The sequence below is a fragment of the Jannaschia seohaensis genome (assembly GCF_900116765.1).
Lineage (GTDB): Bacteria > Pseudomonadota > Alphaproteobacteria > Rhodobacterales > Rhodobacteraceae > Jannaschia > Jannaschia seohaensis.
The window spans coordinates 1-54,826 of sequence record NZ_UETC01000009.1; the positions used below are offsets into that span (position 1 = coordinate 1).

54 protein-coding genes and 1 tRNA gene (1 of these 55 cut by a window edge) are annotated in these 54,826 nt (G+C 68.0%); 30 read left to right on the forward strand and 25 right to left on the reverse strand.

Annotated elements, in window-relative coordinates:
• Positions 1 to 691: 691 nt before the first annotated feature.
• The 3 genes from DTQ71_RS16135 to DTQ71_RS16140 all read right to left on the reverse strand — a co-directional run bounded on the left by DTQ71_RS16135 (position 692) and on the right by DTQ71_RS16140 (position 8,066).
• Positions 692 to 5,992, reverse strand: coding sequence for a type VI secretion system tube protein Hcp (locus tag DTQ71_RS16135; protein ID WP_109565336.1), 5,301 nt, complete (start codon positions 5,990 to 5,992; stop codon positions 692 to 694).
• Positions 5,993 to 6,436: 444 nt separating this feature from the next.
• Complete coding sequence (locus tag DTQ71_RS24665) at positions 6,437 to 6,559, reverse strand: hypothetical protein (protein ID WP_281271249.1); 123 nt, start codon at positions 6,557 to 6,559, stop codon at positions 6,437 to 6,439.
• Between the two features lie 238 nt (positions 6,560 to 6,797).
• Positions 6,798 to 8,066 (reverse strand): APC family permease, encoded by a 1,269-nt coding sequence (locus tag DTQ71_RS16140; protein ID WP_109565337.1) that lies wholly within the window; start codon positions 8,064 to 8,066, stop codon positions 6,798 to 6,800.
• 145 nt (positions 8,067 to 8,211) lie between these two features.
• On the opposite strand from DTQ71_RS16140, the gene DTQ71_RS16145 reads away from it, so the two are divergent.
• The 3 genes from DTQ71_RS16145 to DTQ71_RS16155 are packed head-to-tail and all read left to right on the forward strand — an operon-like array spanning position 8,212 to position 11,632.
• On the forward strand, positions 8,212 to 10,653 hold the full coding sequence (locus DTQ71_RS16145) for a Lon protease family protein (protein ID WP_109565338.1): 2,442 nt from the start codon (positions 8,212 to 8,214) through the stop codon (positions 10,651 to 10,653).
• Entirely contained in the window at positions 10,650 to 11,384 is a 735-nt protein-coding gene (locus DTQ71_RS16150; protein WP_109565339.1) for a hypothetical protein, read from the forward strand. Before DTQ71_RS16145 ends, DTQ71_RS16150 begins: the two co-directional genes overlap by 4 nt.
• Positions 11,369 to 11,632 (forward strand): kinase/pyrophosphorylase, encoded by a 264-nt coding sequence (locus DTQ71_RS16155; protein ID WP_109565340.1) that lies wholly within the window; start codon positions 11,369 to 11,371, stop codon positions 11,630 to 11,632. Before DTQ71_RS16150 ends, DTQ71_RS16155 begins: the two co-directional genes overlap by 16 nt.
• Positions 11,633 to 12,335: 703 nt before the next feature.
• On the opposite strand, the gene DTQ71_RS16160 is transcribed toward DTQ71_RS16155, so the two are convergent.
• The 4 genes from DTQ71_RS16160 to DTQ71_RS16175 all read right to left on the reverse strand — a co-directional run bounded on the left by DTQ71_RS16160 (position 12,336) and on the right by DTQ71_RS16175 (position 16,157).
• A complete protein-coding gene (locus DTQ71_RS16160; protein ID WP_109565341.1) occupies positions 12,336 to 13,397 on the reverse strand; it encodes an ABC transporter ATP-binding protein in 1,062 nt (353 codons plus the stop codon).
• Complete coding sequence (locus DTQ71_RS16165; RefSeq protein ID WP_109565342.1) at positions 13,394 to 14,182, reverse strand: ABC transporter permease; 789 nt, start codon at positions 14,180 to 14,182, stop codon at positions 13,394 to 13,396. Before DTQ71_RS16165 ends, DTQ71_RS16160 begins: the two co-directional genes overlap by 4 nt.
• Positions 14,179 to 15,006 carry an ABC transporter permease gene (locus DTQ71_RS16170; RefSeq protein ID WP_109565343.1) on the reverse strand — a complete coding sequence of 276 codons (828 nt, stop codon included), beginning with the start codon at positions 15,004 to 15,006 and terminating at the stop codon, positions 14,179 to 14,181. Before DTQ71_RS16170 ends, DTQ71_RS16165 begins: the two co-directional genes overlap by 4 nt.
• Positions 15,007 to 15,137: 131 nt before the next feature.
• A complete protein-coding gene (locus DTQ71_RS16175) occupies positions 15,138 to 16,157 on the reverse strand; it encodes an ABC transporter substrate-binding protein (RefSeq protein ID WP_109565344.1) in 1,020 nt (339 codons plus the stop codon).
• Positions 16,158 to 16,241: 84 nt separating this feature from the next.
• Between DTQ71_RS16175 and DTQ71_RS16180 the strand changes: the two genes are divergently transcribed.
• A complete protein-coding gene (locus DTQ71_RS16180) occupies positions 16,242 to 17,177 on the forward strand; it encodes a nucleoside hydrolase (protein ID WP_245947604.1) in 936 nt (311 codons plus the stop codon).
• 91 nt (positions 17,178 to 17,268) lie between these two features.
• Here DTQ71_RS16180 and DTQ71_RS16185 read toward each other — a convergent pair.
• The 9 genes from DTQ71_RS16185 to DTQ71_RS16225 form a co-directional block, all read right to left on the reverse strand.
• A tRNA-Pro gene (locus tag DTQ71_RS16185) sits at positions 17,269 to 17,345 on the reverse strand.
• Between the two features lie 75 nt (positions 17,346 to 17,420).
• Entirely contained in the window at positions 17,421 to 18,398 is a 978-nt protein-coding gene (locus DTQ71_RS16190) for a DMT family transporter (RefSeq protein WP_109565346.1), read from the reverse strand.
• 110 nt (positions 18,399 to 18,508) lie between these two features.
• Positions 18,509 to 18,925 (reverse strand): hypothetical protein, encoded by a 417-nt coding sequence (locus tag DTQ71_RS16195; RefSeq protein ID WP_109565347.1) that lies wholly within the window; start codon positions 18,923 to 18,925, stop codon positions 18,509 to 18,511.
• A gap of 56 nt (positions 18,926 to 18,981) precedes the next feature.
• Positions 18,982 to 19,227, reverse strand: a complete 246-nt coding sequence (locus DTQ71_RS16200) for a hypothetical protein (RefSeq protein ID WP_109565348.1) — start codon at positions 19,225 to 19,227, stop codon at positions 18,982 to 18,984.
• 189 nt (positions 19,228 to 19,416) lie between these two features.
• Entirely contained in the window at positions 19,417 to 20,520 is a 1,104-nt protein-coding gene (gene leuB, locus DTQ71_RS16205) for a 3-isopropylmalate dehydrogenase (RefSeq protein WP_109565349.1), read from the reverse strand.
• 56 nt (positions 20,521 to 20,576) lie between these two features.
• Positions 20,577 to 21,485, reverse strand: a complete 909-nt coding sequence (locus DTQ71_RS16210) for an endonuclease/exonuclease/phosphatase family protein (protein WP_245947606.1) — start codon at positions 21,483 to 21,485, stop codon at positions 20,577 to 20,579.
• Between the two features lie 92 nt (positions 21,486 to 21,577).
• Positions 21,578 to 22,384, reverse strand: a complete 807-nt coding sequence (locus tag DTQ71_RS24370; protein WP_245947608.1) for a hypothetical protein — start codon at positions 22,382 to 22,384, stop codon at positions 21,578 to 21,580.
• Positions 22,385 to 22,657: 273 nt separating this feature from the next.
• On the reverse strand, positions 22,658 to 23,263 hold the full coding sequence (gene leuD, locus DTQ71_RS16220) for a 3-isopropylmalate dehydratase small subunit (RefSeq protein ID WP_109565351.1): 606 nt from the start codon (positions 23,261 to 23,263) through the stop codon (positions 22,658 to 22,660).
• Positions 23,264 to 23,320: 57 nt separating this feature from the next.
• Complete coding sequence (locus DTQ71_RS16225) at positions 23,321 to 24,127, reverse strand: DUF4198 domain-containing protein (protein ID WP_109565352.1); 807 nt, start codon at positions 24,125 to 24,127, stop codon at positions 23,321 to 23,323.
• Positions 24,128 to 24,155: 28 nt separating this feature from the next.
• On the opposite strand from DTQ71_RS16225, the gene DTQ71_RS16230 reads away from it, so the two are divergent.
• On the forward strand, positions 24,156 to 25,298 hold the full coding sequence (locus tag DTQ71_RS16230; RefSeq protein WP_170125465.1) for a HupE/UreJ family protein: 1,143 nt from the start codon (positions 24,156 to 24,158) through the stop codon (positions 25,296 to 25,298).
• 117 nt (positions 25,299 to 25,415) lie between these two features.
• Here the strand turns inward: DTQ71_RS16230 and DTQ71_RS16235 are convergent, their stop codons facing one another.
• On the reverse strand, positions 25,416 to 26,033 hold the full coding sequence (locus DTQ71_RS16235) for a lytic transglycosylase domain-containing protein (protein WP_172500066.1): 618 nt from the start codon (positions 26,031 to 26,033) through the stop codon (positions 25,416 to 25,418).
• A gap of 112 nt (positions 26,034 to 26,145) precedes the next feature.
• Between DTQ71_RS16235 and DTQ71_RS16240 the strand changes: the two genes are divergently transcribed.
• Both DTQ71_RS16240 and DTQ71_RS16245 read left to right on the forward strand, forming a co-directional pair.
• Positions 26,146 to 27,000 carry a lysophospholipid acyltransferase family protein gene (locus tag DTQ71_RS16240; protein WP_109565354.1) on the forward strand — a complete coding sequence of 285 codons (855 nt, stop codon included), beginning with the start codon at positions 26,146 to 26,148 and terminating at the stop codon, positions 26,998 to 27,000.
• Positions 27,001 to 27,474: 474 nt separating this feature from the next.
• The gene (locus DTQ71_RS16245) at positions 27,475 to 28,869 is read left to right on the forward strand and encodes an L-serine ammonia-lyase (RefSeq protein ID WP_109565355.1); all 1,395 of its coding nucleotides are present in this window, start codon (positions 27,475 to 27,477) and stop codon (positions 28,867 to 28,869) included.
• A gap of 64 nt (positions 28,870 to 28,933) precedes the next feature.
• Here the strand turns inward: DTQ71_RS16245 and DTQ71_RS16250 are convergent, their stop codons facing one another.
• The 3 genes from DTQ71_RS16250 to uxaC form a co-directional block, all read right to left on the reverse strand.
• Entirely contained in the window at positions 28,934 to 30,238 is a 1,305-nt protein-coding gene (locus tag DTQ71_RS16250; protein WP_109565356.1) for a mannitol dehydrogenase family protein, read from the reverse strand.
• 112 nt (positions 30,239 to 30,350) lie between these two features.
• The gene (uxuA, locus tag DTQ71_RS16255) at positions 30,351 to 31,499 is read right to left on the reverse strand and encodes a mannonate dehydratase (RefSeq protein ID WP_109565471.1); all 1,149 of its coding nucleotides are present in this window, start codon (positions 31,497 to 31,499) and stop codon (positions 30,351 to 30,353) included.
• A gap of 274 nt (positions 31,500 to 31,773) precedes the next feature.
• Positions 31,774 to 33,162 carry a glucuronate isomerase gene (gene uxaC, locus DTQ71_RS16260; protein WP_109565357.1) on the reverse strand — a complete coding sequence of 463 codons (1,389 nt, stop codon included), beginning with the start codon at positions 33,160 to 33,162 and terminating at the stop codon, positions 31,774 to 31,776.
• A gap of 847 nt (positions 33,163 to 34,009) precedes the next feature.
• Between uxaC and DTQ71_RS16265 the strand changes: the two genes are divergently transcribed.
• From DTQ71_RS16265 to DTQ71_RS16280, 4 genes are all read left to right on the forward strand, one after another.
• Positions 34,010 to 35,305, forward strand: a complete 1,296-nt coding sequence (locus DTQ71_RS16265) for a flagellin (protein WP_109565358.1) — start codon at positions 34,010 to 34,012, stop codon at positions 35,303 to 35,305.
• Positions 35,306 to 35,406: 101 nt separating this feature from the next.
• Positions 35,407 to 35,790, forward strand: coding sequence for a flagellar biosynthesis regulator FlaF (locus tag DTQ71_RS16270; protein ID WP_109565359.1), 384 nt, complete (start codon positions 35,407 to 35,409; stop codon positions 35,788 to 35,790).
• A gap of 1 nt (position 35,791) precedes the next feature.
• A complete protein-coding gene (locus DTQ71_RS16275) occupies positions 35,792 to 36,196 on the forward strand; it encodes a flagellar biosynthesis repressor FlbT (RefSeq protein ID WP_109565360.1) in 405 nt (134 codons plus the stop codon).
• A complete protein-coding gene (locus DTQ71_RS16280; RefSeq protein ID WP_109565361.1) occupies positions 36,193 to 36,984 on the forward strand; it encodes a DUF1217 domain-containing protein in 792 nt (263 codons plus the stop codon). The genes DTQ71_RS16275 and DTQ71_RS16280 overlap by 4 nt, the downstream gene beginning before the upstream one ends.
• A 160-nt stretch (positions 36,985 to 37,144) precedes the next feature.
• Here the strand turns inward: DTQ71_RS16280 and DTQ71_RS16285 are convergent, their stop codons facing one another.
• Positions 37,145 to 38,479 (reverse strand): FliI/YscN family ATPase, encoded by a 1,335-nt coding sequence (locus tag DTQ71_RS16285; RefSeq protein WP_109565362.1) that lies wholly within the window; start codon positions 38,477 to 38,479, stop codon positions 37,145 to 37,147.
• Positions 38,480 to 38,568: 89 nt separating this feature from the next.
• On the opposite strand from DTQ71_RS16285, the gene DTQ71_RS16290 reads away from it, so the two are divergent.
• The 9 genes from DTQ71_RS16290 to DTQ71_RS16330 are packed head-to-tail and all read left to right on the forward strand — an operon-like array spanning position 38,569 to position 43,022.
• Positions 38,569 to 38,931, forward strand: a complete 363-nt coding sequence (locus DTQ71_RS16290; RefSeq protein WP_245947625.1) for a flagellar basal body protein — start codon at positions 38,569 to 38,571, stop codon at positions 38,929 to 38,931.
• Positions 38,932 to 38,934: 3 nt separating this feature from the next.
• Complete coding sequence (flgC, locus tag DTQ71_RS16295; RefSeq protein WP_109565364.1) at positions 38,935 to 39,324, forward strand: flagellar basal body rod protein FlgC; 390 nt, start codon at positions 38,935 to 38,937, stop codon at positions 39,322 to 39,324.
• 11 nt (positions 39,325 to 39,335) lie between these two features.
• The gene (gene fliE, locus DTQ71_RS16300) at positions 39,336 to 39,608 is read left to right on the forward strand and encodes a flagellar hook-basal body complex protein FliE (RefSeq protein ID WP_109565365.1); all 273 of its coding nucleotides are present in this window, start codon (positions 39,336 to 39,338) and stop codon (positions 39,606 to 39,608) included.
• A 2-nt stretch (positions 39,609 to 39,610) separates the two neighbouring features.
• Positions 39,611 to 39,877: a flagellar biosynthetic protein FliQ gene (locus DTQ71_RS16305; protein ID WP_109565366.1), complete on the forward strand. Its 267-nt coding sequence runs from the start codon at positions 39,611 to 39,613 to the stop codon at positions 39,875 to 39,877.
• A 3-nt stretch (positions 39,878 to 39,880) separates the two neighbouring features.
• Complete coding sequence (locus DTQ71_RS16310; protein WP_109565367.1) at positions 39,881 to 40,597, forward strand: flagellar hook-basal body complex protein; 717 nt, start codon at positions 39,881 to 39,883, stop codon at positions 40,595 to 40,597.
• A gap of 26 nt (positions 40,598 to 40,623) precedes the next feature.
• Positions 40,624 to 41,409 (forward strand): flagellar basal-body rod protein FlgG, encoded by a 786-nt coding sequence (gene flgG, locus DTQ71_RS16315; RefSeq protein WP_109565368.1) that lies wholly within the window; start codon positions 40,624 to 40,626, stop codon positions 41,407 to 41,409.
• Between the two features lie 2 nt (positions 41,410 to 41,411).
• Positions 41,412 to 41,822 carry a flagellar basal body P-ring formation chaperone FlgA gene (flgA, locus tag DTQ71_RS16320; RefSeq protein ID WP_109565369.1) on the forward strand — a complete coding sequence of 137 codons (411 nt, stop codon included), beginning with the start codon at positions 41,412 to 41,414 and terminating at the stop codon, positions 41,820 to 41,822.
• Between the two features lie 11 nt (positions 41,823 to 41,833).
• The gene (gene flgH / locus DTQ71_RS16325) at positions 41,834 to 42,565 is read left to right on the forward strand and encodes a flagellar basal body L-ring protein FlgH (RefSeq protein ID WP_245947610.1); all 732 of its coding nucleotides are present in this window, start codon (positions 41,834 to 41,836) and stop codon (positions 42,563 to 42,565) included.
• Positions 42,566 to 42,569: 4 nt separating this feature from the next.
• Positions 42,570 to 43,022, forward strand: coding sequence for a hypothetical protein (locus DTQ71_RS16330; RefSeq protein WP_146204881.1), 453 nt, complete (start codon positions 42,570 to 42,572; stop codon positions 43,020 to 43,022).
• Positions 43,023 to 43,051: 29 nt separating this feature from the next.
• Here the strand turns inward: DTQ71_RS16330 and DTQ71_RS16335 are convergent, their stop codons facing one another.
• The 4 genes from DTQ71_RS16335 to DTQ71_RS16350 all read right to left on the reverse strand — a co-directional run bounded on the left by DTQ71_RS16335 (position 43,052) and on the right by DTQ71_RS16350 (position 46,706).
• The gene (locus tag DTQ71_RS16335) at positions 43,052 to 44,566 is read right to left on the reverse strand and encodes a YifB family Mg chelatase-like AAA ATPase (protein ID WP_109565472.1); all 1,515 of its coding nucleotides are present in this window, start codon (positions 44,564 to 44,566) and stop codon (positions 43,052 to 43,054) included.
• Between the two features lie 129 nt (positions 44,567 to 44,695).
• A complete protein-coding gene (locus tag DTQ71_RS16340) occupies positions 44,696 to 45,568 on the reverse strand; it encodes a glutathione S-transferase (RefSeq protein WP_109565372.1) in 873 nt (290 codons plus the stop codon).
• A 74-nt stretch (positions 45,569 to 45,642) separates the two neighbouring features.
• Positions 45,643 to 46,200 carry a histidine phosphatase family protein gene (locus tag DTQ71_RS16345; RefSeq protein WP_109565373.1) on the reverse strand — a complete coding sequence of 186 codons (558 nt, stop codon included), beginning with the start codon at positions 46,198 to 46,200 and terminating at the stop codon, positions 45,643 to 45,645.
• Positions 46,197 to 46,706, reverse strand: a complete 510-nt coding sequence (locus DTQ71_RS16350) for a bifunctional adenosylcobinamide kinase/adenosylcobinamide-phosphate guanylyltransferase (protein ID WP_109565374.1) — start codon at positions 46,704 to 46,706, stop codon at positions 46,197 to 46,199. The genes DTQ71_RS16345 and DTQ71_RS16350 overlap by 4 nt, the downstream gene beginning before the upstream one ends.
• Before the next feature lie 115 nt (positions 46,707 to 46,821).
• On the opposite strand from DTQ71_RS16350, the gene DTQ71_RS16355 reads away from it, so the two are divergent.
• The 10 genes from DTQ71_RS16355 to DTQ71_RS16400 all read left to right on the forward strand — a co-directional run.
• Entirely contained in the window at positions 46,822 to 47,700 is an 879-nt protein-coding gene (locus DTQ71_RS16355) for an RNA polymerase factor sigma-32 (protein ID WP_109565375.1), read from the forward strand.
• A 23-nt stretch (positions 47,701 to 47,723) separates the two neighbouring features.
• On the forward strand, positions 47,724 to 48,422 hold the full coding sequence (locus DTQ71_RS16360; RefSeq protein WP_245947612.1) for a ChaN family lipoprotein: 699 nt from the start codon (positions 47,724 to 47,726) through the stop codon (positions 48,420 to 48,422).
• 99 nt (positions 48,423 to 48,521) lie between these two features.
• Positions 48,522 to 49,727 (forward strand): bifunctional phosphopantothenoylcysteine decarboxylase/phosphopantothenate--cysteine ligase CoaBC, encoded by a 1,206-nt coding sequence (gene coaBC, locus DTQ71_RS16365; protein WP_109565376.1) that lies wholly within the window; start codon positions 48,522 to 48,524, stop codon positions 49,725 to 49,727.
• A complete protein-coding gene (dut, locus tag DTQ71_RS16370) occupies positions 49,724 to 50,179 on the forward strand; it encodes a dUTP diphosphatase (protein WP_109565377.1) in 456 nt (151 codons plus the stop codon). The genes coaBC and dut overlap by 4 nt, the downstream gene beginning before the upstream one ends.
• Positions 50,176 to 51,231, forward strand: coding sequence for a HesA/MoeB/ThiF family protein (locus DTQ71_RS16375; RefSeq protein WP_109565378.1), 1,056 nt, complete (start codon positions 50,176 to 50,178; stop codon positions 51,229 to 51,231). Before dut ends, DTQ71_RS16375 begins: the two co-directional genes overlap by 4 nt.
• Before the next feature lie 11 nt (positions 51,232 to 51,242).
• A complete protein-coding gene (locus tag DTQ71_RS16380; protein WP_245947613.1) occupies positions 51,243 to 51,782 on the forward strand; it encodes an HD domain-containing protein in 540 nt (179 codons plus the stop codon).
• Between the two features lie 63 nt (positions 51,783 to 51,845).
• Positions 51,846 to 52,637 carry a transporter substrate-binding domain-containing protein gene (locus tag DTQ71_RS16385; RefSeq protein ID WP_109565380.1) on the forward strand — a complete coding sequence of 264 codons (792 nt, stop codon included), beginning with the start codon at positions 51,846 to 51,848 and terminating at the stop codon, positions 52,635 to 52,637.
• A gap of 60 nt (positions 52,638 to 52,697) precedes the next feature.
• Complete coding sequence (locus tag DTQ71_RS16390) at positions 52,698 to 53,480, forward strand: amino acid ABC transporter permease (protein WP_109565381.1); 783 nt, start codon at positions 52,698 to 52,700, stop codon at positions 53,478 to 53,480.
• A gap of 76 nt (positions 53,481 to 53,556) precedes the next feature.
• Positions 53,557 to 54,102, forward strand: coding sequence for a GbsR/MarR family transcriptional regulator (locus DTQ71_RS16395; RefSeq protein WP_109565382.1), 546 nt, complete (start codon positions 53,557 to 53,559; stop codon positions 54,100 to 54,102).
• A 1-nt stretch (position 54,103) separates the two neighbouring features.
• A protein-coding gene (locus tag DTQ71_RS16400; protein WP_211317149.1) for a cytochrome ubiquinol oxidase subunit I crosses the window boundary here: on the forward strand, positions 54,104 to 54,826 show its beginning. Its footprint extends 732 nt past the window's final position; 723 of the gene's 1,455 nt are visible here — the first part of the coding sequence; it begins with the start codon at positions 54,104 to 54,106; the stop codon falls past the right edge of the window.

Below are 54,826 nucleotides of genomic sequence, written 5' to 3' on the forward strand. Positions count from 1 at the left end.
CCCCGCAACCAAAATCCTTCGCGTAATCAAACGCTTAAGCGCCGCCCTCCGGGGCGGCGTTTGCGTTTCCAACACCCGTGGAAGCACTGTGGAAGAAAGAAAGCTGCATTCCTGGCTGTGGTAATCCAGCATCAGCTTCTGAGATCCGCCAGAAGTCACCCGCGCGCACAGGCAGGCCAGACCTACCCTCGCTTCTCTCGGCGCGTCTTACGCGCGGGATGTCGGCCTGCCTCCAACCAACAGCACCCAGACCAAACCCCTGGGGGCCATTCGCCATGGCCCCCCTCTCAACCCGCCTAGGCCCTGCCCGATAAGCGCAGACGCCCTCTACACGTTCGGCCCATGCTGGACCTAGGACCTTGGCGCTGGTCTCGTCCGCTCACGGCCCACACCGGTCACTGCATTACGTCAAGCCTGCTGCGGCCCAGCATCACCGAAGCAGGCATTCGAAGTTGTCTCCAACGTTCCTCTCATCGCCCTGCCTGCAGTGAGCCGCGCCATCATCGCTGGCGAACCAAGTCGGACGTTGCAATTGCCTTTCGTAGGCGCGGGACCGGGATATGTGTGTCGAGGTTGCAGCATGCTCGTTCCGAACGCCATCCATGTTCCTTGCGCCTACGCGCGATCGGGACGTCTTCTCAAGAACTCACGGCCGGTTGCACCTGAGGCACGCTGTGGCCATTCGCCCGGGTCAGATGAGCAGCACATCGTCTGCGTTGAGCGGAGGACGCTGGGCGAAGGTCGCGATTACGGTCAGACCGTCCGGCCCGTCGGCGCCGTCGAGATCGACGGACAACTCCCGCGTGCGCCCGTCGAAGCTGGCCAGGCCGTCGCGGACGAGGGCCAAGACCTGGGAGAAGCCGAGTGGGCGCAGGTCGATTCCGGCATCTCCCAGTCCAAAGAATTGGTCGTCCAGCAGCAGCTTATCGTCCGCATCGAAATCGGTGATCGTGACGTTCGGGGTGGACCCATCCCGCAGGAAGGTGAAGAAGTCCCTGCCTGCACCGCCGGTCATCGTATCGGCGCCACCGCCCGAAACGAGGATGTCGTCCGTCGCACCGCCGAGCATCTCGGTCGCCCCCGCATCGCCCAATACGAAAAGTCGCGTCTCCGGATCGGCGGCCTCGACTCGGTCGAGCCCCGTTTCTGCCACTCGGAACGGGCTCGGTATCGACACGCGACCGATATCGGTGCCGGCCTCATCCCGGACGACGTCGCCGCGATTATCGACGATGTAGAGGTCGTCGCCCGTTCCGCCCTCCATGCGGTCGCGCCCTTCGCCGCCATCGAGCAGATCAGCGCCCGCGCCGCCACGCAGCGTATCGTCCCCGCCGCCGCCGAGGAGCGTATCATTGCCCGCCGCCGCCGCGAGATCATCGTCGCCGTCCAGCGCCGAGAGCTCGTCGTTGCCTGCGCCCGTGCCGAGGATGTCGTCCTCCTCGGTGCCGACCAGACGTTGATCGCCCGGATCGTCGCTGATGAGAACGAGTCCGCCGCCAACCACAGCGGGCGCGATTGCGGCGTCTGAGGCGGTGGCCAGGATCGGCAGCGCAATGTCCTCGGTGCTTAGCGAGGTGCGTCGCGCGTCTTCCAGGAAGAAGCCCTGGAGCAGGATCTCCTGGTCGTCGCTGGGCCGGAGCAACAGGCCCTCCTCTGTCACGGCGAGGCCCAGATCGAACAGCAGATCCAGGTCGAACCCGAAGAGATGCAGCACGTCGTCTGAGCCAAAGTCCGCGATGACGTCGCGCTCGGGCGTGCCGGGCGTTGCGTCGTCGGAGCGCACCAGCACACGGTCGGGTCCGTCGCCGGTGGTGATCGTGTCCGCTCCCGCGCCCCCCACGAAGAGCTGGGGTGCGGCATCGCCCGTCAGGTCGTCATCGCCCGCGCCGCCAACCACGGTCGCATCGGCGACGCTGGAGGTGATCGTGTCGTTCCCGCCGGCCGCGTCGATCAGGGTGGCCGGCCCCGCGTCGAAGCGCTCGGCCGCGTCGGTCAGCAGCGCGTCGAGCGCGTCTGGCGCACCCAGGCGCAGCGCCGCCGCGCCCTCCGCGGCCTGGTCTAGCCGGAAGAGGGCGCTGGTGAGTTCCCCTTCGAGCAGGAGCGTCGTCTCGGCGGCTTCCGCCCCCGCGGGCGCGAACCGGACGGCGACGCTGCCCTCGGGCAGGATGTCGGGCGCGGCAAAGATGCGGATATCACCCGGGCCAAGATCGGCGCCTTGGATGAAGATCGTGTCGTCGCCTGTGAGGTCACCGATCAGGTCGCTGTCGAAATCGAGCAGCGTGCCGCGCACCTCATCCGAGCCGCCCTCCAGCATCAGCGTGTCGGCGCCCAGGCCCCCTTCCAGCGTGTCGTCGCCGTCGCCACCCATCAGCATGTTCGCGCCGTCCGAGCCTGTCAGCCGGTCCGCGAAGGCACCACCCAGAGCGTGCTCGATCTCGATCAGGACGTCATCGCCCGCCGCACCCGTCGCGGTGCCAAGGCCCAGATCGACCGCGACCCCACCTGGCGCGGTCTGATACGAGGCCACGTCCTCCTCGCTGCCACCGTCCAGCGTGTCGTCGCCATCTCCGCCTTCCAGCGTGTCTTCTCCCGCACCGCCCTCCAATGCGTTGGCCAGCGCGTCGCCGATGCCGGAATCAGCCCCCGCGCCCAGCACGGCGTTCTCGATCCCGCTGAGCGTGTCCGTTTCGATCTCGGAGCCGGTGGCGAGCCCCGCGGCGAGGTCCAGCACGATGCCCAGCTCGGTCGAGCGGTAGGTGATCAGGTCGGTGCCTTCGCCACCCTCGTAGCTGTCGTCGCCCGCGCCGGATCCGGCTTCGATCTCGTCGTCGCCCTCCCCGGTGTCGACGCTGTCGTCGCCCGCGCCGCCGAAGGCGAAGTCGGCGCCACCGCCGGTGCGGATCAGGTCGGCGCCGTCGCCGCCCAGCACCCGGTCGTCGGTGCGGAAATCGATCGTGCCTTCGAAATCCTCGAACTCGCCGAGCTTGTTCAATTCCCTGAGTTGCCGGTTCAGCAGGCTGTAGCCCAGCTCCAGCTCGACCAGCTCGCCGGATTGCGCGAAGTTCAGCACCGAGACGTTGGAGAAGGTGTAGACGTCGAACGGCTCGGGCGGCCGGTCCACGGCCGGGGTCGCGAGGCTCAGCGTCATGTTGGGCAGGGTGCTGCCGTCGCGGGTGCGGTCGAGCAGGGCCATCACGCCGGGGGTGAAGGCGGGTAGAACGACCTCCAGCGGGGCCAGCTCGACACCTTCGGGGGGCGCGTCGGCCGCGTCGGCGATCCCGGCCAGCTTCGCCATCTCCAGGGTCCAGTCGAACACGTCGAACTGGCCCTCGAAGCCCTCGACGACCGAGGGGCCGGACAGAGTGTTGTCCTGGAAATCGAGGAAGGTCTGGGTGAGGAAGCTGCCGCGCTCGGCGGGGCCGGAGCGGATGACGACGTCGCCGGGGAAGTCACCAGTAAAGGCGAAGAACGTTGGCACATTGCCTTGTGCCTCGCCTGTCTCCGGGTTGACGGTCAGGCGGGTCCGCTCTGCCTCCTCGTAGTCGAAGCTGAGCCGGGTCACCCGCTCCGCCCCGATATCGACCGAGGCGATGCGCGCGTCCGTGAGGGTCAGCTCGGTCCGGTCACTCAGGAGCGACGCGCCGTCGAAGGCGACGATCTCGACCTCCGGCAGCACGGTCCCCTTGGCCAGCGCGTCGAGCAGGTCCAACTCGCCCAACTGGCCCGGACGCAGATCGACCGTCAGGGACTGGGTTGGATTGACCGACTGGAACTTGGGGGTGTCCCCCGAATTATCGACCGCGAGCTCGCTCGAACTGCGGAAATCCAGGGAGTCCACGACGAAATGGTCGGTGAAGTCCTTGCCGATCTTGCCCTCGACGACCTCGGACGCGCCTTCGAAATCGCCGATCTTCATGAAGATCGCGCCCGCCTCGTCCGCCCCGTCGAAGCCGGGCACATCCGCCGCGCCGCCCTCGAAGGTCTGGTCGGGCGCGGCCAGCGGCGTCGCCGTGAAGGTCGCGCTCTCGACGGCTCCCCCGGTTTCGTCCAGTGAGAAGAACGTGCCCTCTATCTCATCGTAGCCCAGCAGCACGGTCGCGGTCGCGCCGCTCGTTTCTTCGACGTCGAGGATGCGGGCCTTGTCGAGCTTGAAGGACGACACGACCGGATCCTCGCCGTCGACCCCGCGCGTCGTCTGCAGCAGGACGCTGGCGAAGCTCTTCCCCTGGGTCGCTTCCTCCGCCAGCTTGACCCCGTTCCTGGTGTCGAGGTCCAGCTCGATGGCCAGGGCGGGGAGGGTTGCGCCCTCCGCGTCGCGGAACATGTCGAAGCGATAGCCGTCGACATCGAAGTCGTCCTTGAAATTCCTGTTTTGGCTGTCGCCATTGATCCCGTCGGCCCTCAGGAAATGCTGCAGCGCATCGCCCGGCCCGGCCTCGCGCGGGCCGGTGGTGGCAAAGCCCAGCTCGGCCCCGCGGACGTCGGGGGACAGGCTCAGATCCTGTTTCTGCTCGACGACCGAGAAATCGAACTTCTGCTTTGCGCCGATCTCGCCCGACTCCAGAATCTCGTTCGACTTGAAGGAGATCGCCTCGAACCCAAAGGTGGCGCGCGGGGCCTGGACGCTGTCGGTCGAGAGACTGGTGAGCACCGCGTCCTTCAACGCGATGCGTTCCGCCTCGACCCCGTCCTCGTTGGTCCGAATGACGGTCACAGCCGCGAACTCGCGCTCCGCCAGCAGCGCGGAGAACAACTCCGCCGTTTCATGCCCGAGCGCCTCGAAGTCGACCGTGAGCGGGGTAAACTGCGGGCGGCCTCCCCCAGCGTTCGTCTTCAGGTCGGTTTCGGCCGTCCCGCTAAGGATCGCATACCCGAACCCCGCCAGCGCGAAGGCGTCGTCCGGCGCGCTCGGCGCGTCCACGCCCGGGCCGTCGATCCCATCGATGGTCAGGAAGATGTTGCCCGCGGGGGATCCCAGCGGCACCCCGGTCGAGGCGAACCCGTCGGGAAGCGCTTCGTTGGGCGAGTCGCGGGCCAGGTCGATCGCGGCGTCCACCTTCGCCCCGAACTTGCCATCCTCCACGACGGGAGTCGTCGAAAACTCCAGCTTGCCGGCGGGACGGAACCCGACATGCGTCGCGAAGTCGTCGTCACGGGTGAAGGAGGAGACGATGGCACGGGCCGGGAGATTGAGGACCAGATCATTGGTCGGCATCTCGCGCGCCAAGTCGCTGACGCGGCCAAGTAGGTCAACCCTCGCGATAGATGCGCCTGTAATCGTCTGTTTCAGAAGGAGCGGTCCGGCCTTGTCCTCGGGCGAGATATCGACCGCGAGCGGCGCGACAGCCACGCCGTCGCCCTCGCGAAAGACGTCGAACACGCTGTCGAAGACGTCGGTATCGTCACTCTGCACCTTGTCAACGCTGCTGCCGTTGATCCCATCGAGCACGAGAAACGCCTGGGTGTCGGTCTCGATCGCCGAAAGATCGGTGCCGGGCGGTGACGTCGAGACCAGGAACGGCGCCTCGGCGTCGTCGGGATCGAAGGTCAGGGTATTGGCCAGCTTGGCGCTCTGACCCACGGGATCGATCTGGAAGGTCTCGATGGTCAGCGCCTCGAAGGTCAGCGCCACGCCGATATTGGTGTTGAGTTCCTCCCGGTAGGCCGCGATCCCGACCTCGCCCAGGGTGAAGGTCTGGACGGCCAGCTCCTGATCCTTGGCGTCGCGGCGCACGATCTCGATCTTCGCCTCGTCGAACCGGTCGTCCCCTTCCAGCGCGGCGACCAGCCCTGCCCGCGCGCCGTCTTCCCGCGACAGCTCCACCGAGATCGAGGCGAGCTGAGGCAGCACGTCGCCGGTTACGTCAATTGCCTGACCCAGCCCGAAATCCAGATCGAAAAGCGCGAAGGCGCCCTCGCGCCCCTCGCTACCGGTGGTTCCCTCTAGGGGCGCGTCCCCGCCCGTGAAGGTCAGAAAGCCTTCGACACTCATCCACAGGTCCCCCGGTTACCTTGCCGCCACGCTATCGGCCCCGGCCCGTTCTGTCACGGACAGAGTCGGCGTCGGGGCTCAGGATCCGGCCAAAAGTTCCTGTCGTTCCAACCAGATGAGCATCTCTTCGACCTGGGTGCCCGCTGCTGCATCGCTCAGAGGATGGGTGTCGGCGGGGCGACCCGCGCGCCCGCCTGCGGCGGGCACGCCGGTTCGTCGAAGCGCTCGGAGGCACCGGTGCCGCATGCGGCCCTCGGATCCGGACTTCGGCGATGACAGTAACAACGAGCTCCTGTGTCGCCCAGTCAGCGTGAACGTGTCGGACGACTTGCGTTCTCGTGCCACAGGGCTTTGTTGCACAAATCAGGTGATGGGCGAGGTTATCCTTTCCCCAGGCAGACTTATCCCACATGTCAAGAAAGGTGAGCGCGGCAATCTCGTGGTCTAGGTGCGCCCGCCGAAGTGGAGAAGTTCGTCATCGTCGGTGAAGAAGCGTTTCGGGTCGAAGTTCCGCCCCTCCCTGGCCCGGGTTTCCTTCGCCAAGCGATAGAACTCATCGCCGGTCACCTCGCCTTAATCGGCATGGACAAATCGAACCGTTCGGGAATTTCTCTCAGCCAACCTGCGCGACGCCTTCCCGGATAAGGGCATCGCGTTTGCGCCCTCGGAATAGCGGTCGGCCCCGACTTGCTATCGAAGCCGATAAGAGCCTTTTGGATCAGCACGGCCCTTCCGGCTGGAATCCCTGCCAGCCGTGTTCTTGGGGATCCGCGCCCGGTTAGACGGCGCCCCAGAAACAAGGATCTTACGAACCGATGAGCCACGCTCCGCCCAGCAGGCCGACGCAACTCAGAGCGCCGGCGACGGGCACGATCATCGGGACGCGAAAGCTGTTCTCAGGGGGCGGCGTGCCGATCACCTTAAGCCGGATGAGGGCCAGATTGACCATGAAGAACACGAAAAGCATCGCCGCTGACGTGGTTTCGGCCAGGAGATCAAGCGGCGTGAAGAGCGCGAGAGCCAGCACGCCTCCGGTCACCACGACGGTCGCGCGAAGCGGCGTTCGGGTTCGCTCGGAGACCTTGCCCAGCCAGGAGGGCAAGCGATTCTCGCGGGCCATCCCGTAGGCCACGCGGGCGGCCATGATCAGGATGATCACCACGCCGTTCATGGTCGCCATGATGGCAATGAGGTTGATCACGAGGGGCTGAAGCCCCGTGAGTTCCTCGAACATGACGCTGATCGGTGCGCTGCTGCCAGCCAAAGCTTCCACGGGGACGGCTCTGACCGCGACGAAGGCAATCAGGACGTAGATGAGCGTCACCAGAACGAGGGTGATGCCGATGGCCCATGGCAAATCCCGGCGCGGCTCGCGCGCCTCTTCGACGAGATTGACGATATCGTCGAATCCGATGAAGGCGAAGAAGGCGATCAGGCTGGCCGCCAGAACCCCGCCGATCGCGCCCGTCTCCGACAGAGGCGGCATGACCGAGGCGGGGAGCTCGGCGAGTGCGGACGGGTCCGCGCCGATGCCGGAGGCGATGATGACCAGGAGCCCGACGACCTCGATCAGCGTCATTGTTCCGGCGATCGCGACGCTTTCGCGTATGCCCCAGGCCGCGATCGCTGCCATCAGCAGCACGATCGCCGCGATCAGCACTTGCCTCGGCAAGGCGATGAGTTCCGCGACATAGCCCGCCGCGCCGACCGCGATGGCCGCCGCGGCGATCATCGCTTCGATCAACACCGCGAGGCCGACGAGCAGTGTCAGCCAACCCAGCCGGAACCCGGCCTCGACATAGACCGCCTCGCCCGCTGCCTGAGGCACTCGGCTCGACAATTCGGCGAAAGTGCCGGCCGTGAAGGCCATTACGATTGCCGAAAGCAAGAAGGCTGCCGGCGCGTACTGACCCGCTCGCACGACCGCTTCGCCGACGAGAACGTAGATCCCGGCCCCGATGGTGACTCCAAGACCATAGAGCACGAGGCCGGTCAGGCCGATCGACCGCTTGAGACGGGGCTCACCATTCGAGGATTGAGTTCCGGCTGTGATGACACGCTCCCGCGTTCGCATGATTTGAAGCCATCGTTGCAGGATGACCGGGGAGCGAGCCTTGACCGGCGTCAAGATCTTGAATGGCCGGAGGTTGACCGAAATCAGCCCGATGACTTGCGGGATGCGCTAGTTTGGCCTCGTCCGACCTGTCTGGAAGATTTCGATGACGACTGAAATGCCCCGGCCCCTGCCTGTGGATCAACTGAGGCAGCGATGCGACCCGAAACAGCTATCCCGCGCGGGGCAACAGCTCCATGCAGGCAGCAGTCTGGTCGGTCAGGATCGCGGCCTCTCGGCTCTTCGGCTGGCGGTTGATATCCGCCACGCCGACTTCAACCTATTCGTGGTAGGGCCGGAGGGAACGGGGCGTCACACCGCAGTCCAAGAGATCCTCAAAGAGCGGGCCCTGAGCCGGGAAACCCCCGAGGATCTGGCCTATGTCAACAATTTCGATGAGCCGCGCAAACCGGTCGCCCTCCGGCTTCCCGCCGGCGCGGCCGAGCGCCTCAAGGCCGAGATGGTGCGCGTGGTCAACGATCTCGCCAACGACATCCCGGAGTTGTTCGAGTCCGAGGAGTATCGAACGCAAAGACGCATCATCGACGAAGAGTTCGGGACGCAACAGGAAGAGGCGATGGCCGACTTCACCAACCGGGCCCGGGCCGAGGACATCGCGCTTCTGCGGACGCCCATGGGGTTCATGGTGGCGGCGATCCGCGACGGTCACGTCGTCAAGACGGAGGAGTTCAACAAGCTTCCCGAAGAGGATCAAAAGGTCATCGAGGAAAAGATCGCGCGTTTCCAGGACGAGTTGCAGGACGTTCTCGCAAAGACGCCGAAATTGGAGCGGGAACACCGGAACCGCATTGAGATGCTCAATGGCGAAATGGCCAAGCGCGCCGTCTCGGGGCGGATCGACGAGGCCCGGGAAACCTTGGGCGACGCCGGAGCGGCCGCTGACTTTCTGTCCCGGGTGCATGACGACATGGTCGAGAATCCCGAACTCTTTCTACAGGCCAAGTCGGAACGGCCCGACGGTCCTTTTCCGGAAGTCTCGGGGAAGGCCCATCTCGAGCCGCTTTTCCGGCGATACATGGTCAATGTCATGGTCGGCCATCAACCGGCCGCACCCGAAGGCGCGCCCGTCGTGGTCGAGGATCTGCCGACCTTCGACAGGTTGGTCGGACGGATCGAACACGTCTCGCAGATGGGCTCGCTGGTCACGGATTTCACGCTGATCCGGCCCGGCGCGCTTCATCGCGCGAATGGCGGCTATCTCGTCCTCGATGCACGCCGGGTGTTGAGCGAGCCCTTCGCATGGGACGCGCTCAAGCGGAGCATCAAGGAGCAGTCGATCACGATCACCTCGCTTGCCGAGCGGGTCAGCCTGTTCTCGACGACGTCGCTCGAACCGGATTCGATTCCGCTCGATGTCAGGGTGGTTTTGGTCGGAGACCGCTTTCTCTATGCGCTCCTTGTCATGCTCGATCCCGATGTCCAGGAGCTGTTCAAGGTTCAGGCGGATTTCGAGGAAAATCTCGGGCGCAATGACGAAACGCTTGGCCAGATGGCGCTTCTGCTGCACCGATATGCCGAAAAGGAGGAGTTGCTTCCCGTCACGCCGGACGCACTCGCCTGCCTGCTCGATGAATCGAGCCGGCTTGCCGAGGACGCCACGAAGCTCTCGCTCCGGCTTGGCACGATCACCGATATCCTCCGCGAGGCGGAGCACTATTCGCGCGCCAATGACCGCAAGGAGGTTCTGCGACAGGATGTCGAACAGGCCGTGACCGAGCGTGACAGGCGGGCCTCCCGGGTCCGCGACCGCGTACGCGAAGCGATCACGCGCCAGACGATCATGATCGACACGGATGGGAAGAAGGTCGGCCAGATCAACGGCCTGTCGGTCTACGAACTTGGCAGATTTCGTTTTGGGCGACCGTCCCGCATTACGGCGCGTGTGCGGATGGGAACCGGGAAGCTCATCGATATCGAGCGCGAGGTCGAACTCGGCGGTCCGCTGCACTCCAAGGGCGTCATGATCCTGTCGGGATACCTGACGACGACCTATGCGTGCGACATGCCGTTCTCGCTTCACGCGAGCCTCGTGTTCGAACAGAGCTACGGCGGCATCGAAGGCGACAGCGCCTCCTGCGCCGAACTGATCGCGCTGCTCTCCGCCCTGTCCGAACTGGAGCTCCGGCAGGATGTGGCGATCACCGGGTCGGTCAATCAGTTGGGTCAGGTCCAGGCCATCGGCGGCGTGAACGAGAAGATCGAAGGGTTTTTCGACATCTGCGCCGAAAGAGGGCTGACCGGCGATCAGGCCGTGCTCATTCCGGCCGCCAATATCGACCACCTGATGCTCCGGGAGCGCGTGACGGATGCAGTGGAGGCCGGAAAGTTCAGTGTCATCCCGATCACGACCGTCGATGAGGCGGTCGCGCTGATGACAGGCGTTCCGGCGGGCGCGCGGGGGGACGATGGGACGTTCCCGGAAAATGGTGTCAACGCGCGTGTCGAGGCACGGCTTCGCGAATTCGCCGCGATGCGCAAATCCTTCGCATCTCGCGCCGCGGCGGGGGATGAAGGAGAGCAGCGATGAGCCCGGCGGAGCGAAGGCTGGTCATCGCCGCCGAAAGCCTCGGCGGCGCGGATGCAGCGCTATCCTTGTGCCCTGCGATCCTGGGATGGGCGCCCGCCAGGCCCTCCGGCCTGATCATCGAGCCGGAGGATAACGACTTCTGGAGCGGCCGCGACCCGAAGATCGTCTCGACGCGCGGCACGCTCATGGCGCGTCCGACGGTCGACCGGCTGCAGCGGCTGGCGCGGCGGGACGCGTCCGAGTTTGGCGCGCGACTGTCGAGCCTCGCGAAAGCCCTGAACACCGAATGGGACTGCGCTCTGGCCGCGGGCGACCTCGTGACTGCGGCCTGCGCTGGGCTGAGCGGCGAGGATATCCTGCTTCTGGGGCAGCGCGCCGTCTTCCGGCATCTGAGCCGCGTCGCTCTGCTCGGAGGGGAGCCGGGCCCGTCGGAGGCGGCCCGTGCCTTGGCCGACGCGCTGGCGCGGGCATCGCGAACCTCGGTCGCGCTCCTGTCGGCCGGATCCCACGCGGACGACGAGTCCATCGCCAGCCTTGTCGAGCGGACACATGCGGTGGCGCTCGTTCTCGATCTGGAAGCCGGGCCTGTAACCGGCGAGGAAAGCCTCAGACGGCTTTACATAGCGGCACGATGCCCCATCGTGGCCTTGGGGGCTGCACGCCTTGGGCAGCCTTCCTCAAAGGCGAGCTCGTCTCGCCGCGACAGGAGAGGCGGATGCAGGACGACATGATTCACGAAGGCGAACCGGGCTTCGAGGACTTCATCGAAGAGGAAATGGCCGCCCTGGGCAATCGCGCGCAGCAAAGAGGCATCTGCCTCGACTGCCTGACCGACCGATTCATCGTCGAAATGGTGGCCAATTTGGCGCGGTCCGGCCTGTCCTCATCGGATATCCTCAGCATGGTCGTGGATGGCTTGGCCCTCGCTGAGGAGGAAGAGCCGACGGAGCGTGTGGGGCGGATGCACCGGATGCACTGATCCTGGTCCGCGCTCTACGTGGTGGGAGCGGGGGCCAGCGTCTCCGATCGTGAGGAGCCGCCCGGCACAGGTATCGGAGCCGTCCGGTCGAAGGCTCCAGACGTCCCAGGGTGTGATGCGTTTCGAGAGGGCGCCGAGCCTTCGGGTCGTCGCTCTTGGTGCAGTCTGGCGCGGTCGGCGCGCGGCGCTGCCCACCCACCGCTGGGGCTTTCCCCGCCGCATCAGCACCGAGCGATTCCTTCGCCCTCTCGTGGGCTCCTTCGACGCTCACCGTCCCGCATTGGCCGATAGCGATCCGCCCAGTGCGACTGCCGCTTCGATATTGAGCGAGGGGGGACGGGCGCACGCTTCGGAGAACGCGGACGCCAAAGCCGCCAAGGTCATCATCGAACCGGATGCGGTCAGCAGCGAGAACGGGGCGCTTCTCGACGCGACGCTCTGTCAGTCCGGGCGCGGCACGCCCTTCCCGCTGGGTCGAGCGTCGGGGGGGCGGAAAATACCTTCGATAAGATGCTTAGGGCCGACACGCGTGGGGTTTTGACTGGCGTATGAGCTTTGGACAAACTCTGATCCCGAAGGTCAGGGGTCCAGATCCTCTCCCTGCGACCGAATCCTAAAAGAGGACCGCCGCCCGACAGCCTCCTGACGGGAGACGAGGCGCAATCCGCCACCGGCCAACAGAAGACCCGACACCGGACGACCGTCAGGCATTCGATGCCGGCAAGAGGCAGCACTGCTCCGGGTTCGGGATCAGCACGGCGGTCTCTCCTGGCTCCATCGGCTGGCTCAGCGGACCGTTGGCGCTGACCTCTCCGGCGGCGGTTTCGCAGCGGTATTGGTAGGCGCGGCCGAGATAGGTGCGCAGGCCGAGCCGCGCCGGGATGCCCTCCCCCTCCCGGGCCACGACCAGGCCGTCGGGGCGGGCGGCGAAGATCATCTCCTGACCGGGCACGGTCCATTGCGCACGGGGCAGGTCCAGCGTCGCGCCGCCCTCCATCTCGACCCGCACGGCATCCCCCGCCTCGGCCACCGCCCGCATCGGGATCAAGGTCTCGAAGCCGACGAAATCCGCGACGAAGGCGTTGGCGGGCTTGGAATAGAGTACCTCGGGCGCATCCAGCTGCATGATCCTCCCCGCATCCATGATGGCGACGCGGTCGGAGATGCTGAACGCCTCCTCCTGGTCGTGGGTGACGTAGAGCGCTGTGGTGCCGTTGGCGCGTTGCAGCCGGCGGATCTCGACCCGCATGTCGACCCGCAGCTTGGCGTCGAGATTGGAGAGCGGCTCGTCAAACATCAGGAGCGGCGGATCGATGACCAGCGCGCGGGCCAGCGCCACGCGCTGCCTCTGACCGCCCGAAAGGTTCGCGGGATAGCGATCGGCGAAGCCGGTGAGACCGACGCGCTCGATCATCTCCCCGGCCTGGGCGCGCCGGGCGGCGCGGCCGAGCCCGCGTTGCTTGAGCCCGAAAGCCACGTTGTCGAGCACCGTGAGATGCGGGAACAGGGCGTAGGTCTGAAAGACCAGCCCGATATCCCGGGCATGAGCGGGCAGGCGGGTCAGGTCGCGCTCGCCCAGCCGGATCGTGCCGGCATCCGGGGTCAGGAACCCGGCCACCAGCCGCAGCGTCGTGGTCTTGCCGCAGCCCGAGGCGCCGAGCAGGGAGACGAGTTCGCCTGCGCCGACCTCCAGCGAGAGGTCTTCAAGGACGCGCGTGCGCCCATAGCTTGCGGAGACATGGTCGAGGGTCAGGGAAACGGTCATTTGGCCAGGAAGGTCAGGCCCAGCGTTCGCTCCACTAGGGCCATCACCGCGACGGTGACGAACATCAGGAGGACCGAGACGGAGGCGATGGTGGGGTCGAAGAACTGCTCCATATGGGCGAGCAGTTGGATGGGAAGGGTCGAGACGCCCGGCCCGGTCAGGAAGATCGAGATCGAGACGTCGTTGAGCGAGGTGATGAAGGCCAGCACGAAAGCCGCGATCACGCCGCCTTGGATATTGGGCAGGACGACGGTCAGGAAGGCCTTCCAACGCGGGCAGCCCAGCGAGACCGCCGCCTCCTCGATGGAGAAGTCGAACTGGGCGAGGGAGGCGCCCACGACGCGCACGCAATAGGGCAGAACCAGAAGGGCATGGCCCACCAGCAGCGTCGTGTAGATCGGCGTGTCGAGCCCGGTCGCGACCGACTTCATCAGCGCAAAGCCTAGAACGATCTCGGGCACGAGCACGGGCAGGACGAAGATCGTCCCCAGGAAGCGCGGCAACTGGATGCGGTAGCGCGCCATCGCGTAGGCCGCCGGGATGCCGATCAGGAGCGACAGCGCCGTGCCCAGCACCGCCAGCGTGAAGCTGGTCCACATGGTTCGGCGGAAGGCGCTGATCTCGAAGGCGTTCTCGAACCAGCGCAGGGTGAGCCCCTGGGGGGGGAAGGCCAGGAAGACGGTATCCGACAGGGACGTGCCGACGATGATGATCAGCGGCCCGAGCAGGAACAGGAAGGTGACGACCGCGAAGGCCGCCAGCGCGGGGTGAATGCGCCGCCTCATCCCGCCACCGGATTCAGGCGGTTGGCCAGGCGGGACATACCCCAGACCGTGGCCAGGGTGACGACGACCATGATCGCCGCGATGGTCGAGGCGCCGACCCAGTCGAAGGTCACCATGGCGCGCTGATGCAGGAACGTGCCCATCATCATCTGCCGCTCCCCGCCCAGGAGTTGCGGCGTGGCATAGGAGGTGAAGGAGCCGGTGAAGACCAGCACCGCGCCTACGATCAGGCCCGGCACCGCCATCGGCAGTACGACTTGGCGGAAGGTCGCGGCGGGCGTGGCGCCGAGCGACGCGGCCGCGTCGGTCAGATCCTCGGGGATCGCGTCGAGCACGCCCACCAGGGTCAGGATCATCAGCGGCACGAAGAGATAGACCATCGCGACGATCACCGCGCCTTGGGTGTAGAGCATCGTCAGCGGTTCCTCGATCAGTCCCAGCCGCTCGAGCGCGCCGTTGAGGATGCCGTTGCGGCCCAGGATCACAAGCCAGGCGAAGGAGCGGACGACGACGCCGGTCAGCAGCGGAAAGACGGCGGCGACGATCAGCAGGCTCTTGAGCGTGCGCGGCGCGCGGGCGACGACCCAGGCCGTGGGAAAGCCGATGGCGACGGAGATCGCCGTGGTGATCGTCGCCACCTCCATCGTCCGCCACAGGACGGAGCGGCGGAAGCGGGACTGGAAGAAGGCCTCATAGGTGGCGAAGAGGCCGTCATCGGTCGTGAAGGTCGTGCCGAAGGTCGACAGGACCGGCAGGCCGAGAAACAGCGCGACCAGCAGCAGCGCTGGCATGGCGAGGGCCCAGGCGAGGCGGCGGTCGGTCATGGGGCGGGCCGGGCCCGTGCGAGGCGAGGTACGTCGATTGATCCGGACCTTCTAACGGAAAGGAAAGGGCCGGGGGCGCTGCCCCCGGACCCCCGGGATATTTCTACAGGGAAGAAGAAGGAGCTTCAGGCTCAGAGGCCGAACACTTCCGCCCAGCGGTCGATCCATTCGGTCTTGGCGGCATTCATCTCTTCATACTGCATCCGTTGCAGCGAATCGATCTGGGCCTGCCCGTAGGTCCAGCCCGCGGCCTCTTCCTCGGTCAGTTCGACCTCGGCATTGATCGGGGCATCGACGCCCTGCTGCGCCTGGATCGTCTGGATCTCGGTCGAGAGCAGGAAGTTGATGAACTGATGCGCCAGCTCGACGTTCTCGGAGCCCACGGGGATGTTCACCGTGTTGAGCGTGGCGATGTCCCCGTCCTCCAGATCGGCCCAGACCATGGTCGGCACGGCGGCGGTCAGACGGCCCAGGGCGAAGTCCTGCGCAACGGCGACATGCGCTTCGCCGGTGGAAACGAGGTTAATCATCTCGGAGCCGGTCTGGTAGTTCTTGACGGAGTTCACGGCCAGCTCTTCCAGGGCGGCGAAGGCCGGGTCGGCGTCCTCATAGGCGTCGGTGCCCGCATGGTCGCCCGCCTTGACGACGATCATCGGCCCGGCGGTCGTCGTGATGCCGGGCAGGGTGACCGCGCTCTCCAGATCCTCGCGCCAGAGGTCGTCCCAGGAGGTGAGCGGCTCCACCTCGGCGGTGTCGTAGACGATGCCGACGCGGCCCACGGTATAGGCGGGGCCATAGGGGCCTTGGGGCGCCTGGCCGATCTCGTAGAGCTTTTCGATATTAGGGATCTGGGCGCGATCGATCTCCTGGAAGATGCCCGCTTCGATGCCGAGCTGGCTGAAGCTGTCGGTCAGGAAGATCACGTCCACATCGGTCCCGCCGCGCGCGATCAGCTTGTTGAGCCGATCGGCGTTGTTCCCGGTCTCGAAGATGACCTCACAGCCGCACATCTCCTGAAAGGGATCGACGAGGTTCGCCTGGAGCTTGTCGCCGTTGAACCCCCACCAGGAAATGGTGAACGTGTCCTGGGCGGCGGCTGCCCCCGTCATCGACAGAGTCGCGGCGAGCGCGATCGGAAGGGTTTTGGTCATGATGTCATCCCCGTACTTCTTTGGCCCGACGCTAGGCGTCGAACGGCGGAACGGCAAGCGCTGCCGATGGGCGGAGGGCGCCTGGTGACCGCGCGCGCGCCGCTGATCCTCGATACCGATGGCGGGGTGGATGATGCGCAGGCGCTCCTGCTGCTTTTGGCGGCAGGGGTGGTGCCGGAGGCGATCACGACCGTGTTCGGCAATGTCGCGCTGGAGGCGGCGACACGCAACATGTTGACCGTGCTGGCCTGGGCGGGCGTCGATGTGCCGGTCCATATGGGGCAGGGGGCGCCGCTGCTCGCGCCGCGTGTCGACGCGCGCGAGATCCATGGCGAAGACGGGCTGGGCAGTGCGCCGCGGCCCGCGCGACAGGGGGCGCCCGTGGGGCGCGATGCGGTCAACTGGCTGGTCGAGCGGCTCCGGCGGGCGGCGGCGCAGGGGGCGCCGGTGGACCTGCTGGCGATCGGGCCGTTGACGAATATCGCGCTGGCGCTGCGACTTGCCCCCGAGATCGGCGATGGGATCGGGCGGCTGATCGTGATGGGCGGGACTCGGCACGGGCGCGGCAACGTCACCCCGGCGGCCGAATTCAACGTCTATGCCGACCCGGAGGCGGCCGCCATCGTGGTGCGGACGGTGCCGGTGCTGCTGGTCCCCTGGGAGATCTGCACGGCGCATGCCCTGTCGGGCGCGGAGGTCGATGCGATCTTCGAGGGCGCGGAGGGCGATCGCAGCCGCTTCGCCCACGCCCTGGCGGACCACGCCCGGCGAACGGCGCAAGGGTTTGGCCACCCGGACCATCTGCGCTTCGTGGACCCCTTGGCCGCGGCGCTCGCCGTGTCGCCGGAGATCGCCGTGGAGACGGAGACGGCGAGCCTCGATGTGATTTTGGCGGAGGGGCCGGCCCGCGGGGCGATGCTCACCGATCCCAGCGGACGGCTCGGCACGCCGCGGGCGACGGTGCTGGTGCGGGCTGACATGTCGGAGATGACGCGGCTCTACGCGGCGTCCTGCCGCTAATCGCGATTCCCCTGCCAAGAGCGCCGCCTGCCTTGCAAGGTGGCGCCACAACCTTCGCCGCCAAACGCCATCAATTGTGCGGGGAGTGATCTGGTCGGGCAGAGAGGATTCGAACCTCCGACCCCCTGCTCCCGAAGCAGGTGCGCTACCAGGCTGCGCCACTGCCCGACCGTGAGCGGGGGCGTATCGCGCAGCGGCGCGCAGGGCAAGGGCCGAATGCGCCTCCGGACGCAGTTCGCCGCGTCATTCCTTGGGCGCGCGGGGCACCTCGCGGTCGGCATCGGACAGAAGCGGCGACACGCGAAAGGCGGTGCCCGTCTCGGGGCGCGACCGGGTGCGTAGGACGGGCGAGTTGGCCGACTGCCCGCGGCTCTCGCGGAGGACGATGTAGAGGCCCGAGGTGATGATGACCGCCGCGCCGATCGCGGTTTGTAGCTGGATCGACTCGTCGAAGAACAGCCAGCCATAGAGCGCGGCCCAGATGATCTGGCTATATTGCATCGGCGCCACCAGCACGGCGTCGGCCCGCCGGTAGGCCTGGATCAGGCAGATCCCGCCGCAGAAGGCGAAAACGGCCATCATCGCCCAGAGCCCCAGGTCCGGCAGGGGAATCGGCCGGTAGACGAAGGGCAGCAGGCAGCCCATCACCACGAAATTGCCCATCATCGGGTAGAGCATCATCACCACCGTCCGCTCGTCCCGACCGATCTTGCGCATGATTACGGCCGAGAGCGCGCCGAAGAAGGCGGCGCAGAGTGCGCCTAGATGGCCGAGCTCCAGTTGCAGGCCGGTGGGGCCCAGCACGATCAGCACCCCCGCGAGGCCCACCAGAACCGCGCCGGCCCGATGCAGGCCCACCTTCTCGCCCAGGATCGGGATGGACAGGAGCGTGATCAGCAGCGGCGAGGCGAAGATGATCGCATAGACCTGCGCCAGCGGCAGGACCGAAAAGGCGTAGAACGCGCTGAGTCCCGTAATGACGGCCGAGAGCGTCCGGAGTGCCGTCCACCACGGATGGACGGGGCGCAGCGTGCCCGCATGGGGGTCGCGCAGCAGCATGAAGGTGACCATCGGAAAGGTCAGCAGCACGCTGAAGAAGACGATCTGGAAAACGGCATAACCGCCGCCCAACATCTTCACCGCGACGTCATGGGTGGCGAAGAGGGCGAAGGACAGCAGCGCGAGCGCGATGCCGGAGAGGGGAGAGCTGCGGTCGGGCATGCGCCTTCCAGAAGGTTCGCCGCGCCGTCCCTCCCGACGGCGCGGCCGGTGTCAGTCACCCCGGACTATGCGCCCCCGAGGCGAAGCGCCAGGGGCGTTCCGGGCTTTGCCTAGAAGAACAGCACGTCGCCGCCCTCGCCGCCATCCAGCGTGTCCGCATCGCTCTGGCTGTCGCTGTCGAAGACCCGCAGGTCGTCGCCCGCCCCCGCGAGTACGCTGTCGTTGTCCGAGACGAGCCGGATCAGATCGTCGCCGCCATTGGCGATGATCGTGTCGTTATCGGCGCCCGCGATGCGAAAGACGTCGTCGCCCTTGATCCCCGGCGCGTTGCGCGGTGCCTCGAAGCGGCCCGCGAAGCCGCTCGCGATCTTCCCGGACCAGTCGCTTTCGTCGTTGGTCTCGTGGGTGAAGATGCCCGAAATCGGAGACGAGGAGGGCGCGTCATTGGTGCTGATGATCTTATCGCAGCAGTCGAACTGCCCGGGCGCGATGATCATATGCAGATCCCAGGCGTCGAAGATTTCCATGTTCTCGAAGGTGAGGTTGGCGATGGCCTCGATGCCCGCGGGCTCCTAACGCTGCATCAGGGCCGTGTCCGTGGCGGGGCGCCGCCCCAGAGCCCTTCCGCGAAATCCCGCTCCGACCATTTCAGCACGTCGTGTCCGGCCTTGCCGCGCAGCGTGTCCGTGCCGGGGCCGCCATAGAGGAGACCGTCATTTGTCCTGCCGAACAAGTCGTCGTCGCCATTGCCGTCCTCCGGGGTGTCGTTGCCCTGATTGCCGTTCAGACTATCGTGGACATCCAGCGTCTGGAGCAGATCGTCCTCCACCCCGGCGCTGACCGGCGGCGCGTCAGTGCCGTTGTCGTTGCCGCTTGTGCCAATGAATGTCGCGATGAATACCCCTCGGACCCGCCGCCGCGCGCCGCGCCCGGGTGCGAACGAGCGCGATGCTGCCCACAGGCTGGCGAATCCGCGACGCGGAGGGGGCGCCGGGGAAATCCCCGGCGCTACGGCGCGTCAGGCGGCGTCGAGCGCGGCCAGAATCGCGTCGCCCATTTCGGTGGTCGAGACCGGCGTGCCGCCCTCGGGCCCCATGAGGTCGGCGGTCCGCACACCGTCGGCGAGCACCTTCTCGACCGCGCCTTCCAGGAGGTCGGCGGCCTCGCCCTCGTCGAAGGAATACCGCAGCGCCATCGCGAAGCTGAGGATGCAGGCGATCGGGTTGGCCTTGCCCTGGCCCGCGATGTCGGGAGCGGAGCCGTGCACGGGCTCGTACATCGCCTTGGGCTTGCCATTGGCCATCGGCAGGCCGAGCGAGGCGGAGGGCAGCATCCCCAGGGAGCCGGTCAGCATCGCCGCGCAATCCGACAGGACATCTCCGAACAGGTTGTCGGTCACGATCACGTCGAACTGCTTGGGCGCGCGGACCAGCTGCATGGCGCCGTTATCGGCATACATGTGGGTCAGTTCGACTTCGGGATATTCGGTGTCGTGGATTTCCTGGACGACGTCGCGCCAGAGGATGCCCGACTCCATCACGTTGGCCTTCTCCATCGAGCAGACCTTGTTCGACCGCTTCTTCGCCAGCTCGAAGGCGGAGCGGGCAACGCGGGCGATCTCGCTCTCGGTGTAGCGCTGGGTGTTGATGCCGACGCGCTCGTTGCCTTCCTTGTGGATGCCGCGGGGCTCGCCGAAATAGACGCCAGACGTCAGTTCCCGCACGATGACGATGTCGAGACCCGCGACCACGTCGCGCTTGAGCGACGAGAAATCGGCCAGGGCGTCGAAGCACTGCGCCGGGCGCAGGTTCGAGAACAGGTCCATCTCCTTGCGCAGGCGCAGCAGACCCCGCTCGGGCTTCACGCTGAAATCGAGATTGTCGTATTTCGGGCCGCCCACGGCACCCAGAAGCACGGCGTCGACCTCTTGCGCCTTGGCCAGGGTCTCGTCGGTTAGGGGCGTGCCGTGCGCATCATAGGCGGCGCCGCCAACGAGATCCTCGGAGACGTCGAAGGCGATCCCCTTGTTGGCGGCGAACCAGTCGATGACCCGCCGCACCTCGGCCATGACCTCGGGGCCGATGCCGTCGCCGGGCAGGATCAGGAGGGAATGGGTCGCCATGTCGGGGGCCTTTCGTTTGGGATCGCGCCCCCGGTTACGCCCCTGCCCCGGGGGGGTCAAGGAACCGCCAGATCGACCCAGACGAGACGCCCGCGGCTGGCGGTGGACACGCGCCCGGCGCGGGGGGCGTCCGGCGCGGGCCAGTCCACGCCCGCAGCCGCGACCCGCAGGCCCCTGGCGGGCAGCACATAGTCGAGCCGGAGCGGGCCCGGCCCGTCCAATGCGGCGGTATCCAGCGCCGGGTCGCCCCGATGCCCGGTGCCGCCGCCCCCTGCGCCGCGCGGCGCAGGATCCTGCAACTTGGGGTGGGAGAGCAGCGCGTCGAGCGCCGCCCGCCGCCCTTCGCCGTCCATCGGATCGATATTGGCGCGGCCGAGCACCACGGGCAGGTCGGCGGCCGAAGCGAGTTCGGCGACGAAGCCCAACTCGTCGGCATTGCGCTGGCCGTTGCGATCCTCCGGTCCGTCGAAGACGGGAGGCGTCGCGTTCATGGTCACGAGGCTCAGCCGGGTGCCGCCTACCTCCAGCGGCACGACCCATTGCGCGACGCTGGCCAGCGGAACCCGGTCCAGGGCTTCCGGCGGCAGAATCTCGGGCGGAAGGGGGCCACGCGCCGACCACAGGTCGCCCGACCGGTCGTCCACACGGCTCAGTGGCAGGCGGGACAGCAGCACCATGCCGCCATCGCCGGTAAAGCGCCCATAGCCCAGCGCGTCCCGCGCCTCGCCCAGGCGGCCGTTCCTATCGAGATCCGCGCCGCTGGGCCGTCCGGAATTGGGCGGCAGAGCCACGTGATGGGGATAGTCGAGCCCGGCCCGGGTGAGCGCATCGCGCAGGGCCGCGAGGCCCGCGCCGCCATGGTCCCAATCGACATCGAGCAGCAGGATGACGTCCGCCCGGGCATGCGCGATCACCTCCACGACCGCCTGCGCCGCGTCGCGCCCGCGGGTCAGGTCGTCCAGCATGACGCCGGGTCCCTGGCGGCTGAGTTCAGTGGCGTAGGTGGCGATGCGCAGCGTCTCGGCCGCGGCCGGGGCTGCGAGAAGGGCGAGGGCGATCAGGCCGGCAGGAAGGCCGGGTCTTCCTCGCCATCGGCGCCGCCGTAGCGCCGCCGCTTCTGCGAGATCATCAGCGCCAGCCGCCGCATCGCGATGCCGCGCAGGAACAAGGAAGCGGGAAGGAAGGCCCATAGCGCCATCGTCCAGACCAGCAGCAGATCGCTTTCGAGCATCGAGATCCCATAGGATTCGGCGATGAAGCTCGCGACCGGTGGCGACACATATGGCAGGGAAAGCCCTAACCAAATGTTAACGGCGCCATCGCGATTGAGCCGCTTGACCACGTCGGCGCCGGCGGTGGGGTCGAAGGTGGGCAGGTTGATCCAGACGTTGAAGCTGCCCGTGGGGGACGGCCAGTTGTTGAGGCGGATCATGATCGCGAAGAGGGTCAGGCCGACCAGCGACACCAGATAGGTCAGCCCGGCGGCCATCCGCACGATCTGCGCCTCGACCAGGCCGGTTCCCTCGGGCAGGAGCGACATGAGCAGACGGATGGGCGAAAGCGGAAAGTCCATCGACTGGCCCAGCAGCAGCCCCACCGCCTGGACGAAGCGGGTCAGGGTCGAGGGCGTCTCCATGCCCCGCGTCGCCAGCGCGACCATCAGCACCGAGAAGAACAGCATGGCATAGCGCACGCGGTTGAAAGGCGGGGCGTCGCGGAACTCGATCAGACCGGGATAGATGGCGGCATATTCGACGAAGATGAAAACCGCGCCGAAGATCGCCAGCACCAGGATCGTGTCCGAGATCTGGGACGAGGTGCCGCCCAGCAGCAGCGAGGGCGTCAGCAAGAGCAGAACGATCATGAAAGCCCGCGCCAAAGCGCCAGGAAGCTGCAATATCACTGCCCTACTGTTCCTCGTTGGGTGGGGGCGATCTTGCGCCGCTCCCCTGTTTTGACCGCCGTCTAGGGCAGGTGCCTCATTCTTGCCTTGAACGTGCCTTGATTAAGTTCGGCTCGCAAGCTGCTGGACGCGAACGAAATCTCTTTCGCCGGCGCCTGTGCTCAGAACGCATCAGACCCCTCTTCCCGGGGAAGAAGGGCCTGAAAATTCAGATTGTTACGATTTGACGTTAACCTAAATCCAGGGGCGGGCCTGGGCCATGCGCTCCTCGAAGCTGTCGATGGCGGCTTCTTTCTCCAGGGTGAGGCCGATATCGTCCAGCCCGTTGAGCAGGCAGTGCTTCTTGAAGGGATCGACCTCGAAGGCATAGGTCGTGCCGTCGGCACCGGTCACGGTCTGCGCTTCGAGGTCGATGGTGATGCGGGCATTGGCCCCGTTCTCGGCGTCCCGCATCAGCGCGTCGACCTGCTCCTGCGGCAGCACGATCGGCAGGATGCCGTTCTTGAAGCAGTTATTGTAGAAGATGTCGGCATAGCTGGGCGCGATCACCGCGCGAATGCCGAAATCGAGCAGCGCCCAAGGCGCATGCTCCCGCGAGGAGCCGCAGCCGAAATTGTCGCCGGCCACGAGGATCTGCGCCTCCCGGTAGGCGGGCTTGTTCAGCACGAAATCCGGGTTCTCGGAGCCGTCGTCGAGATAGCGCATCTCGTCGAAGAGGTTCACCCCCAGGCCCGACCGCTTGATCGTCTTCAGGAACTGCTTGGGGATGATCATGTCGGTGTCGACATTGATCAAAGGCAGGGGGGCGGCGATTCCGGTGAGGGTCTCGAACTTGTCCATAGGGCGCGGCAACTCCGGCTGTGTGATCCGCGGGTCGTCCGCGGGCGGTTCGCTGGATTATCCTTGCGGGACGGCAAAGGTCAACGCGGCCCAGAGGCTCAGCCACACGGGATCCCGCTCTCCCTCGGGTTCCTGCGGCACCAGGGTCACGGAATCGAGCAGGTAGTCGTGGCCGGGCGCGACCGGGAGCGTCGCGCGTCCCTCCTCATCGGCCCGGTGCAGCGTAACCTCGACCGCGCCGCTCGGGTCCCGCTCGAACATCTCGATCTGGGCGTTCGCCTTCGGGGCGCCTTCGAGAAGGACCTGCACCGGAAGCCCGTCCGACAGGTCGTCGGTGTAGGGGTTGGCCCCAAGCACGATCTCGGTCCGCAACCCGCGGGGCACGTCCTGCCCGGCGCCCTCCCCGACCGCGACGAGGGCCTTGGCGAAGCGCAGATAGGCCTCGCGGAAGCCCTCCTGCGGCAGGCCCCGGTCGAGATGCGCCTGCTGGCTCCAGGCGAAGTCCTTGTGATCGGTGAAGCTGACCCACTTTTCCCATTCGCGATAGGTCACCGTCTGCTCGCGAGTCTCGTGCAGCAGTGTAACCAGCCCTGCGTCCAGCCCCTCGACCGAGATGGCGGGGTTGTCGCCCATTCGGGACGGGATCGGCCGCACCTCGCCATCGACCACCATCTCGAAGCGATTGGACCGGCCCGGGATATAGCTGAGCGCCGACCCCACCAGATTCTCGCCGTTTCGGAAGGTGGCCACGACGGTGCCGCCTTCGGGCACGGTGTAGTCGTTCGCGTCGATCCAGAATTCATGCGCTTGCAGCGGGCTGGCGCAGATGCAGAGTGCGAGAGCGGTCTTGGAGAGGATGGACATGGCACGTTTCCTTTGGTTGCCCGTGAGGGTGCTTCTCGCGCTCGGGCTGTCAATGGTCCTTTGCGTTGCGGTGGCGGCCCATGAAGTGCAGCCCGCCGTGGCCGATGTCGCGGTCACCCCCGAGACGGTGCGCATCGACATGCGCCTCGCCGTCGAGCCGATCCTGGCCGGGATCGATCTGAGCGACGTGACCGACACGGACGAGTCGCCCCTGAGCGGCCTGGTCGAGCGGTTCCGGGCCATGCCCCCCGACGCGCTGGAGCCGGTGCTGCGCGACGCCTGGCCCAGCCTCGCCGCGCGCATGACCCTGACCGTGGAGGGCGCGCCGCTGGCGCCGGAACTCGGCGCGGTCGCGATCCCGCCCGTCGGCGATGTCGAGCTGCGTCGCGACTCGGTGCTGACCGTGACCGCGCCCCTGCCACCGGGGGAGGCACCCGTCGTGCTTGGGTGGGACGGCGGGCTGGGCGGCCTGATCGTGCGTCAGATCGGCGAGGGCGCCAGCTACGAGGTCTTTCTGACCGGAGGCGCGGTGACCGAGCCGATGCCCCGTCTCGGCGTGGCCGAGCAGACGCTGGCGCAGGTGGCGAAGCGCTATACCGTCTCGGGCTTCGTCCACGTCATCCCCGACGGTCTGGACCACATCCTCTTCGTGCTGGGGCTATTCCTCTATGCGCTGGCCTGGCGGCCGCTCCTCTGGCAGGTGACCAGCTTCACCGTGGCCCATGCCACGACGCTGTCCCTGGCCACGATCGGAGCCATCGTCGTGCCGGAGGGCCGCATGTGGCTGGTCGAGACCATCATCGCCGTCTCCATCGTCTGGATCGCCGTCGAGAACGTCCTGGGCCCGAAAGGGCGGGAGATCGGCTGGGGCCGGATCGGAATCGTCTTTCTGTTCGGCTTGGCCCATGGGCTTGGCTTCGCCTCGGTCCTGTCGGAGTTCGGGATCGGCGCGCATGTGGCCGCGACCCTGGCCTTCTTCACCGTGGGCTTGGAAATCGGGCACCTGACCGTCATCGCGGTGGCATATCTGCTGCTGGGCATCCCGTTCGGGCACCGGCCCATCTACCGCGCCCTGGTGGTGGTGCCGGGCTCGCTGATCATCGCGGGGATCGGTGCCTATTGGGTGCTGAACCGGATCGGCTGGGTGGGGGATCTGCCGCTCCTAACCTGATTGACGGCCAGTGACCGCGGCGAGACGCGGCGCCGTCTTCTTCCCTGCTCAAATATCCCGGGGGCCCGAAGGGCGGGGGCAGAGCCCCCTCCGACATCGATCCCAGGGGGCGCGGGGTCAGGCCGGGTCGGTGCAGGTCTCGGCGCGGATCAGGCGCTGGAAGCCGGTGGCTGGCGTGCAGCTGGGCTCCGATGCGGCGGCGGGCAGGACGTTCCCGGCCGCGTCCAGGGCGGGCATCTGCGCCTCGCCGCGGTCGTAGCGCTGCCAGAGATCGCCACGCAGCCCGGTCTCCTGCAGCAGGCCCTGGCGCTTGGCCTCGTAGTAGTAGCCCTTGGCATACCACATCATCGCCTCCTGCTCGGATCCGTCGGCGACCATCCAGGCCCCGCGCAGGTAGCGTATCGAGTACTTCAGCGCGGTGTCCGCATCCAGCAGCCGCGTGGGCTCGCCGGAAAAGCCCATGTTGCGGGCGGTGGCGGGTAGGATTTGCATCATCCCCCAATAGGGGCCGTTGCGGGCGCCCGGGCGGTAGTCGCTCTCGCGCTGGATGACGCGATGCACGAGGCTACGGGGCAGGTCGTAGTAATCGGCCCATTTGTTCACCAGCCGGCGCACCTCCGGCGTCTCGCCGGGGAAAAGCGGCACGGCGGCGGGCGCCTCGCGGGTGACGTCGGGTGCAGGTGCCTGGGCGCAGGCGGCCAGGGCGAAGACGAGGGGAATCAGCGCGCGGATCATCAGGACGCTCTATGGCTGTGACGGTGGACCGAGCTAGCCGGAGCGCGGGCCACGCGGCAAGCCGCCGATTCGCGGCCTTGCGGAACTTTGCCGACTGGGCCACGGGGGAGGGATGCGTGACCTTTCCTACCGGATACAGGCCTGGGCGCTGCGCGGCCTGCTGGCGGCTGTGGCCTGGCTGCCGCTGGCGCGCCGCCGCGCGATCGTCGGCTGCGTGACCGAGGCGCTGGTGCGCGCGTCGCCATTGCGCCGCCGGGCGGAGCGGAACCTGGGCCTGGTCTGGCCGGACATGGCGCCGGCCGTGCGGGCGCGGCTGGTGGCGCGGGTCGGACGCAATGCGGGCCGCACCCTGACAGGGATCTGGTTCAACGGCGACCTTGCCCGCGAAGCCGAGGGCCTGGCGGCCGAGGGCCCAGGGCTGAGCGCGTTGCGGGCGGCCAAGTCCGAGGGCCGGGGGGCGCTGATCGTCTCGGGTCATTTCGGCGAGTGGGAGGCGATCCGCCACGTGTTGCGCCGCGAAGGCATGGAGACGGGCGCGCTCTACCGCCCCAACAACAACCCCTATTACGAGCCGATCTTCCGCGCGGGGATCGAACTGGGCGGGCAGCCCATCGTGCCCAAGGGTCCCGGCGGGATGCGGGTGATGCTCAAGCATCTGCGGGGCGGCGGCTTCATGGCGATCCTGGCCGATCAGCATATCCGCGACGGCGCGGTGCTGGGCTTTCTGGGCCATCCGGCGACGACCACGCTGTCCCCGGCCGAGCTGGCCCTGCGCTACGGCGTGCCGCTGGTGCCCGCCTTCGCGCCCTGGGAGGACGGTCGCCGCCGGATCGTCATCGAGGCGCCGATACCCGAGGGCACGCCGGAGGAGATGATGGCCGCCTTCAACGCGCGCCTCGGCGCCTGGGTCGAACGGCACCCGTCCCAATGGCACTGGCTCCACGACCGATGGAAGCGATACAACTAGGGGCCCACGTTCGTTCCGAGGCCGGCGGAGGTCTCCGTCATATCCACACCCTCCGACGTGATGTCGGGTGTGGCACCGACCGAGTCACTGCCCCGGCTCGAAACTCCTCCCCGAGCGGCGGTCGCGACCTCAGGCCCCGCCGAGTCCGCGTCGGAAAGGGACCGCGTCCACACTTAAGGAGACGCTCTCGGCCTCCCGGCGCGCTCCACGGAAGTCCCGGATCCCAGTCGCCGGACCGGTCTCGGTGACCTCCTGTTCCGGTTCATCTTCGCCGCGCAGGCATCAGGGTGCTTCGCGGCTCTCCTGGCAGCCGGTGGCGCCGTGGTTCCCGGAAAAGGTAGCGCGCCGGGGGGGGCCGTCCTGGCGATTGGCCGGGGGCGCGCCGGACGCAGCCGGGCTCAAGCGGGTCGCATTCGAGGGATGCACGCGGCCTGCGGATGGGGCATCAGGCGTGCAGGCCAGGGGAGTCCGCCGATGTTTCTGTCCATCTTCGACATCTTCAAGCCGGGCATCGGCCCCTCCTCGTCGCATACGATGGGGCCGATGGTGGCGGCCGCCCGCTTTCTGGAGTCGCTCCGCACCGGTGAGCGGGAGCCGGGGGCGGGGGCGCCGGCGCGCCTGGAAGCCAGCCTCCACGGCTCGCTCGCCTTCACCGGTAAGGGCCATGCGACGGATCGGGCCGTCCGGCTGGGCCTTTTGGGCTTCGACCCCGCCACGGTCGATATGGACGCAGCCGAGACCGCGCTGGAGCGGCTCGCCACCGAGCGGCTCGTGCGCCCCGAGGGCCTGCCCGAGATGGAATTCGACCCCCAGGCGGGGGTGGTCTTCGATTATGACCGCGTCCTGCCGGGCCATGCCAACGGCATGATCCTGCGGGCCTTCGACGGCGCGGGCAATCTCGCGCTGGAGGAGGTCTACTATTCCATCGGCGGCGGCTTCGTCGCCACCGAGCGGGAGCTTCAGGCCCCCGGCGACCTGCATGCCGAGAAGGCCGCGCATGGCTACCCCTTCCCCTTCGGCAGCGCCGCCGAGATGCTGGAGATGGGCGCGGTCCATGGGCTGACCATCGCGCAGATGAAATGGCGCAACGAGTCGGTGACCCATCCCGACCGGCTGGAGGAGCGGGTCGACGCGATCTGGACCGCGATGGACGCCTGCATCGACCGTGGGCTCTCGCAGGAGGGAATCCTGCCTGGCGGATTGCGCGTCAAGCGGCGCGCGAAGGCGATCCATGCGCAGCTGCGCGAAGAGGCCGGGCGCAACCTGGCGCAGCCCCATGTCGTCAACGACTGGCTGTCGGTCTATGCCATGGCGGTCAACGAGGAGAATGCGGCCGGGGGGAAGGTGGTGACCTCGCCCACCAACGGCGCGGCCGGGGTCGTGCCGGCGGTGATCCGCTATTACCGCGACCACTGCGTCGGCGCGACGGCGGAGGGCATCCGCACCTTCCTGCTTACAGCCGCCGCCGTGGGCGGGCTGATCAAGCACAACGCTTCGATCTCAGGGGCCGAGGTCGGCTGTCAGGGCGAGGTCGGAAGCGCCTCGGCGATGGCGGCGGCGGGGCTCTGCGCCGCTTTGGGCGGGACCAACGCGCAGGTGGAGAACGCCGCCGAGATCGCCTTGGAGCACCATCTGGGCATGACCTGCGACCCGGCCGCCGGGCTGGTTCAAGTGCCCTGCATCGAGCGCAACGGGCTGGGCGCGATCAAGGCGGTCTCCGCCGCGTCGCTGTCGCTCCGGGGCGACGGCACGCATTTCATGCCGCTGGACAATTGCATCGAGGCGATGCGCCAGACCGGGCGCGACATGGACGGGCGCTACAAGGAGACGTCGCAGGGCGGCTTGGCGGTGAACCTGCCTGAATGCTGAGGCGCGCGCCGGCCGTGGGCCTCGGGATCTGAGTATTTTTGGCCAGAAGAAGGGGCGGGGGCCGCTATGACCCGGCCCGCATCGCGGCGCGAAGGGCGTTGGTCCAGCGTCGGTCCTGCCAGATCTCGGTGCCGGCGAGGCCGTCGACCCGCCCGATCTCGCGCACGGGATCGGAGGCGCGGGCAGCGGCGCGGAGCGGCTCTTCCAGCGGGTCTGAGACCGGCAGGTCGGGGTCGCGCAGGACCTTGAGCCAAGCGGCAATGCCGGGTGCGAGGGGGCTTGGGTCCATATCCCTGTCGAGCAGGTCGCGAACGGTGGCGAAGAGGCGCTGGGGCAGCTTCTGGCTGCCGTCCATCGCGATCTGGGCGCAGCGATGAGCGATGGCGGGGTTTTGGAAGCGCGCGGTCAGGGCCTCCGCGTAGCCATTGGGATCCAGCCCCGCGTCCCGTGGAAGGGTGCGGGCGGCGGTCTCCATGACGGCCCGGACCTGGGGCGCTAGGGCTGCATCGGCCATGACGTCGCGCACATGGGCGTGCCCCGCGACGAGGCCGAGATAGGCGATGGTGGAATGCGCGCCGTTGAGCATCCGCAGCTTCATCGCCTCCCAAGGGGCCACGTCGGGGACGATCTGCGCGCCCGCGGCGGCCCAATCCGGCAGGGGACCCGCGGCTGTGTCCTCGATCACCCACTGGCTGAAGGGCTCGGTCTCGACCGTCAGCGGGTCGCGCTGGCCGGTCAGCCGCGCGATGGTGTCGAGCGTCTCCTCGGTCGTGGCGGGCGTGATCCGGTCGACCATGCTGGACGGGAAGGCGCAGGCGTCGAGATAGGGGAGCAGGCCGGGCCGGGTGATGCGCGCCGTCTCGCGCGCGAGACGGGCGAGCACCGCGCCGTTCTCCGGCAGGTTGTCGCAACTGAGGACCGTCAGCGGCGGCAAGCCTGCGCGGGCGCGGCGGTGAAGGCCGAGGAGAAGCGTGCCGATGGCTCCTCTGGGGCTGTCCGGGTGGGCAAGGTCATGGGCGGTGGTCGCGTCGCGGCGGTCGGGGCCGCCGGTTGCGCGGTCGAGGCCATAGCCCTTCTCGGTGACGGTCAGCGTCACGGCGGCGATTTCGGGCGCGGCCATGCGGTCGGCGATGGGCCCCGCGCCGCGGGAGAGCGCATGGCCCCGGTCGATCACGTCGATACGGCGGGCTTCGGGGCCGTCCGGTGCGCGGATCAGCAGGTGATAGGATTTCGCCGCTTCGATGGCGTCGGCGAGCGTCGGGTCGCGCATCGAGACCGCCTCGATCCGCCAACCGCCCGCGTCTTGCGTGTAGGGCGCCTGGTGGGCGCGATGGAAGGCGCCGAGGCCGAGATGGAGGAGTCGGGTCATGGGGAGATATCCGCTGCGGCGGGGCGCTTGGAGCGCGCGTCGCGCCGTGAGTATTTGTGAACCCGTGATGAGGGGGGCGGCGCGTTAACCTTAACGGTTCGTGAAGAGGGGATCACGACAGAGCCTTCATCACGCCGCGCAGCTCCGCCAGGCCGCGGAGGCGGCCGATGGCCGGGTAGCCGGGGGCGCCTGTCGCCGGATCGTCGGTCAGGATGGCCTGTCCGTGATCGGGGCGCATCGGGATGACGCAATCGTCCCGGCCCGCGGCGGCCCGGCGGCTTTGCTCCGCCAAGAGGGCGCGGATCACCGCGACCATGTCGGTCGAGCCCTCCAGATGCGCGTCCTCGAAGAAGGAGCAGGGGACGGTCTCGGTCTCGCGCCGAACGTTGCGGAGATGGGCGAAATGGATATGCGGGCCGAGGCGCGTGGCCATGCCCGGCAGGTCGACATCGGGCCGCGCGCCCAGCGAGCCGGTGCAGAAGGTGATGCCGTTGGCCGATGACGGGGCGGCGGCGAGGAGCGCCTCGTAATCGGTCTCGGTCGAGACGATCCGGGGCAGGCCGAAGAGCCGCCAGGGCGGGTCATCGGGATGGCAGCAGAGCCGCATCCCCAACTCCTCGGCGACGGGGATGGCGGCGCGCAGGAAGGTGGCGAGGTTGGCGCGGAGATCCTCTTCGGTCAGGCCCCGATAGGCGGCGAGCCGGTTCTGGAAGCTGTCCAGTGTCCAGGTCTCCATCGCGCCGGGCAGACCCGCGAGGATGGTGGCGACCAGGGCGTCCCGGTCGATCTTGCGGGTGCGGGCCTCGGCGGCGATCTCCGGCGGGTAGTCGTCCGCCTCGGGTCGGATCAGCTGGAGGTCGAAGGCGGCGAGGTCCCTGAGGTCGAAGCGCAGGGCGCGCGCGCCGTCGGGGCGCCTGTGGGCCAGCTCGGTCCGGGTCCAGTCGAGCGCGGGCATGAAGTTGTAGCAGATCGTCCGCAGGCCCGCGGCGTGGCAGGCACGGAGGCTCTCGATCCAGGTGGCGATGTCGGCCGGATCCGCCTCGGTCTTCATGCGCTCCGTGACTGGCAGGCTCTCGACCACGTCCCAGGTCAGGCCCGCCGCCTCGATCTGTGCCCGGCGCTCCAGAAGGCGCTCGACGGGCCACGGGGTGCCGGGGGGCAGGTCGTAGAGCGCGGTGACGATGCCCTCCACGCCTGCCTGACGGATATGGCTGAGGGGGATCGGGTCGGCGGGGCCGAACCAGCGCCAGGTCTGCCGCATCATGGGGTTGGGGCCTTCGGTGAGGGACGTCGTTCGGTGGGGCCGGGGGGTGGGGGAGCGATCGCCCCAGGACCGGTTCGTGGCGTTCGTGGAGCAGGCGGGACCGGGGGCCAGCCCCCGGAGCCCCCGGGATATTTGAGCAGGGAAGATGGGGCACCGCTCTGTCTGCGGTGCTTGTACGACGGGGGGCGCAAGGCGCTGCCATGACGCGCCTGCGTGTCTGCGCCGGTAGGGCTCGGCCAGCTGCCTGACACGCCAAGACCGGAGCGGGCCATCATAGCTTGTAGGCCTTTCGGGCGAGCCCGGTCGCGAGTGCGGGCGCGAGGGCATGGGCCTCCGCCTCCGACAGGCGGTGGTCGGCCACCAAGGTCGCGAGGAAGGCACAATCCGCGCGCCGGGCCATGTCGTGGCGTGCCGGGATGGAGCACAGCGCGCGGGTGTCGTCGTTGAACCCCGCCGTGTTGTGAAAGCCCGCCGTCTCGGTCACGCGCTCGCGGTAGCGCCGCATGCCCTCGGGGCTGTCATGGAACCACCAGGGCGGGCCGAGCAGGAGGCTGGGATAGGCGCCGGCGAGGGGGGCCAGCTCGCGCGCATAGGTGCTCTCGTCCAGGGTGAACAGGATCAGTGTCAGGCGCGGGTCCATCCCGACCGCGTTCAGGAGCGGCCGAAGCCCGGCCACATAATCGGTGCGGGCGGGGATGTCGAAGCCGCGGTCGCGGCCGTGGCGGCGGAACACAAGGTCGGAATGGTTGCGGCTGGACCCGGCATGGAGCTGCATCACCAGCCCGTCCTCGACGGACATCCGGGCCATCTCCGTCAGCATCTGGGCGCGGAAGGTCTCGGCATCGCCGGGCACCGCATGGCCGCGGAGCACGCGTTGGAAGACGGCGGAGGCCTGGCCCTCGGGCAGGTTGCGGGTCTGCGCCGTCGGGTGCCCGTGATCGGTGGCCGTGGCGCCATGGGCGGCGAAATAGGCGCGGCGCTTGCGGTGGGCCTCCAGGTAGCCCTGCCAGCGGGTGGTGTCGCAGCCGGTCAGCGCGCCCAGGGTCTCGACATTGCGGCGGAAGCCCGGGTGCTCCGGGTCGACGCAGTCGTCGGGACGATAGGTCGGCAGGACGCGGCCTGCGGGCCAGTCCTCCGCCGCACGGGCGTGGTGGGTGAGGTCCGATAGGGGGGAATCGGTGGTCGCGATGGCCGCGATGCCGAAGCGCTCATAGAGGGCGCGGGGGCGGAACGCGTCGGTGGCCAGCGCCTCCGTGATCGCGTCGTAGAAGCGGTCGGCGGTGTCGGGACCCAGCCGGTCGGTCAGGCCGAAGACGTGCTGGAACGCGTGGTCGATCCAGAGCCGCGAGGGTGTCGCGGCGAAAAGGTGGTAATGGGCGGCGAATGTGGACCAGACCGCCCTGGGGTCCGTGCCGGCAGAGATCGCCTCGAAGGGGACGCCCTGGCTGACCAGCATCCGGGTGACGTAATGGTCGGGCGTCACGAACAACTCGGCCGCGTTCGCGAAGGGCGCATCGGTCCCCCACCAAGCCGGATCGGTATGGCCATGGGGCGAGACGATCGGCAGGTCGGCAACGCTCTCGTAGAGCGCGCGGGCGATGGCGCGCATCCCCGGGTCCGGCGGGAAGAGGCGATCGGGGTGCAGTGTCGCGTCGGTCATGGCGATAGCGCTAGCAGGTGGGAGCGGGCCGGGGAAGCGGGGGCGGCTCCCTCCTGTGCGAAGAGAGCGCACGCAGGCGCCGGTCCGAGCTTGCCCCCAGGGGATGCGGGCGCATGTCCGGGGACGGCGCCGGGCCCGGGCCTCAGAGGGGGCTCTGCCCCCGCCCTTGGGGCCCCCCGGAGTATTTGCGGCCAGAAGAAGTCGGGGTCGGTCCCGGTCCGCCGGGGCTGGGCGCCGGGGGCTCCGCCCTGGCGGCGAGACTGGCAGAGCCGCCGGCGGTCGGTCAGGCCGGTCGAGACTATGCGTGCGGCGGGGAAGAGTTGCCGTTCCGGAGGGCTGCCCGCCCAGAGGCTGGCTGCTGACGATGGCGCCGATCCGGTCGCGCTGGACATAAGGGTGCTCCGTCTCGCGCACTCGTGACCGGGGCAAGGGCCGCGGCGATGCGGGAAGCGCCGGGGACCGACGACCGTCACCCGGTCGCTGGCGGCGTCCGGTGACTCGTCGAGGTCCGGCAGTCCGATTTGGGGCGGATCGCGGCGTTCAGTTGGAGGCAGGGCTGCCTCTGTCTGGCGGGCCAGAGAGGCCTTCCGCGCCCGCCCGGGAGGCGCCTTTCGCCGATCCCGGCCCGATCCCGGCCCGATCATGGCGGAACCTGGGCGGTCTCGGGGTTAGACCCGTCGAATCCGGTGTAACTCCCGCCGCCGCGTTAGGTTCCCGTTAAGACACGGGGCCCTATCAGACCCATGCCAAGAACGGCACGGGCCCGGCCCCGAGGCAGAATGTCATGTCGTCCGCATCCTGGCGGACATCTCCAGCCCGTGAAGCGGGCGCATTCAGAGGAACGAACATGTCCAGCATTCTGACGAATAACGGCGCGATGATCGCGCTGCAGACGCTCCAGCAGATCAACAAGAACCTCGGCATGACCCAGTCGGAGATCTCGACGGGCAAGTCGGTCGCTAACGCCAAGGACAACGCCGCCGTGTGGGCCATCTCCAAGCAGATGGAATCCGACGTGAAGGGCTTCAAAAGCATTCAAGAAAGCCTGGCTCTGGGCGAGTCCACCGTCGCCGTGGCCCGAAACGCCGCCGAGACGGTCACGGAGCTTCTGACCGACATCAAGGGCAAGATCGTCGCCTCCCAGGAGGAGAACGTCGACCGCGCCAAGATCCAGACCGACATCGCCGCCCTGCGCGATCAGATCGGATCGGTTGTCGGTGCAGCGCAGTTCAACGGTCTGAATCTGCTCGGAAATACCGATCTGGAAGTCGACTCGGGCAATGTCGATGTGCTGTCGTCGCTGGACCGCTCCGGCTCCGGCGTGGCCGCGTCGAATATCAGCGTGGGCAAGCAGGATCTCGGGACCGGCGAGGCCTCGGCCGGAACGGTGGGGTTGGATCAATCCGTGAACAGCGGTGGCGTTGCGGTTGGCGCAACCGCCGAGTTCGTGACGTTCGACGGTGTCGGGGCGGATGACGCCCTGGTTGCCGGCGCATCCTTCCTTGTCACCGGTGGCGCGGGCGCCAACTTCGAGGGTGACGTCTCGGGAGACGCGTACGACTTCTCTGAGGACGTGGTCTACGTCGCACGGGACGGCGACACGCTCACCGACGTTGTGAACAACATGGTCGAGCGTCTGAACTATCAGGCCCTGAAGGACGGTCTAGAGATCACCTTCGCCGCCAACGCGGACAACGCTGGCCGGATCGACTTCACGAACAACTATGACGAGGCCATCTCTGACAGCAACAGCGTGGTCGAGCAGGCCGACATCGCCGACCAGGCTACGCTGGAAAGCGAAGCGGATGGCACGGTCGGCGGCGGGCTTGAACTCCTCGATGACTTCAACGTGACGAGCGACGACGGCGCCGCGGCCGCGCTTGAAGCCATCGAAGGTCTGATCCAGACGTCGATCGACTCCGCCGCCGCCTTCGGCTCGGCCCAAGGCCGGATCGAAACGCAGTCGGACTTCGTCTCGAAGCTGACCGACTCGCTGACCTCGGGCATTGGCGCCCTGGTCGACGCCAACATGGAGGAAACCTCGGCCCGTCTGCAGGCCCTTCAGGTGCAGCAGCAGCTGGCCACTCAGTCGCTGTCGATCGCCAACCAGGCGCCGCAGTCGATCCTGTCGCTCTTCCGGTAAGGAAGGCCGCGTCCCGGCCCTGAGGGCCGGGACGCCATCGCCGGGGCGCGTTCCGTCCGTCCCGCATTGCCGTCGAAGCACGGCGCGACTTGCAGAAAGTGATGCTTTCGATGCTGAACGCCCATTTCGCAGCTGCCGAGGCTTACGGAGCCCTCGACGCCCGTATCGTCGACCCGACCCGAGCCGAAGCGCTCGTCTTCGCTCGGGTCACCCGTCGGATGGAGGCGATGGCCACCGACCGATCCACCTCGTTCGCGGCCCGTGTCGCCGTGCTCCATGACAATCGCCGCCTCTGGCTGGCCGCCGCCGCCGCCGTCGCCGATGGGGCCAATGACCTGTCAGATGAGACGCGCGCGGCGCTCCTCAGCCTCGCCAGCTTCGTCGAGCGACAGACGAGTCGCCTTCTCCGTGGCGAAGGCGACATCGCCATTCTCTGCGAAATCAATCGCCGCGTCGCCGGCGGCCTCTCTCACGGAGCGCGGTAAGATGGCGGGCCTCATGTTGAAGGTCCCGACCGGCGACCGGCTCTCGCTCAACGGTGCTGTCATCGAGAATGTCGGGCGGTCGGCGCGCCTGCGCCTGCTGACCCCGGGCACGCAGCTTTTGCGCCTGCGGGATGCCATCGACCCGCGTGAGGCCGACACGCCGGTGGGCCGCCTCTGTCACGCGCTTCAGATGATCCTGGTGGGCGAGGGCGATTCCGAAGCGCTCCGATCCGAGACGCTTGCGGCGCTTCAGCCGCTGCGCCACGCCTTTGTCGAGGCCGCCGACAGGGCCTGCATCGATGAGATCGGCGCGCATCTGCAAGAAGGGCGCGATTATCAGGCCCTGCGTGCCTTGGGCCGGTTGCGCAAGCGGGAGGCTGCGATCCTGATGCGGCACGGCGCATGACCTTCCAGCCCTACGTTCCCATGGGCGGCCTGGCGGGTTGGCGCTTTCTGCAAAGCACGATCGACAATCAGAAGGCCGCCTTCGAACGCTCGCCCCTGCTGCAACGTGACCTGGACTATTTCGCCGAGAAGATCGGCGAGGTCCGCACGCCCGAGGATCTGATCGGTGATTTCCGGCTGCTGTCGGTCGCGCTGGGCGCCTTCGGTCTGTCCGATGACATCGGCAGCAAGTTCCTGATCCGCAAGGTTCTGGAGGAGGGCACACTGGAGCCCGACGCGCTGGCCAACAAGCTGTCCGACAAACGGTATCGCGAACTCTCGAAGGCTTTCGGCTTCGGCGACTTCGCCGTGCCCAACACCGTGCTCAGCGACTTCCCCGACAAGATCGCCGCGCGCTATTCCGACCAGGCTTTCGAAAAGGCGGTCGGTGAGACCAACGAGTCGATGCGCTTGGCGCTCAACGCCCAGCGGGAGTTCGCGAAGGTGGCCGATGGCCAGGACTCCGATCGCGCGAAGTGGTTCACGATCCTGGGCACGCCTCCGTTGCGCAAGGTGCTCGAGGGGGCCTTCGGTCTGCCGCTGAGCTTTGGGGCGCTCGATATCGACAAGCAGCTGGAGGTCTTTCAGCATCGCAGCCGGGAGGAATTCGGCGCCGATAGCGTGGCCGCTCTTGCCGAGCCCGATACGATGGCCCGTTTGCTCGACCGCTACACCGCGATCACGGGGATGACCGAATTCGGCAACTCTACGATCACTTCGCCCGCGCTGGTTCTGCTGCGGGGCTACTGACCTGCGGCGCAATGGCGGAGAGGGCCGGGGGACGCCCCCCGGCCCCCCGTCTTCCCGGGCAGTCCGCCATGGCGAGGCGGTCCATGGGCGGCAGCGTGACGCCGCGAGTATTTTTGAACCCGTGATGAGCAGCAGAGCCCCTTATCGATGGGGCGTGATGTCAGCCCGCGTAGCCGCGGCCGAGCGCCTGGGCCAGCAACGCGAAAGCCTGGGGCGGGGAAGTGAGGTCGGTGCGGGTGAAGACCTCCTCCACCCGCGGCACCAGGCTGATGGCACGGTCGAGCTCCGGCGCGCTGCCTCGGTCGTAAAGTCCTGAATTCACCATCAGTTCGGACCGCTCCATCACGCCCAGCAGGCGCCGTGCTTCCGCGATCAGGCTGTTCTCTTCAGGCGTCGCGGCTCTTGGGAGGGACCGGGAAACCGAGCGCAGGACATCCACGGCGGGGAAACGCCCCGCTTCGGCGATACTGCGGGACAGAACCACATGGCCGTCCAACTGGCCGCGCAGGATGTCGGCCACCGGCTCCTCCAGATCGGAGCCCGCCACGAGAACCGACATGACGGCGGTGATGTCGCCCTGATCGTCGACGCCGGGGCCCGCCCGCTCCGCGAGGCTGGCGAGAAGAGGGGTGAGACTGGCGGGATGGCCACGCAGTTCGGCGCTCTCTCCGGCGGCAAGGGCGATCTCGCGATGCGCCTCGGCCAGCCGGGTCACGCTGTCGCAGAAAAAGGCCACGCGCGCGCCCTGGTCTCGGAAGAACTCCGCCACCGTCATCGCGGAGAGCGCGGCGCGGCGGCGGACGGGGGCGGGCATGTCGGCGGTTGCGGCGACGATCACCGTCCGCGCCATGCCCTCGGGGCCCAGAACGTCGCGGATGAAATCGGCGACTTCCCGCCCGCGTTCCCCGACCAGGGCCAGGACGCAGACGTCGCCCTGAAGCCGCCGCGCGAGCTGACCCAGCAGCGACGACTTGCCCACGCCGGAGCCCGCGAAAAGGCCCACGCGCTGCCCTGCGGCGAGGGGGAGCATCGTGTCGAGTACCGCCACCCCGGTCGATAGCCGTGCGCCGAGTGCGCGCCGGCGCGTCGCGGCGGGCGGTGCGCCGGTGATCGGGCGCCGCTGGCCTTGCGGCAGCGGGCGTCCATCGAGCGGAGCGCCGAACGGGTCGACGACGCGGCCGACCCATCCCGTGCTGGGACTGAGGCCCGGCGGGCCGCCCGCCAAAACCTCCGCGCCGAGCGCGAGGCCCTCGGCGGGGCCGAAAGGGGTCGCGCGTAACCCGTCCCGGTCGAGGCGCACGACCTCCGCCCGGACGACCCGGCCGGCGCCGTCACGGTAGCGGATGTCGTCGCCCAGCCGCGCGACCCGCGACAGGCCCGCTACGGTGAAGCCCGTCCCGTCCAGCGCGACGATGCGGCCGACGGGCACGCTGCGGTCGATGGTGGTCAGGCGCGCCCGGATCGGGGCGAAGGGGTCGAGCGTGTCGATGGTCATCGGAGTCTCCCTGCCGGTGAAACCAATTCTAAAGGAATCGGCCTTAAGGCTTCGTTTCAGGAAAGACGGAGAATCCGCCTGTGACCGAGATGCCGAGCCTCATGCGGCTTGCGACGGACGCTGCGAAGCACGCCGCCGCGCGCCAGACCGTGATCGCGACGAACGTCGCCAATGCCGACACGCCGCGATTCCGCGCCAGCGATCTTCCGGCGTTCCGCCCCGATGCGGGGCGTCTCCCGCTCCGGCGCAGCCACCCGGCCCACATGGCCGGCGCGCCGGACAGGTCGGGCCCGGAAATCCTGCGCGACGCGCGCGCCGATCCCAACGGGAACACCGTATCGCTCCAGGATCAGGTCCTGCGCGGGGTCGAGTCGGCGCGCGCTCACAACCGGGCCGTTACCATCTACAAGGCGTCGCTCGACCTGCTGCGCGCCAGTCTCGGGCGGAGATAGATTATGACCCTTTCGCATGCGATGGCGGTCCTCGGATCGGGGATGAAGAGCCAGGGACAGCGGATCGGCCATATCGCCGAGAACCTCGCCAATGCCGACACCCCCGGCTATCGCCGCAAGACCGTGGAGTTCCGCGCGGTGGTCGATCACGGTCGGCGCACGGGCGCGGTGGAGCCGGGGCCGGTGCGGCTCGACCGTTCGGCATTGGACCGCGTTCACGACCCGAACCATCCGATGGCCGGCCCAGACGGATATTGGGACCGGTCGAATGTCGATCTCGTGATCGAGCTTGCGGACGCCCGAGAGGCGCAACGCAGCTACGAAGCCAATCTCAAGATGTTCGAGCAGGTCCGCCGCATGTCCTCTGCGATCATGGACATCCTCAAGCGATAGGAGAAAGCGCTATGGAGACCTTACGCATCTCGGCCCTGACCCAAGGGACCGGGGCCGCCTCCGGCATGCCGCAGACCGGCGACGCCGCCATGGACGCCGTGCGCGGATTCGCCGAGGCGCTCTCGCGCGCCGAGAGCCAGTCGGAGGTGGCGTTGACCTCCGGGACGGACCCGCACGACCTCGTCGCCGCCATCGCCGAGAGCCGCCTGGCCGTCGATACGATCGTCTCGCTGCGCGACAAGACGGTCGAGGCGTATCAGGAAATCCTGCGGATGCCGATCTGACCATGGGCGAGGCGCTGTTCTTCGACACGCTTCGCCAGGGGCTCTGGATCGCGGTGGTGATCTCGGGGCCGATCCTGGTGGTCGCGCTGCTGGTGGGCCTCGCCATTGGCCTGTTCCAGGCGCTCACCTCCATTCAGGAGATGACGCTGACCTTCGTGCCCAAGATGGCGGCCATGCTGGCGGTGTTCTGGGCTTCGATGGGCTTCATGACGCTGACATTACAGCAATATTTCACGGACACGCTCGTCCCGATCATCCAGGGGTTCTGACCCATGAGCGACGCCATCTACACCACGCTCGGCCGCCAATCGGGCCTCGCCCGGGAGATTGGGACGATCGCGCAGAACGTCGCGAACGCGAGCACGACGGGCTACCGCGCCGGCGGCATTCTGTTCTCTGAACATGTCGTGCGAACCGGATGGGATCAGCCCTCCATCTCCATGAGCCGTGGCGGCGCACAGTTGCTGCATCTCGACCAGGGCGCGCTCGAACAGACGGGCGGCGCGCTTGACCTTGCCATCGAGGGGGAGGGGTTCTTTCTCATCGATCGCGGCGGAGAGCCGTTTCTGACCCGCGCGGGGGCCTTCGTGACCGGGCCCGATGGGGGCGTGACGACGGCGAGCGGCGAGCCTCTTCTGGATCAGGGAGGGGCCCCGGTCTTCGTCCCCGCCGGAACCGGCGCGATCCATGTCGGCGGCGACGGAACGCTCTCGGCGGATGGCGCGCCAGTGGCCCAGATCGCCATAGTCCGCCCGTTGGAGCCCGACCGCATGGAGCGGGATGCAGGCACCGCCTTTCGCGCCGAGGCCGGGTTCGAACCGGTCGAGGTGCCCCGCGTGCTTCACGGCTTTCTCGAAGCGTCCAATGTCGACCCCGTTTTGGAGATCGCCCGGATGATTGCCGTCCAACATGCCTATGAGATGGGCCAGGACTTCATGGAGAAGGAGGATGAGCGCCTCCGTTCCATCACCCGTCTCTTCGAGTCTTAACTGCTAGAACAGCAAGGAGGCCGCCCATGCGCGCCCTATCGATCGCCGCTACCGGAATGACCGCCCAGCAAATGCGGGTCGAGGTCATCTCCAACAACCTCGCCAATATGAATACCACTGCCTACAATGCGCGCCGGGCGGAGTTCGCCGACCTCCATTACCAACAGGTGACGCGCGCGGGCTCCATCGCCGCGACGACGGGCGCGATCATCCCCACAGGCGTGCAGTTGGGGCTCGGCGTGCGGGCGGCCGCGGTGTCCATGGACGTCGCTCAGGGGACGCTGGCGGAGACCGGCGGCGATCTGGACGTTGCGATCGAAGGGCGCGGCTATCTGGAGGTGACGCTTCCCTCCGGCGCGGCGGCCTACACCCGCGACGGCGGACTCAAACGAACGGGCGAGGGACAGCTCGTCACCTCCGACGGGCACCCCATCGTGCCCGACATCACCATCCCCGACGATGCCCGCACGATCACCATCTCGCCCGACGGGGAGATCTATGCCCATTTCCTCGACCGGGTGGAGCCGGAGCAGCTGGGGCAGCTGACACTGGTCGGCTTCAGCAACGAGAAGGGTCTGGAGGCGCTTGGCTCCAACCTCTACGCCGAGACGAATGCCTCGGGCGCGCCGATCCAGGGCTTCGCCGGCGAGGACGGGCTTGGCATGTTCCGCCAAGGTTACCTGGAGGACAGCTCGGTCGATGCCGTGCGCGAGATCACCGATCTGATCGAGGCGCAGCGCGGCTACGAGATGAACGCCAAGGTCATCACCGCCGCCGACCAGATGCTGTCGGCCACCACGCAGATCCGCTGACGATGCGGGTGCTCCTGATCCTCGCCCTGTTGGCGGGCCCGGCGGCGGCGCAGTCGGTCACCGTGGCGCAGCCGGTGCGCGCCGGCACGCCGATCCCGGGCGCGCTGTTGGCCTTCGCCACGACCGAAATTCCCGACGGATTCGCCGACCCCCGCGACCTGATCGGGATGGAGGCGCGGGTAAACCTCTATCCCGGGCAGCCCATCCGGCAGGTCGAGGTCGGTCCGCCCACCGTCATCCGCCGCAATGCGCTCGTAGCGCTGGTCTTCACCCGCGGCGGGCTGACCATCACCTCCGAAGGCCGCGCCTTGCAGCGCGCGGGCGACGGGGAGGCCGTGCGGGTCATGAACCTGTCCTCGCGCTCCACCGTGACGGGCATCGCCACGGCATCTGGCGCCGTCATCGTGAATTGAAGGAGGAAACCGTGCTCAAGCAGACCGCCCTATTGGCGCTCGGGGCCCTGGCGCTCGCCGGCTGTGCCCGGCTGGAGCAGGTGGGCCGCGCGCCGGACCTCACGCCGATTTCTTCCAGTCCGGAGCATTTCGCCATCGCTGCCCCGGTCTTCGAGCCGCTGACCGCCGACGCGACGCCGATCGGCACGGCGTCGCTTTGGACCCGGGGACGCGGATCCTTGCTGGGGGACCGGCGGGCGCAGGATCGGGGCGACATTCTGACCGTCGTGATCGAGATCGACGAGAGCGCCGAGATCGAGAACAGCACCAATCGCTCCCGCTCCGGCTCCGAAAGCCTGGCCGTGCCCGATTTCTTCGGCATCCCGCAGCGGATCAATGAGCGACTGCCCGAGGGGGCGAGCCTGGACCCGGCCGTCAGCCTGGACAGTGGCAGCGCGTCGCGCGGTCAGGGCGGCGTCAGCCGACAGGAACGCTTGACCTTGCGCGTCGCGGCGACCGTCGTGGACGTGCTGCCTTCCGGCGTGCTCCAGGTCGAGGGCCGACAGGAGGTCCGGGTCAATTTCGAGCTGCGGGAGCTTCTGGTGACGGGGTATGTCCGGCCCGAGGACGTCTCGCGCCAAAACGAGATCACCTACGACAAGATCGCCGCCGCGCGGATTTCCTATGGCGGGCGCGGGCAGATCACGGACGTACAACAGCCCCGTATCGGCCAGCAGATCGCCGATATCATCCTCCCGTTCTGACATGATGGCCAAGATTGCAGCCCTCGCTCTCGTCCTGTTCGCCCTGATCGGGGGCGGTGCGGCCGGGTATTTTCTGCGCCCTCAGGCTGAGCACGACACCGCTGCCGCGCCGCCCGAGATCGAGCCGTCGGGCGCGCTCGAGGCGGTTCCGCTGCGGGATCCTTTCATCGTGCCGATCCTTCGCGACGGGCGGGCCTGGGCCCATGCGGTGCTGTCGCTGGGTGTCGAAAGCACGCGCGCGAGCCGCGAAGAGGTCCTGCATCAGGAACCGCGCCTGCGCGACGGCCTCAACGAGGCGCTCTATCTGCACGGGTCGCTCGGCGGGTTCGAGGGGGATTTCACCGCCGGTCCACAGATGGTCCGTCTGCGGGAACGGCTGGACGAGGTCGTCACCCGGCTCCTGGAAGATCAGGACGCGCGGGTGCTGCTGATCGCAGTCACGCGGCAGAACGACTAGAGGGCGGTTCGCGGTGTCCGCGCGGCGCGTCAGATGTCCTTGGCGGCGATCAGCCGATAGGACAGAGCCTCGGCGATGTGGGGGCGGCGGATGTCGGGCTCCCCGGCGAGGTCGGCGATGGTCCGGGCCACCTTGAGCACCCGGTGATAGCCGCGTGCGGTCAGGCCGAAGCGCGTCGCGGCCCGGGTCAAGAGTTCCGCGCCCTCGGCATCCGGCCGGGCTGCCTCGGTCAGCGCATCCCCGGAGAGGTCGGCATTGACCGTGATCCGGGGCGAATCGGCATAGCGGTCGGCCTGGATCTGACGCGCCGCAGCCACGCGCTTGGCCACGGTGGCCGAATTGTCGCCTGTCGGCGGCAATGCCAGATCCGCGACCTCGACGGCAGGCACCTCCAATCGCAAGTCGAAACGGTCCATCAGTGGGCCCGAGACCCGGCTCATATATTCCTCGCCGCAGCCAGGCGCCCGGGTGCAGGCGGCGTTCGGATCGAACAGCATCCCGCAGCGGCATGGGTTGGCCGCGGCCACCAGCAGGAAGCGGCACGGATAGCGGACATGGGCGCTGGCCCGCGCGATCACCACCTCTCCGGTCTCGATCGGCTGGCGCAGGGTTTCCAGCACGGCGCGGGGGAATTCCGGGAACTCGTCCATGAATAGGACCCCGTTATGGGCGAGGCTGATCTGCCCCGGCCCCGCTCGCTTGCCGCCGCCGACGATGGCGGGGACCGAGGCGGTGTGATGCGGCTCCTGAAAGGGGCGGCGGGTCAGGATGCCGCCCGCCTCCAGCGTTCCGGCGAGGGAGTGGATCATCGAGGATTCGAGCGACTCCATCGCCGTGAGCGGAGGCAGCAGCCCGGGCAGCCGGGCCGCCAGCATCGACTTGCCGGCGCCGGGCGGGCCCACGAGGAAAAGGTGATGGCGTCCGGCCGCGGCGATTTCCAGCGCGCGCTTGGCCCGCTCCTGCCCCCGCACGTCGCGCAGGCAGTCCGGGGCGGCCGCGTCTGGGACGCGCCCGCGCACCGCCGGATCGAGCGGTGCGACACCGATCAGGTGGTCGATCAGCGCCTTGAGGGACGGGGCGGCATGGACCGGGGTGGCATCGACCCAGGCCGCCTCGGGGCCGCAGGCTTCGGGACAGAACAGCGTGGCGCCCTGGGCACCGGCCGCCATCGCGGCCGGCAGCGCGCCCGCGACGGGGACGAGCGTCCCGTCGAGCGACATCTCCCCAATGGAGACAGCGCCCGCCACCGCGCCGGGGGGCACGATCTCCAGCGCGGCGAGCAGGGACAGCGCGATGGGCAGGTCGAAATGCGCCCCCTCCTTGGGCAGGTCGGCCGGCGAGAGGTTGATTGTGACCTTTTTGGACGGCAGCGCGATCGAAAGCTCCGACAGGGCGGTGCGGATGCGGTCCCGCGCTTCGGACACGGCCTTGTCGGGCAGGCCCACGATGGCAAAACCCGGCACGCCGGGCGAGACCGCACATTGCACCTCGACAGGCCGCGCCTCCAACCCCTCGAAGGCGACCGTTGTGGTCCGTGCCAGCATCGGCATTCCCCCTTTCCAAAGGGTTAACGGAGGAAGTGCTACTGAATGGTTAATGGCTCGTGAAAATCTCCGTGTCGGAAAAACTGGGCCGTCTGGATTTGAGTATTTTTGAACCCGTGATGGGGCAGGTCAGGCCCTTGCCGCCATGGCGGTGAAGGCTGGCCAGGCGCCGGGATCGGCGACGGTCTTGTCTCGGCAGAAGGCGTTGCAGAAGCCCCAGATGCGGTCCTCGAACTCCAGGAAATGGGTGACTGCCTTGCCGGAATACGGGCAGGCCGCGTTGACAGAGGGGCCGTCCGGCCGGGCGCGGGCGGGCAGGGGGGCGGGCATGGGGAAGCGCTCGGTTGGGGCGTGGACCTCGTAGACGTCGAGCGTGCGGTCCTGCGCCTCGCCCATGGCGCGCCAGCGGCGCAGGGCGCCGTGGGAGAGATGGGCGTCGACATAGCGCTGGGCGTCCGGCGAGACCGGCAGGCCATAGCCCGCGATCCGCATCGCGACCGGAGCGTAGAAGGCGTCGGCCGCGCCATAGGCGCCGAACAGCCAGGGGCCGTCCGAGGCGAGGGTCCGGGCGTGGGACCACAGCGTCTCGATCCGGGCCAGGTCGGTCAGGACCGCGTCCGAGGGCGTGAACCCGCCCGATTTGACCCGCAGGTTCATCGGGCAGGCGCCGCGCAGCGCGGTGAAGCCCGAATGCATCTCCGCCACCAGAGACCGGGCGGCGGCGCGCGCGACCGGGTCGGCGGGCCAATGCCCGGCCTCGGGATGCGCTTCGGCCAGCCCTTCGGCGATGGCGAGGCTGTCGGTCCAGAGGCCGCCCTCGGGCGTGCGGACCGTGGGCACGGTGCGGGCAGGGGCCCAGGCGGCGAGATCGCGGGCGAACTCGTCGGAATACATCCGCGTGTGACGCGCGCGGACCGGTAGGCCGAACGCGTCGAACAGAAGCCAGCCGCGCAGCGACCAGCTGGAATAGGCGCAGTCGCCGATGAGGAGGTCATAGGTCATGGGGGTGAGCCTATGGTCGCGCCGTGCCGCGTGGAAATGATCATTTTTGGACGCGCCATCACGCGCCGCGATGGTCAGGGCCGGAGGTTGGCGAAGTGCGGCACAAGCCCATGCGCGGCCCAGTCGATCCGGGTCAGCGACAGGTTGTCGATCTTCTGGCTCAGCGCCTCGTAGGGCGCGACCGCGCGGGCGCGCGCCCAGAGCGTCAGGATCACGCCCATATGCGCCACGACGATCAGGTCCGGCCCGCCAGTGAGCGAGGCGATGGCCGCATGCACCCGCTCCGAGACGTCGTTCCAGCTTTCGCCGCCGGGGGCGCGCAGGCTGCCGGGGGTCTCGAAATAGGCGCGCAGGGTCGGCTCGTCGATCTCGTCGAAGGCGCGGTTCTCCCAATCGCCGTAATGGAATTCCCGCAGGGCGTGCATGTGCGGCAGGCGGTCGCGGGGGCCTTGGATGGCGTCGGCGGTGGTGACGGCGCGGATGAGGTCGCTGCTGATAACGGGCGCGTCGGGCAGCGCGGCCTCCAGCCGGGCCAGGGCGGCTGTGTCGGAGAGGTCCGCAGGCAGGTCCGTCCAGCCCACCATCCGCTTGGCATGGGTGGGGCCGTGACGGATGAGCCAGAGCCGGGTCACTTGAGCCGCTGCGGCAGGCCCGCCGTCACCAGGAACACGGCGTCCGCCGCCGCCGCCAGCCGTTGGTTCAGCATGCCCTGGGCGCGCTGGAACCGGCGGGCCAGGGCGTTGTCGGGCGTCACGCCGCCGCCCACATCGTTGCTGACGACATGAAATGTCGCGTCGGATCCAGCCATTGCGTGAATCCAGGCCTCGGTGGGCGCTTCCCAGTCACGATCCTCCATCATGAGCCCCATCAGCCACATCGTGGCGCAATCGACCAGGACAGGTCCGGTCAGGCCGCGGCAGGTCCGGGCCAGATCCTCGGGGCCGTCGATCAGATCCCAGTCCGCGCCCCGCCGGGCCGCGTGGGTCTGGGCCTTGGCGCGCATCTCGTCGTCCCAAAGCGTGGCGGTCGCGACATAGGTCGGCCGCCCGTCCTGTGCCTGTACCTGCGCCTCGGCCCAGGCCGACTTCCCCGAAGCGGCGTGACCGAGAACGAGGGTGAGGTGGGGTGTGTCCGGCATCGGGCGAAACTTTTTTTGATCCGAGGTCAGGGTCGCCTCGTAGTTGTAAGCAATAAAGGAAAACCGTGATGCCGCGGCACTCACCGCGGCGTCCGATCGGCGGAGAGGTAGAAGGATGGCACTGGATTTCAACAGCGACATGTCCCTGTCGAGGCGCGCCATGAAGGCGGAGCTTCTGGACGCTGAGACCGAACTGAAGCTTGCCTATGCTTGGCGCGACGAGCGCTGTGAAGAGAGCCTGCATCGTCTCATCACGGCCTATATGCGCCTCGCGATCTCGATGGCCGCCAAGTTCAAGCGTTACGGCGCCCCGATGAACGATCTCATCCAAGAGGCGGGCCTGGGCCTGATGAAGGCCGCCGAGAAGTTCGACCCCGACCGGGGCGTGCGCTTTTCGACTTATGCCGTGTGGTGGATCAAGGCGTCGATCCAGGATCACGTGATGCGCAACTGGTCGATGGTTCGGACCGGCTCCACAAGCAGCCAGAAGTCGCTCTTCTTCAACCTGCGTCGCGTCCAGGCCCGCCTGGAGCGGGAGGCGATGGCCGAGGGCGTGACGCTCGACCGGCAGACCCTGCGGGAGCGGATCGCCAAGGAAGTGGGCGTGCCCATCCACGATGTCGAGATGATGGAGGGCCGACTCTCTGGCTCCGATTTCAGCCTCAACGCGACGCAATCCTCCGATGAGGACGGGCGCGAATGGATCGATACCCTGGAGGACGAGTCGTCCCAGGCGGATCAGATCGTCGAGGCCGATCACGACACCGAGACGCTGCGCCAATGGCTCCTGACCGCGCTCGCCTCGCTCAACGAACGGGAGCGGTTCATCGTGCGGGAGCGGAAGCTGCGCGAAGAGCCCCGGACGCTGGAATCGCTCGGAAACGAATTGAAGCTCTCGAAGGAGCGGGTGCGCCAGCTGGAGGCCGCGGCCTTCGCCAAGATGCGCAAGTCGCTGGAGAAGGAGTCGCGCGAGGTTCTCGGATTTCTGAACTGACCCGCGCACTAATCCTCGCCGCCGTGCTGGCCCTGCCAGCCGGTGCGCAGGACCTACCTCCGGCCGAGATCTATGTGCTGGGCGAGGTGCATGACAATCCCGCCCACCACGTCGCGCAGGGGGAGATGATCGCACAGATCGCACCGACCGCGGTCGTGTTCGAGATGCTCACCGACGAGCAGGCCGACCGGCTGGGCCCGGATATGCCGCGCGATGCGCAGCAATTGGGCGATTTGCTGGGTTGGTCCGAGATGGGCTGGCCCGACATCGCAATTTACATGCCGGTCTTCGACGCCATCGGCGTGCCGATCTACGGCGCGGCAGGTGCTCCGGGCGATCTGAGTGCCTATGATTTGGACTCGCCGCTGACCGAGGCGGAGCAGGCCGCGCGCGAGGCCTTGCAGGCGGCCGTCCACTGCGATGCGCTCCCGACGGATCTGTTGCCCCAATTCGTCGCCCGGCAGCGCGCCATCGACGCGCAATTCGCGGCGCGGACCCTGGCGGCGCTGGATCGCCATGGGGCGCCTGTGGTGCTGATCACCGGCAACGGTCACGCGCGCAGGGATTGGGGCGTGCCGGCGGCCATCGCGCGGGTGCGGCCCGACCTGGCCGTCCTGTCCGTGGTGCAAGGCGAGAACGGGGTCCTCCCACCTGGCGGCGACGTGGTGCTCGACGCGCCAGCGCCGGCGGATCGTCCCGACCCGTGCGCCGCGTTTCGCTGAGGGACGATCTGTCGGTCTAGCGCCGCCTTGCGATCCGTGGTCGACGCCGGCCCCGTCGCGCGGCTAGACGTGGCGCGCGCAAGAAGACAAGGGAAGCTCATGCTGACGGGTAAGCGGATCCTGCTTGTAATCGGGGGCGGCATCGCCGCCTTCAAGGCCCTGGACCTGATCCGGCGCCTGCGGGAGCAGGGCGCGACCGTAACGCCTGTGCTGACTCCGGCAGCGGAGCAGTTCGTGACGCCGCTTTCGGTCTCCGCCTTGGCGGCGTCCAAGGTCTATCGCGACCTCTTCGACCTGACCGACGAAGCGGAGATGGGCCATATCGAACTCAGCCGCGCCGCCGATCTCGTCGTGGTGGCCCCGGCCACGGCCAATCTGATGGGGCGGATGGCCGCGGGCATGGCCGACGATCTGGCGACGACGCTGCTGATGGCGACCGACAAGCCGGTCATGATCGTCCCCGCCATGAATGTCCGCATGTGGGAGCATCCCGCCACGCAGCGCAACCTTGCCACCCTGCGCGCCGATGGCATCCGCGTGGTCGGCCCCGACCAGGGCCCCATGGCCTGCGGCGAGTTCGGCCCCGGCCGTCTGGCCGAGGTGCCCGAGATCGTCGCCGCCATCGATGCGTTCTTCGCCGATGGTCCGCTCAAGGGTCGGCACATCCTTGTCACCTCCGGCCCCACCCATGAGCCCATCGACCCCGTGCGCTACATCGCCAATCGCTCCTCCGGCGCGCAGGGCACGGCCATCGCCGCCGCCTTGCGCGACCTGGGCGCGCGGGTCAGCTTCGTCACCGGCCCCGCCGATGTGCCGCCGCCCGAGGGCGTCGACGTCATCCGCGTCCAGACCGCGCGCGAGATGCTGGAGGCCGTCCGCGCCGCGCTGCCCGCTGATGCCGCCGTCATGGCCGCCGCCGTGGCTGATTGGCGCGTGGCCAATGCGAGCGGCGCCAAGATGAAGAAGGATGGCACGGGCCGCGCGCCCGCCTTGGAGTTCGCCGAGAACCCGGACATCCTGCGGACCGTCTGCGAGGCGCCCGACCGGCCCGCCCTGGTCGTCGGCTTCGCCGCCGAGACCGGCGACGCGCAGGGCGACGTGGTGGCCCATGCCACGGCCAAGCGGGCGCGCAAGGGCTGCGACTGGATCCTGGCCAATGACGTCTCGCCCGCGACCGGCATCATGGGCGGGAGCGAGAACGCAGTGACGCTGATCTACGCCGAGGGGGCCGAGTCCTGGCCCCGCCTGACCAAGACCGAGACGGCCCGCCGGCTGGCCGCCCGTATCGCGGACGCCCTGACATGACGCCTCTCACGATCGCCTGTCTCCGTGCCGAGGGCGCCGACCCGGATCTGCCGCTGCCCGCCTTCGAGACGGCCGGGGCGGCCGGGGCCGATCTGCGCGCCGATACCGGCGGCGCGACCCTGACGATCGCCCCCGGTGCGCGTGCGCTGGTCTCCACCGGCCTGCATGTGGTCATTCCCGAAGGCTACGAGATGCAGCTGCGGCCCCGCTCGGGCTTGGCGCTCAAGCACGGGATCACCCTCGTCAACGCCCCGGGCACCATCGACAGCGATTATCGCGGGCCGCTCGGTGTGATCGTGATAAACCACGGCGAGGCGCCTTTCGACGTGACCCATGGGATGCGCATCGCCCAGGCCGTGATCGCGCCGGTGCTGATGGCGCGCTTTGTCGAGGTGGCCGAACTGGACGAGACCCCGCGGGGCGCGGGTGGCTTCGGGTCGACCGGCGCATGATGCTCGTCCTGATCCTGGCCGGCGCGCTCTGGGGCCTCGGCGCGTATCTCCGCACGCCGGTGCAGGCGCGGCTCTATATGATCGGGTTGCTCTACGTTGCGGTCCTCTTCGTGCAACTCGCCCTGCCCGGCGGCCATCCCCTGCGCGAGAGCCTGGGCGGCAGTGCCGAGCCTTGGCTGATCCTGGGCGGGATGGTGCTGGCCGTCCTGCTCTACCGCGCAGTCTTCCTGCGCATTCGCGGCCGCGCCCAGGCGGCGCAGGCGGAGCGCGAGGCGCCTGCCCCGCAGCCGTCCTCCGGTCCGTTCACCCCCGTCGAATTGGAGCGCTATGCCCGCCACATCGTCCTGAGGGAGATCGGCGGGCCGGGCCAACGTAAGCTCAAGGCGGCCAAGGTTCTGGTCGTCGGCGCGGGCGGGCTGGGCTCCCCGGCACTGCTCTATCTGGGCGCGGCCGGGATCGGGACGATCGGGGTGATCGACGACGACGTCGTCGACCTGTCGAACCTTCAGCGCCAGATCATTCACACCGACGACCGCACCGGCCAGCCCAAGGTCTTCTCGGCCCAGGCCGCGCTGGCGGCGTTGAACCCCCATGTCACGGTGCGCCCCTACCACCGGCGCCTGACGCCCGAGATCGCCGAAGACCTCTTCTCGGATTACGACCTGATCCTCGACGGCTCCGACAGCTTCGCGACCCGCGAGATCGTCAATCGCGCCGCCGTCGCCACCGGCAAGCCTGTGGTCGCCGGGGCGATCACGCAATGGGAGGGGCAGATCACGATCTACGACCCGGCAGGCGGTGCGCCCTGCCTCGCCTGCCTCTTCCCGGAGGCGCCGGCGCCGGGCCTCGCGCCGAGCTGTGCCGAGGCGGGCGTGGTCGGCGCGCTGCCCGGCATCGTGGGGTCGGCGATGGCGATGGAAGCGATCAAGGAGATCACCGGCGCGGGCACGCCGCTCCGCGGCGCTCTGCTGACCTGGGACGGGCTCGACGCCGACGCTCGTCGCATCAAGGTCGCGCGCCGGGCGGATTGCCCCGTCTGCGGCGACATATGAGGGATGACGACATGACGACCGAAGCCGTTCTGCTTGCAGCCCGCTTCGCCGCGCGCGCCCATCACGGTCAGACCCGCAAAGGCGCGGACGGCCTCCCCTATGTCGATCACGTCCTGGAGGTCGCCGCCCGCCTCGCCGCCGTGCATCCCGATGACGAGCTCCTGATCGTCGCGGGGCTGCTGCACGACACGGTCGAGGATTGCGACGTCACGCGCGAGGACATCGCCGCCGCCTTCGGGGAGGAGGTTGCCGCGCTGGTCATGGAGGTGACCGACGACACGTCGCTGCCCCGAGCCGAGCGCAAAGCCGCGCAGGAGCGGCACGTCCCCCACGCCTCCGATCGCGCCAAACGGCTCAAGCTGGCCGACAAGGCCGCGAATCTCTCGGCCATCGCTCGCACACCGCCCGACTGGGACGCCGCGCGGATGACCGAGTATGTCGATTGGGCCTGTCGGGTCCTTGACCCGGTACGCGGTCTCGATGCCCAGCTCGAAGGCGCCTTCGACGCTGCCGTGGCCGAGGCGCGCGCCGCGATCGCCGCGCGGTCCTGACGGGCTTGCGCCCGGGCGCGGATGATGCACCATCCCGCGCGATCCAATGGGAGACTTCGCCGCATGAAACCCCTGGCCCTGTTCGCCGCCCTGACCTTCGCCGCTCCGGCCCTGGCCGACGGGCACCTGCCCGATCTGGGCGGACGCACCGTCGTCATCGCCACCGAGGACGCCTATCCCCCGATCCAGTTCAAGGACCCGGCCAGCGGCGAGGCCATCGGTTGGGAATACGACTTCATGGCGGAGGCGGCCGAGCGTCTGAACTTCACGCCTGAGTATGAAAAAATCAGCTGGGACGGGATGATCGCCGCCGTCGGAGCGGGCGAGTTCGACATGGGCATGACCGGCATCACGATTCGCGACGACCGGAAGGAGGCGGTGAATTTCTCCGTCCCCTACATGACCAGTCAGATGATGATGATGGTGCGGGGCGACGAGGACCGGTTCGAGGACGCGGCCGGCTTCGCCGCCGATGACGATCTGCTGGCCGCCGCACAGCCGGGCACGACGCCGTTCTACGTGACCGTCTACGACGTGCTCGACGGGGACGAGGCCAATCCGCGCATCCGCCTGTTCGAGACCTTCGGCGCGGGGCTCCAGGCGCTCCGGGCGGGGGATGTGGATCTGGTTCTGTCCGACTCGACGGCGGCCAATGGCTATGTCGCGGCCTCCGATGGCGGGCTCAAGATCGTCGGGGAGCCGCTGGGGACCGAGCAATTCGGCTTCATCTATCCCAAGGACGGGGACCAGGATCTGATCGACGCCTTCGATGCGGTGATCGCCGACATGGAGGCGGACGGGACGCTGGAGTCGCTGAACACCAAGTGGTTCCTGGAATACGAGCTGGGCGGGTGAGCGGGGCAAAGTTTTCGTTGAAAACTTTGGAAAAAGTCTTCGAGGAAGACTTTTTGTCCCGTGGGACCTGACCGTGCGCCCGACGGCGACTTCCCTTGGTGGCTGGTCGCCGTCGCCGTCCTGCTGGGCGGAGCCTATGTCGCCATCGGGCTCGATGACGGGGCGCGTCAAGTGCTGGTCACGCTTCAGCGGGGCGTGGGCATCACCATCTTCGTGACGCTGGTCGCCTTCGCCGGGGCCTCGCTGGTCGGCCTGGGGATCGCGCTCATGTCGCTTTCGGGCAGCCTCGTGCTGCGGCAGATCGCGCGCTTCTACACCGAGATCCTGCGGGGCATCCCCATCCTGGTGCTGTTGCTCTACGTGGCCTTCGTGCTGGCCCCGGCGCTCGTGGCGTTCTGGAACTGGCTTGGCTTGCCCGAGGCGCGGACACGGGACTTTCCGTTGCTCTGGCGGGCGATCCTGGCGCTGGTCCTGGCCTATTCCGCCTTCATCGCGGAGGTCTTCCGCGCGGGGCTGCAATCCGTCGATACAGGCCAGATCGAGGCGGCTCAGGCGCTGGGGCTCAAGCGCTGGCACCGCTTCCGCTTCATCGTCTTTCCGCAGGCGATCCGCACGATCCTGCCGCCGCTGGGCAACGATTTCGTCGCCATGGTCAAGGACAGCTCCCTGGTCAGCGTGGTCGGCGTGCTCGACATCGCGCAGCTGGGCAAGGTCACGGCGGCGGGCAATTTCCGCTATTTCGAGACCTATAACGTGGTCGCCCTTCTCTATCTGACGATGACGATCCTGCTGTCGCTGGGGCTCCGGCGGCTGGAACGGCGGCCCGCCCGGAAGACCCGGTAGGGCAGGGCGTCGCACCCCCCTTTTCCATGGCGCAGGGTCGGTTACTTGCATTTCAGAAATTACTGAAATGCGTGCCATGAACCTTCCACCGCTCCATCAAGACTTCATCCTCCATTTCGGCGAGATGGGCTCGCGCTGGGGGATCAACCGCACCGTCGGGCAAATCTACGCGCTTCTGTTTCTGTCGGAAGAGCCGCTAAACGCCGAGACCATCACCGACGCGCTGTCGATCAGCCGGTCCAATACGTCGATGGGCCTGAAGGAGCTTCAGTCCTGGAATCTCGTCCGCCTGCGCCACAAGCCCGGCGACCGGCGGGACTATTTCACCACCCCCGACGACCTGTGGGAGATCGTGCGCACCCTGGTGGCCGAACGCCGCAAGCGCGAAATCGACCCAACCCTCTCGACCCTGCGGGAGTTGGAGATGCGTGGCCCGGGCGGCGACGCCTATGCCGAGGCCCGCATCGCCGAGCTGCGGGAGCTGATCGAGATGATGACCCAGTTCCACGACGAGATGAGCCGGATGGAGACCGAGCGTCTGGTCCAGCTGATGACGATGGGCCGCCGCCTGGGTGGCCTGCTCGACACGGCGCAGAAGATGAAGATTTGGGGAAAGAGCTGACATGGACATGATGGACACCCTCCTTCTGAGCCGCATCCAGTTCGCGGCCAACATCTCGTTCCACATCCTGTTTCCGACGATCACGATCGCGCTGGGCTGGTTCCTGCTGTTCTTCAAGCTGCGCTTTCAGTGGACCGGGGACCTGAAGTGGATGGAGGCCTATCGCTTCTGGGTGAAGGTCTTCGCGCTCTCCTTCGCGATGGGCGTCGTCTCGGGCATCACTATGTCCTTCCAGTTCGGCACCAACTGGCCGGGCTTCATGGAGAAGGTCGGCAATATCGCCGGGCCGCTCCTGGCCTATGAGGTCATGACCGCTTTCTTCCTGGAGGCGGTGTTCATCGGCATCATGCTGTTCGGCTTCAGCCGCGTGCCGTCCTGGCTGCACACTTTGGCGACCTTCCTGGTGGCCTTCGGCACGACCATGTCGACCTTCTGGATCATCGTCCTGAACTCCTGGATGCACACGCCCCAGGGCTTCGAGATGATCGACGGCGTGGCGCATGCGACCGACTGGTGGGCGATCATCTTCAACCCGTCGATGCCCTACCGCCTGGCGCATATGCTGCTGGCCTCGGGCCTGACGGTCGCCTTCGTCATCGCGGGCGTCGCCGCCTTCCGCTATCTCCGGGGCGACCGGAAGGAAGCGGTGCGCTCGCAGATCCGGGTGGGCATCACCTTCGCCGCGCTGCTGATTCCCTTGCAGATCTTCATGGGCGACCTGCAT

What these genes read in the sequence shown, in the direction of transcription:
- DTQ71_RS16135 (WP_109565336.1), bottom strand. Translation starts at nt 5,992, where the DNA reads ATGAGTGTCGAAGGCTTTCTGACCTTCACGGGCGGGGACGCGCCCCTA.
- DTQ71_RS16140 (WP_109565337.1), bottom strand. Translation starts at nt 8,066, where the DNA reads ATGCGAACGCGGGAGCGTGTCATCACAGCCGGAACTCAATCCTCGAAT.
- DTQ71_RS16145 (WP_109565338.1), top strand. Translation starts at nt 8,212, where the DNA reads ATGACGACTGAAATGCCCCGGCCCCTGCCTGTGGATCAACTGAGGCAG.
- DTQ71_RS16150 (WP_109565339.1), top strand. Translation starts at nt 10,650, where the DNA reads ATGAGCCCGGCGGAGCGAAGGCTGGTCATCGCCGCCGAAAGCCTCGGC.
- DTQ71_RS16155 (WP_109565340.1), top strand. Translation starts at nt 11,369, where the DNA reads ATGCAGGACGACATGATTCACGAAGGCGAACCGGGCTTCGAGGACTTC.
- DTQ71_RS16160 (WP_109565341.1), bottom strand. Translation starts at nt 13,397, where the DNA reads ATGACCGTTTCCCTGACCCTCGACCATGTCTCCGCAAGCTATGGGCGC.
- DTQ71_RS16165 (WP_109565342.1), bottom strand. Translation starts at nt 14,182, where the DNA reads ATGAGGCGGCGCATTCACCCCGCGCTGGCGGCCTTCGCGGTCGTCACC.
- DTQ71_RS16170 (WP_109565343.1), bottom strand. Translation starts at nt 15,006, where the DNA reads ATGACCGACCGCCGCCTCGCCTGGGCCCTCGCCATGCCAGCGCTGCTG.
- DTQ71_RS16175 (WP_109565344.1), bottom strand. Translation starts at nt 16,157, where the DNA reads ATGACCAAAACCCTTCCGATCGCGCTCGCCGCGACTCTGTCGATGACG.
- DTQ71_RS16190 (WP_109565346.1), bottom strand. Translation starts at nt 18,398, where the DNA reads ATGCCCGACCGCAGCTCTCCCCTCTCCGGCATCGCGCTCGCGCTGCTG.
- DTQ71_RS16195 (WP_109565347.1), bottom strand. Translation starts at nt 18,925, where the DNA reads ATGGAAATCTTCGACGCCTGGGATCTGCATATGATCATCGCGCCCGGG.
- leuB (WP_109565349.1), bottom strand. Translation starts at nt 20,520, where the DNA reads ATGGCGACCCATTCCCTCCTGATCCTGCCCGGCGACGGCATCGGCCCC.
- DTQ71_RS16210 (WP_245947606.1), bottom strand. Translation starts at nt 21,485, where the DNA reads ATGCTGGACGACCTGACCCGCGGGCGCGACGCGGCGCAGGCGGTCGTG.
- DTQ71_RS24370 (WP_245947608.1), bottom strand. Translation starts at nt 22,384, where the DNA reads ATGATCGTTCTGCTCTTGCTGACGCCCTCGCTGCTGCTGGGCGGCACC.
- leuD (WP_109565351.1), bottom strand. Translation starts at nt 23,263, where the DNA reads ATGGACAAGTTCGAGACCCTCACCGGAATCGCCGCCCCCCTGCCTTTG.
- DTQ71_RS16225 (WP_109565352.1), bottom strand. Translation starts at nt 24,127, where the DNA reads ATGTCCATCCTCTCCAAGACCGCTCTCGCACTCTGCATCTGCGCCAGC.
- DTQ71_RS16235 (WP_172500066.1), bottom strand. Translation starts at nt 26,033, where the DNA reads ATGATCCGCGCGCTGATTCCCCTCGTCTTCGCCCTGGCCGCCTGCGCC.
- DTQ71_RS16240 (WP_109565354.1), top strand. Translation starts at nt 26,146, where the DNA reads ATGCGTGACCTTTCCTACCGGATACAGGCCTGGGCGCTGCGCGGCCTG.
- DTQ71_RS16245 (WP_109565355.1), top strand. Translation starts at nt 27,475, where the DNA reads ATGTTTCTGTCCATCTTCGACATCTTCAAGCCGGGCATCGGCCCCTCC.
- DTQ71_RS16250 (WP_109565356.1), bottom strand. Translation starts at nt 30,238, where the DNA reads ATGACCCGACTCCTCCATCTCGGCCTCGGCGCCTTCCATCGCGCCCAC.
- uxuA (WP_109565471.1), bottom strand. Translation starts at nt 31,499, where the DNA reads ATGCGGCAGACCTGGCGCTGGTTCGGCCCCGCCGACCCGATCCCCCTC.
- uxaC (WP_109565357.1), bottom strand. Translation starts at nt 33,162, where the DNA reads ATGACCGACGCGACACTGCACCCCGATCGCCTCTTCCCGCCGGACCCG.
- DTQ71_RS16265 (WP_109565358.1), top strand. Translation starts at nt 34,010, where the DNA reads ATGTCCAGCATTCTGACGAATAACGGCGCGATGATCGCGCTGCAGACG.
- DTQ71_RS16270 (WP_109565359.1), top strand. Translation starts at nt 35,407, where the DNA reads ATGCTTTCGATGCTGAACGCCCATTTCGCAGCTGCCGAGGCTTACGGA.
- DTQ71_RS16275 (WP_109565360.1), top strand. Translation starts at nt 35,792, where the DNA reads ATGGCGGGCCTCATGTTGAAGGTCCCGACCGGCGACCGGCTCTCGCTC.
- DTQ71_RS16280 (WP_109565361.1), top strand. Translation starts at nt 36,193, where the DNA reads ATGACCTTCCAGCCCTACGTTCCCATGGGCGGCCTGGCGGGTTGGCGC.
- DTQ71_RS16285 (WP_109565362.1), bottom strand. Translation starts at nt 38,479, where the DNA reads ATGACCATCGACACGCTCGACCCCTTCGCCCCGATCCGGGCGCGCCTG.
- DTQ71_RS16290 (WP_245947625.1), top strand. Translation starts at nt 38,569, where the DNA reads ATGCCGAGCCTCATGCGGCTTGCGACGGACGCTGCGAAGCACGCCGCC.
- flgC (WP_109565364.1), top strand. Translation starts at nt 38,935, where the DNA reads ATGACCCTTTCGCATGCGATGGCGGTCCTCGGATCGGGGATGAAGAGC.
- fliE (WP_109565365.1), top strand. Translation starts at nt 39,336, where the DNA reads ATGGAGACCTTACGCATCTCGGCCCTGACCCAAGGGACCGGGGCCGCC.
- DTQ71_RS16305 (WP_109565366.1), top strand. Translation starts at nt 39,611, where the DNA reads ATGGGCGAGGCGCTGTTCTTCGACACGCTTCGCCAGGGGCTCTGGATC.
- DTQ71_RS16310 (WP_109565367.1), top strand. Translation starts at nt 39,881, where the DNA reads ATGAGCGACGCCATCTACACCACGCTCGGCCGCCAATCGGGCCTCGCC.
- flgG (WP_109565368.1), top strand. Translation starts at nt 40,624, where the DNA reads ATGCGCGCCCTATCGATCGCCGCTACCGGAATGACCGCCCAGCAAATG.
- flgA (WP_109565369.1), top strand. Translation starts at nt 41,412, where the DNA reads ATGCGGGTGCTCCTGATCCTCGCCCTGTTGGCGGGCCCGGCGGCGGCG.
- DTQ71_RS16330 (WP_146204881.1), top strand. Translation starts at nt 42,570, where the DNA reads ATGGCCAAGATTGCAGCCCTCGCTCTCGTCCTGTTCGCCCTGATCGGG.
- DTQ71_RS16335 (WP_109565472.1), bottom strand. Translation starts at nt 44,566, where the DNA reads ATGCTGGCACGGACCACAACGGTCGCCTTCGAGGGGTTGGAGGCGCGG.
- DTQ71_RS16340 (WP_109565372.1), bottom strand. Translation starts at nt 45,568, where the DNA reads ATGACCTATGACCTCCTCATCGGCGACTGCGCCTATTCCAGCTGGTCG.
- DTQ71_RS16350 (WP_109565374.1), bottom strand. Translation starts at nt 46,706, where the DNA reads ATGCCGGACACACCCCACCTCACCCTCGTTCTCGGTCACGCCGCTTCG.
- DTQ71_RS16355 (WP_109565375.1), top strand. Translation starts at nt 46,822, where the DNA reads ATGGCACTGGATTTCAACAGCGACATGTCCCTGTCGAGGCGCGCCATG.
- coaBC (WP_109565376.1), top strand. Translation starts at nt 48,522, where the DNA reads ATGCTGACGGGTAAGCGGATCCTGCTTGTAATCGGGGGCGGCATCGCC.
- dut (WP_109565377.1), top strand. Translation starts at nt 49,724, where the DNA reads ATGACGCCTCTCACGATCGCCTGTCTCCGTGCCGAGGGCGCCGACCCG.
- DTQ71_RS16375 (WP_109565378.1), top strand. Translation starts at nt 50,176, where the DNA reads ATGATGCTCGTCCTGATCCTGGCCGGCGCGCTCTGGGGCCTCGGCGCG.
- DTQ71_RS16380 (WP_245947613.1), top strand. Translation starts at nt 51,243, where the DNA reads ATGACGACCGAAGCCGTTCTGCTTGCAGCCCGCTTCGCCGCGCGCGCC.
- DTQ71_RS16385 (WP_109565380.1), top strand. Translation starts at nt 51,846, where the DNA reads ATGAAACCCCTGGCCCTGTTCGCCGCCCTGACCTTCGCCGCTCCGGCC.
- DTQ71_RS16395 (WP_109565382.1), top strand. Translation starts at nt 53,557, where the DNA reads ATGAACCTTCCACCGCTCCATCAAGACTTCATCCTCCATTTCGGCGAG.